Origin of the sequence: Massilia rubra (assembly GCF_011682065.1) — a bacterium.
GTDB classification, from domain to species: domain Bacteria; phylum Pseudomonadota; class Gammaproteobacteria; order Burkholderiales; family Burkholderiaceae_D; genus Telluria_A; species Telluria_A rubra.
In genome coordinates this window covers 1-52,383 of sequence record NZ_VUYU01000041.1, presented here as the reverse complement: position 1 = coordinate 52,383, position 52,383 = coordinate 1, and the positions used below count along the sequence as shown (strand labels likewise).

The following is a 52,383-nucleotide window of genomic DNA, read 5'->3' as shown; positions in this document are numbered from 1 at the left end:
GCGGCCCCGCCCCGGCGGCAACCCACGGCCCCCCCCGCCGCCCCCACCGGCGCGACAACCTGGGGGCCCCCCGGGCGGGGTAACGACGAAGGCAGTGGCAGGAACGATGACGTTGACGGCTTATGCGCGCAAGCGCGCCAGTACGCCATCGAGAATATCCAGATCGGCAAAGTCGATGATCATCTGTCCCCTGCCCTTCGCGCCCATCTTGAACAACACCGGCGTGGCCAGCTTGTCGGACAGCTCTTCTTCCAATCTGGCAATATCTCCCGATTTTTCCTTCTGCCGGGTCGTGCTCGGGTTGGCCTGCTCTTCCAGTTCCCTGGCCACCAGCTTTTCGGTCTCGCGTACCGACAGGCGTTTTGCCACCACCTGGTTGGCCAGCGCGATCTGGCTGGCCGCGTCCACCGCCAGCAAGGCGCGCGCGTGACCCATGTCCACATCGCCGGCCATGAGCATGGTTTGCACCGGCGCGGCCAGGTTCATCAGGCGCAGCAAATTCGACACCGCGCTGCGCGAACGTCCCACCGCGCTCGCCGCCTGCTCGTGCGTGAAGTTGAAATCCGAGATCAGGCGATGGATGCCCTGCGCCTCTTCCAGCGGATTGAGGTCCTCGCGCTGGATGTTCTCGATCAGCGCCATTGCGGCCGCGGCCTGGTCGTCCACGTCGCGCACCAGCACCGGGATTTCGTTCAGCCCGGCCAGCTGCGCCGCGCGGAAGCGCCGTTCGCCGGCGATGATCTCGTAACGCACCGCGCCGGTCAGCGTGTCCTGCCCGATCGGGCGCACCAGCACCGGTTGCATGATGCCCTGGGTTTTGATCGAGGCGGCCAGTTCGTTGAGCGCGCCTTCGTCCATGCGCGTGCGCGGCTGGTATTTACCGGCCTGCATCTGATGCACGGCCAGCACCGACGGCGTGTCAGGCTTGGCGCCCTCGCCGTCGCCGCCCAGCAGCGCGTCTAGCCCGCGACCGAGCCCCTTGAGTTTTTTGGTTGCCATATGTTTGCTGCCTATTTTGTGTGATGCGTATGTTTACATTGTCTTGATGCGTTCGACCATCTCGGCGCCAAAGGCGATGTAGGCCTGCGCCCCTTTCGAGGACGGATCGAACACCACGCCCGGCACGCCGTACGACGGCGCTTCGGCCAAGCGCACGTTGCGCGGGATGATGGTATTGAAGACCTTGTCGCCGAAGTGCTGCTCGAGCTGGGCCGACACCTGTTGCGAGAGGGTCATGCGCGGATCGAACATGACGCGCAGCAGGCCGATGATCTTCAGGTCGGTGTTCAGGTTGGCGTGCACCTTCTTGATGGTGTTGACCAGGTCGGACAATCCTTCCAGCGCGTAGTACTCGCACTGCATCGGGATGATCACGCCGTGCGCGGCGCACAGGCCGTTGAGGGTCAGCATCGACAGGGCCGGCGGGCAGTCGATCAGGATGAAGTCGTAATCCTTGTCGACCGAGGCCAGCGCATCCTTCAGGCGGCGCTCGCGGTTTTCCAGTTCGACCATCTCGACTTCGGCGCCGGCCAGTTCGCGGTTCGATGGCAGCACGTCGAAGCGCCCCGCTTCCGAACGCGTGCGCGCCGCGCTGACCTCGGCCTCGCCCAGCAGCACTTCATAGGTTGATGCCTTGAGCCCGGCCTTGTTGATGCCGGCGCCCATGGTCGCGTTGCCCTGCGGGTCCAGGTCGACCAGCAGCACGCGCTGGTCCAGTTTGGCCAGGCCCGCCGACAGGTTAACGCTGGTGGTGGTCTTGCCTACCCCGCCCTTTTGATTTGCAACGCAAAATATTTTCGCCATGTATGCTCTTATGATAGTTTTGATGCAAACGATTTATACTGTTTTAATCGTATAAACCGTTTATTCGATTTATACGGTTTAAACGATATAAACCGTTTATATGATTTATACGATTTATTCTGTGCGCAGGTTCTTTTCGATAAAAACCAGATGCCGTTCCGCTTGCAGTCCTGGAACCTGGATAGGCCGCAATTCGCTCACTTTCCAGTCGGCCGGCAGCCGTTCTTGTTCGTCCGCCGGCGCAGTGCCTTTCAAGGCAATGAATTTGCCGCCCTCGGCCAGCAGGTGTCCCGACCAGTTCACAAAGTCGGACAGGTCGGCAAAAGCGCGCGAGGTGATGACGTCGAATTTGTGCGGCACCTGCAGCTGCTCCACGCGCGCCGTGTGCACGGTCACGTTGGCCAAGCCCAGCTCGGCTTTGACTTGCGTGAGGAACGCGGTTTTCTTGTGCACGGTATCGATCAGGGCCACTAACATGCCCGGCCGGGCAATCGCCAGCACGATGCCGGGCAGTCCGCCCCCTGCCCCGACGTCGAGCACGCTGGCCGCGCCCTCGAAGGCCGACACCGCGGCCAGCGAATCGAGCGCATGGTGGGTTGCCATCTGCATCGGATCGCGCACCGAGGTCAGGTTGTAGACCGAATTCCACTTGTGCAGCAGCGCCAGGTAGTCGAGCAATTGCGCGTGCTGCTGTTCGCTCAGGTCCAGCTTGAGTTCTTTGATGCCATTGGCCAGTACGGGCGCAATGGCGTTACGGTCGAAAAACTTCATCCTGCCAACTCCTCGTTGAGCGTGGCGAACCCTTTCGCGCCACGCTTTTTCAAATGCACCAGCAACAGCGAGATGGCCGCCGGCGTCACACCCGAGATGCGCGACGCCTGTCCCAAGGTCTCGGGACGTTGCTTGTCGAGCTTCTGGCGCACCTCGATCGACAGCGCGGTGATGTCGAGGTAGTCGAATCCAGCCGGCAATTTGAGGTTTTCATAGTGGTCGTGCCGCTCGACTTCCTTGGCCTGGCGGTCGATATAGCCGGCGTATTTGAGCTGGATTTCGACCTGTTCCTTGACCGCAGGGTCATCAACACCGGGGCCGGCAAGCGCCTGGCCTTCCACGCCGGACAAACCCATCAGCTTGTCGTAGTCCACGCCGGGACGGCGCAGCAAGTCGGCCAAGGAGTATTCGCGTTCGATGGCCTGGCCGATCACACGTTCCGACTCGGTACTGGCGAGGATGCGCGGGTTCACCCAGGTGGTGCGCAGGCGTTCCAGTTCGACGGCGACCGCTTCGCGCTTGCGCTCGAATGCTTCCCACTGGGCGTCGCCCACGCAACCGAGTTTGCGCCCGATTTCGGTCAGGCGCATGTCGGCATTGTCTTCACGCAGGCTCAGGCGATATTCGGCGCGGCTGGTGAACATGCGGTACGGCTCGGCCACGCCTTGCGTCGTTAAGTCATCCACCAGCACGCCCAGATATGCTTCCGAACGGCCCGGAATCCAGGCATCCTGGCCGCGCGTCAACAGCGCCGCGTTGATACCGGCCAGCATGCCTTGCGCCGCCGCTTCTTCGTAACCGGTGGTGCCGTTGATCTGGCCGGCAAAGAACAAGCCTTGCACCGCCTTGGTTTCGAGCGAGGTTTTCAGGCCGCGCGGGTCGAAATAGTCGTATTCGATGGCGTAGCCCGGGCGCAGGATGAAAGCGTTTTCCATGCCCTTCATCGAGCGCACCAGGGCGATCTGCACGTCGAACGGCAGGCTGGTCGAGATACCGTTTGGATAGAATTCGTTGGTCGTCAAGCCTTCGGGCTCGAGGAAAATCTGGTGCGATTCCTTGCCCGAGAAGCGGTGAATCTTGTCTTCGATCGACGGGCAGTAGCGCGGGCCGACGCCTTCGATGACGCCGGTGTACATCGGGCTGCGGTCCAGGCCGGCGCGGATGATGTCGTGCGTCTGCGCATTCGTATGCGTGACCCAGCACGGCACCTGGCGCGGGTGCATGGCGGTGTTGCCCATGACCGAAAACACCGGCACCGGATCGAGGTCGCCCGGTTGCTCGGACATCTGCGAAAAGTCGATGCTGCGGCCATCGATGCGCGGCGGCGTGCCGGTCTTCAGGCGGCCTTGCGGAAGCTTCATTTCTTTCAGGCGCGCGGAGAGCGAAATCGCCGGCGGATCGCCGGCACGGCCGGCCGAGTAGTTTTGCAGGCCGACGTGGATCTTCCCGTCGAGAAAAGTACCAGCCGTCAGCACGACCGCGCGGGCGCGGAACTTGATGCCGATCTGGGTCACCGCCCCGACCACGCGGTCGCCTTCAAGCATCAGGTCGTCCACTGCCTGCTGGAACAGCCACAGGTTCGGCTGGTTTTCCAGGCGCGAGCGGATCGCTTGCTTGTACAGGATGCGGTCGGCTTGCGCGCGGGTGGCCCGTACGGCCGGGCCTTTGGACGAGTTCAGGATGCGAAACTGGATACCGGATTCGTCCGTGGCAATCGCCATGGCGCCGCCCATGGCGTCGACTTCCTTGACCAGGTGACCCTTGCCGATGCCGCCGATGGAGGGGTTGCAAGACATCTGGCCGAGCGTCTCGATGTTATGGGTGAGCAGCAAAGTCTTCTGGCCCATGCGGGCAGAAGCGAGCGCAGCCTCGGTGCCGGCATGGCCGCCGCCGACGACGATGACGTCGAATTCAGTTGGAAATAGCATGATGGAGTGTAGAGCGAGGGAGATGAGGCCCGATTATAGAGTCTTTTCAGACCCTCGACTCTTTTGCACCCAGAATCTGCGATTTTCTCGCAACGGAGTGTTTCACGTGGAACGTGCTATTTGACGAAGTTCGATGGTTTCACGTGGAACATCCAGCATGGCTTGGGCGCTGTTCCACGTGAAACAATCACCACTTCACGATGGCGTCGTAGCTCGTCTTCACGATCAGCAGGCTGACCACGACCAGGAACAGTTTGCGCACAAACGCGCTGCCGTGCTTGATCGCGAGCTTGGTGCCGACCAGCGAACCGGCGACCTGGCACACCGCCATCAGCAAGCCGAGTTGCCAGAGGATATGGCCGCTGTAGCCGAACCACATCAGCGCCGACAGATTGCAGGCTACGTTGACCACCTTGGCCGCAGCCGAGGCGCTGAGGAAATCGAACCCGAAAAAGCGCACATACAGGAACAGCAAGAAGCTGCCGGTGCCGGGACCGAAGAAGCCGTCGTAGAAACCAATGGCCGCGCCGATGCCCACCGCCACCCAGCGCTCGGTCGCGCCGCTGTGCAATGGTGCGTGGACGCTGCCGAAATCCTTCTTGCGGAAGGTGTATACGGCGACCGCCACCAGCACGAACGGCAGCGCGGTCCGCACGAAATCGGCCGGCACCTTGGTCACCGTGTAAGCACCGGCAAACGACAGCAACAAGGCCGACACCGCCGCCGGCGCGGCCGCGCTCCAGGCCACCCTCACCTTGCGCGCGTAATTGACGGCCGCAGCGCCCGTACCGAAGATGCCCGCGAACTTGCTCGTTCCCAACAAGGTCGCCGGTACTTCACGTGGAAACACCGAGAACAGCACAGGTACCTGGATCAATCCGCCTCCGCCAACAACAGCATCTACCAAGCCGGCGAGAAAAGCCGCGCATCCGAGTAAGGCGAAATCGATCATGAATTTTCCAGGCAATGGGGGCGGAACAGCACAGCCAGATATTGTACGTAAGAAATCCGATGGACGTTTCCTCCGGCCATTTTCCTGCCCGCTGCGCCAATGGTGTAAGCTTTTGACATCTCCCATCGACCAAGAGGTGCCCAATGACCGAGTCCGCCGAGTTCAGTTTCAGTACCGTTCCCCACCTCGTTTCCGGTCCGGGCGCGAGCAGCCGGCTCGGTTCCCTGGTCCGCAGCCACTTCCCCGATGCGCGCCGCGCGCTGATCGTGACCGACCCGGGCTTTCTCGGCACCGGCCTGGTCGGCGCTCCGCAGCGCTCGCTGGAACAGGAAAATATCGCGGTCCACGTCTGGTCCGACGTCGTCGCCGACCCGCCGGAATCGGTGGTGCTGCAAGCGGTGGAAGTGGCGCGCCGGCACGATGCCGACCTCGTCATCGGCCTGGGGGGCGGCAGTTCGATGGATGTGGCCAAACTTATTGCAGTACTGGCCGGCGGCGAGCAGCCGCTCAGCCAGATCTACGGCATCGGCAATGTGCGCGGCAAACGGCTGCCCTTGGTGCAGATTCCGACGACCGCCGGCACCGGGTCGGAAGTGACCAACATCGCCATCGTCACCACCGGCGCGACCACCAAGATGGGCGTGGTGGCGCCGCAGTTGTACGCCGACCTGGCGATCCTGGACGCGCAACTGACGCTCGGCCTGCCGCCGCTGGTGACGGCCGCCACCGGCATCGATGCGATGGTGCACGCCATCGAAGCCTTCACCAGCAAGCATAAGAAGAACCCGATGTCGGACAACCTGGCGCGCCAGGCCTTGTCTCTGCTGTCGCGCAACCTGCTGCGCGCTTGCGAACACGGCGGCGATCTGGCGGCGCGCCAGGCCATGCTGCTGGGCGCCTGCTTCGCCGGCCAGGCGTTTTCCAACGCGCCGGTGGCGGCGGTGCATGCCCTCGCCTACCCGATCGGCGGCATATTTCACGTGCCACATGGCTTGTCGAATTCGCTGGTGTTGCCGCATGTGCTGCGCTTTAACCTGTCGCACGCGAGCGCGCATTACGCCGAGCTGGCGCAGATTGTCGATCCGGGCGCGAGCGGAAGCGACGAAGCGCGCGCCAATGCCCTGATCGCGGCGATGGAAAAAATCGCTGCGCAAACCGGCATCCAGACCGCCCTGCGCCAGGTCGGCGTGGGCGAATCCGATATCGACAAGCTGGCCGACGATGCGATGCTGCAAACCCGCCTGCTCGGTAACAACCCGCGCGAGCTGACGCGCGACGATATCCACCGCATCTACAGCGCCGCGTACTGAGTCAGCTCATCACGGCGCCACCGTCGACATTAAGTGTCTGCGCCGTGATGTACGCCGACTCGTCGCTGGCCAGGAAAATCGCCGCGCCGGCCAGGTCGCCCGGCGTGCCCATCCGTCCCAGCGGCACCGCCAGTCCCACCGCCCTCTTCTTCTCTCCCGGCTGCAACTGTTCATAGCGCGCGAACAGCGCGTCCACATGCTCCCACATGGGCGTATCCACCACTCCCGGCGAAATGGCATTGACGCGGATGCCGTGCGGCGCCATCGCCAGCGCGGCCGACTGGGTGTAACTGATCACCGCCGCCTTGCTCGCGCAATAGTGCGCCACCAGCGCCTCGCCGCGCCGTCCGGCCTGCGAGGCCAGGTTGATGATGGCACCGGTCCGGCCCGCATCCACCATCGATTGCAGCACCTGCTGCATCACGATAAACATGCCTTTGACGTTGACGTCGAAGATGCGCTGGTACATCGCCAGGTCCGATTCCAGCAAGGGCGCCATGTCGAACACGGCCGCATTGTTGAAGAGGATATCGACGGGGCCGAAGCGGTCGGCGGCCAGCGCCAGCATGGCCGCGACCGCGCCGGCGTCGCGCACGTCGGCGCCCAGGTAGTGCAGGTGGTCCGGGTAGCGCGCCATCAGCGGCGCCAGCGCGGCCGGCGCCGTGCCGGCCAGGTCAACCACGCTGCAACGCGCTCCCTCGGCCAGGTACGCCTCGGCCACCGCCAGACCGATCCCGCCGCCGGCCCCGGTCAGCAGGGCATGCCTGGATGCGAGCCGGTTCATGCTTGCGCGCTGTGTGGACATCATCAATCTCCTTGCGTGTGGGTAGTGCGGAAAAGTCTAGCAACGATCAGGCAGCGAGCCTGATACGGGGTACGCAATAGTCGATACTTTTATCCAGGCCGCATCGGCGCTCCATACAGCGGCACGCAGGCAAGCGCCCATTGCAAATAAGTATCGACAGTAGGAGTTGCAGTATCAGAAAGTATCGGAGTCCGGTGCTACATTCTGTACACGGTGCACACCTTGCATTGAATATAAAACCAAAAAAATTTGGAGACGACAGCATGAAACGTATCGCAAGCAGTGCCTTGTGCACGGCCCTACTCTGTGCCAGCGGCGCATCCCTGGCGGCCACCAGCCTGGTGATTGCCACCGTCAATAACGGCCACATGATCGAGATGCAAAAGATGGGCAAGTTCTTCGAGCAAGCCAATCCCGATATCAAACTCAAATGGGTGACCCTGGAAGAAGGCGTGCTGCGCCAGCGCATGACCACCGACATCGCCACCAAGGGCGGCCAGTTCGACGTGATGACCATCGGCATGTACGAAACGCCGATCTGGGCCAAAAAGGACTGGCTGATTCCTGTCAAACCGGACGCCGCTTACGATATCGAGGACTTGCTGCCATCGATCCGCGACGGCCTGTCGCTGAACGGCAAGCTGTACGCCGCGCCCTTCTACGGCGAAAGCTCGATGATCATGTACCGCAGCGACCTCGTCAAAAAAGCCGGCATGAGCATCGACGATCGTCCGACCTGGGCCCACATCCGCGCCGTGGCCGCCAAGATCCACGACCCGGCCAACGGCGTGTACGGCATCTGCCTGCGCGGCAAACCGGGCTGGGGCGACAACATGGCCTTGATCACGACCATGGCCAATTCCTTCGGCGGCCAATTGTTCGACATGAAATGGCAGCCGCAATTTACCAGCAAGCCGTGGAAGGACGCCGTCACCACCTACGTCGACCTGCTCAAGAACTTCGGTCCGCCGGGCTCGTCCTCGAACAGCTTCAATGAAATCCTGGCCTTGTACAACGAAGGCAAATGCGGCATCTGGATCGACGCCACCATCGCCGCGTCCTTTGTTACCGATCCCAAGCAAAGCAAGGTGGCCGACAAGGTCGCGTTCGCGCAGTCGCCGATCGCCACCACCGAACGCGGCGCCAACTGGCTGTGGGCCTGGTCGTTGGCGATTCCAAAAAGCTCAAAGCAGCCCGAGGCGGCGCAAAAGTTCATCAACTGGGCGACGTCCAAGGACTACATCAAACTGGTTGCCAAAGAGTCCGGCTGGGCCAGCGTGCCGACCGGCACCCGCAAGTCGACCTACGCCGCGCCCGAATTCGTCAAGGCGGCCAAGTTCGCCGCCGCCGAAGGCGCCGCCATCGCCACCAGCCGCCCGAACCAGAGCACCCTGCCGCCCTCGCCTTACGTCGGCGTGCAATACGCCGCGATTCCGGAATTCCAGACCATCGGCGTGGCCGCCGGCCAGCAGATGAGCGCGGCTCTTCTGGGCAAGGTCACGGTCGAGCAGGCGCTGGCGGTCACCCAGCAGGCGGCCGAGCGCGAAATGCGCAAGGGCGGCTACTACAAGTAGTTCACTGAACGCCTGCGTTTTCAATCGCCGCTGCGCCCGCGCGCAAGCGGCGTTCCTTTGTCGCACCTGGGAACCCTATGACACGACTTTTGCCCCGGACCTTGCTGACACCGGCGGTGCTTTCCATCGCCATCATTTCCATCGTCCCGCTGTTGATCACCCTGTACTACTCGTTCGTGCGCTACAGCATGCTCGCACCCGGCGAACATGACTTCCACGGAATCGACAACTTCCTCTTTTTCTTCACCGACGGCGCCTTCCTGCCGGCGCTGAAAAATACGTTTGTACTGATGTTTTCCGTCATGGCGATCACGGTCGTGCTCGGCATCGCGCTCGGGCTGCTGATCAACGACGCCTTCCCGGGGCGCGCCATCGTGCGCGTGCTGCTGATCTCCCCGTTCCTGGTGATGCCGGCGGTGAACGCGCTGATGTGGAAGAACATGCTACTCAATCCCATCTACGGCCTGTTCGCGCACGTCAGCATTTTCTTCGGCGCCACGCCCATCGACTGGCTCTCGCACTACCCGCTGCTGTCGATCGTGATGATGGTGTCCTGGCAGTGGCTGCCGTTCGCCTGCCTGATCTTCATGACCGCCTTGCAATCGATGGACAAGGAACAGCTGGAAGCGGCCGGCATGGACGGCGCCAACTATCTGCAGCAGTTGCGCTATCTGTACCTGCCGCATTTGGGGCGTGCGGTGTCGGTGGTGCTGATGATCGAAATGATCTTCCTGCTGTCGGTGTTCGCCGAGATCTTCACCACCACCGGCGGCGGCCCGGGCTTCGAGACGACCACCATCACCTTCATGATCTATCAGCAGGCCTTGCAGTCCTACGACATCGGCGCGGCGTCTGCCGGCGCCCTGTTCGCGGTGCTGCTGGCGAATATCGCCGCCTTCTTCCTGATGCGCGTCATCGGCAAGAACCTGGCCAAATAGGGAGACATCGATGACCAACAAACTCGCACTGCACACCCGTACGGCGGCCGCCTGGTTCTTCGCGCTGCTGCTGTTCTTCCCGATTTTCTGGCTCGGATTGATGGCCTTCAAGACCGAAGCCCAGGCCATCGCCACGCCGCCGCTGATGTTTTTCACGCCGACCCTGCACAGCTTCCAGGAGGTGATGGCGCGCGACCACTACGCCGGCTACGCCTTCAATTCGCTCATCACCAGCGTGCTCTCAACCGTGTTCGGGCTGGCGATCGCGATTCCCGCCGCGTACTCGATGGCCTTCTTCCCGACCGGCGGCACGGTCGGCCTGCTCAAATTCATCCTCAGCTCGCGCTACATGCCCGGCGTGGGCGCCCTGATGCCGATCTACGTCTGCTTCCAGTACGCCGGCCTGCTCGACACGCGGGTCGGCCTGACCATCATGTTCATGCTCATGAACCTGCCGATCATGATCTGGCTGCTCTACACCAGCCTGCGCGAACTCCCGCGCGACATCCTGGAAGCGGCGCGCATGGACGGCGCCACCGTCTTCCACGAGTTCCGCTACATCGTGCTGCCGCTATCGGTGGGCGGCATCGCCTCGACCGCGCTGGTGTGCATGGTGTGGGCGTGGAACGAGTCGTTCTGGTCGCTCAACCTGGGCGCCTCGAACGCCGGCACGCTGGCATGGCTGATCGCCTCCTACTCCAGTCCCGAAGGGCTGTTCTGGGCCAAGCTGTCGGCCGCCTCGCTGATGGCGATCGCGCCGATCATGGCGCTCGGCTGGTTCTGCCAGAAGCAGCTGGTGCAAGGCATGACATTCGGCGCGGTCAAATAAGACAAAAGAACATCAAGGGACATCAACATCATGGCTTACCTCCAACTGAAAAACATCGAGAAATTCTTCGGCGAGCACCACGCCATCAAGGGCATCGACATGGAGATCGACAAGGGCGAGTTCGTCGTCTTCGTCGGCCCGTCCGGCTGCGGCAAGTCGACCCTGCTGCGCCTGATCGCGGGCCTGGAGCCGATCGACAAGGGCAGCCTGCACCTGGACGGGCGCGATATCACCGCCCTGCCCTCGTCCAGGCGCGACCTGGCGATGGTGTTCCAGTCGTACGCACTGTACCCGCACATGACGGTGTTCCAGAACATGTCGTTCGCGCTGAAACTGGCCGGCGTGCCGCCCGCCCTGATCCGCGCCAAGGTCGACAAGGCGGCCGCCATCCTCAACCTGGGCGACTACCTTGAACGCAAACCGAAGGAGCTCTCCGGCGGCCAGCGCCAGCGTGTCGCCATCGGCCGCGCCATCGTGCGCGACCCCAAGGTGTTCCTGTTCGACGAACCGCTGTCGAACCTGGACGCGGCCCTGCGCGTGCAGACCCGCATCGAAATCGCCAAGCTGCACCGCGAACTGGGCGCCACCACCATCTACGTCACCCACGACCAGGTCGAAGCGATGACCCTGGCCGACCGCGTGGTGGTGCTGCGCGACGGCCAGATCGAGCAGCATGGTTCGCCGCTGTTCCTGTACGACAGCCCGGCCAACCGCTTCGTGGCGCAGTTCATCGGCACGCCGAGCATGAACGTGGTGCCGGCGGCGGGCTTGCCGCGGCTGGCCGCGCTGTCCGGCGGCGCGGCCCCTGCCGACGGCTTTGTAGGCATCCGCCCCGAGCATGTGCATGTGCTCGATGCGGCGCAGCCGGGCAGCCTGCCGGCCACGGTCGACATGGTCGAGTCGCTCGGCGTCGAAACGCTGGTCTACGCGCGCCTGGAAAATAGCGTGCAGGTGGTCGCGCGCGGCAGCGAGCGGATCGCCCTGCAACCGGGGGCGCGCACCCACCTGGCGTTCGAACACGGCTTCGTGCACCACTTCGACAAATCGGGTTCCACGTGCGGCATGCAGGCGCAGGGAGCGCGATGATGGCGCTCGCATTGAACAAGGCCGCGCTGGCGCATCTGCCACCGCACATTCCCGGCCCCGGTTACGATCGCAGCATCCCGGCGCGCAGCATCGTACACATTGGCGTGGGCGGATTTTTCCGCTCGCACCAGGCGCTGTATCTGGACGACCTGCTGCGCCTGCCCGGCCACGCCGAATGGGGCTACTGCGGCGTGGGCTTGCTGCCGATTGATGCGGCGATGCGCGACGCCATGCTGGCCCAGGACTGCCTGTACACCCTGGTCGAGCGCAGCGCGCGCGGCGACACGGCGCGCGTGGTCGGCTCGCTGCTGGAATTTTTGTACGCACCGGACGACCCGCAAGCGGTGCTGGAAAAGCTGGCCGATCCCGGCACCCGCATCGTCTCGCTCACCATCACCGAGGGCGGCTATTACGTCAACCAGGGCGACGGCAGCTTCGACGCCGCCCATCCCGACATCGTGCACGACCTGGCCCACCCGCACGCGCCGCGCTGCTGCTTCGGCTACCTGGCCGAGGCGCTGGCGCGGCGGCGCGAGCGCGGACTGGCGCCGTTCACCGTCATGTCGTGCGATAACCTGCAAAGCAATGGCGATATCACCCGCGCAATGCTGCTGGCCTTCACAAGGCTGCGCGATCCCCTCTTATCCGCGTGGCTGGCCGAGCACTGCGCTTTTCCGAACAGCATGGTCGACCGCATCACGCCGGCCACCACCGACCAACACCGGCTGCTGGTACGCGCACAATTCGGGCTGATCGACGCCTGGCCGGTGATGGCCGAGCCGTTCAAGAGCTGGGTAATCGAAGACCGTTTTCCCGGCGGGCGCCCGGCCTGGGAGCTGGTCGGCGCGCACATGACGGACGATGTGCTGCCCTACGAAAAAATGAAGCTGCGCCTGCTGAACGCCGGCCACCAGTCGCTGTGCTATATCGGCATGTTGCTCGGCTACGAGTACGCGCACGAGGCGATGGCCGACGCCGACATCGGCCAGCTGTTCTCGCGCATGATGGACATCGAAGTCACGCCGCTGCTGCCGGCGGTCGAGGGCATCGACCTGGCCCACTACAAGCGCACCCTGGTCGAGCGCTTCGCCAATCCGGCCATTGGCGACCAGCTTTTGCGGATCGGCACCGACGGCTCGGCGCGCATGCCCAAGTTCGTGCTGCCGTCGGTGCGCGACCAGCTCGAACGCGGCGGTCCGATCGGGCTGCTCAGCTTCACCGTGGCGTGCTGGTTCCGCTACCTGAACGGCAGCGACGAACAGGGCCGCCCGCTCACGCTCATCGACCCGCTCGCCGCGCAGCTGCGCGAGCTGGCCGTGCGCGGCGGCGCCGACCCGGCCGCGCTGCTGTCGCTGCGCGCGCTGTTCGGCGAGTTGAGCGAGGCGCCGCGCTTCGTCGACGCGGTGGCCGAGGCGCTGGCGCGGCTGTACCGGGATGGTGCGCGCGCCGCGCTGTCGCACTTGCTGGCAAGCGCAAAGTGAACGACCATGGGGATGACAAACGGGGAACGACAACACATGACCACTTTGCCTCAGATGCGCCACGTGGAACCGCAGCGCTTCCAGCCCAAGCCACCCGAGCTCGAACGCGAAAGCTACGACGGCATCGTCCACTACATCGAGCACGGCTACCCCAGCCCGCGCGTGCGCTGGCATTGCCACGACGAGTACGAGCTGCACCTGATCGTCTCGACCAGCGGCAAGCTGTTCGTGGGCGACTACATCGGCGAATTTTCACCCGGCCACCTGGTGCTGACCGGGCCGCGCCTGCCGCACAACTGGATCTCGAGCAGCGTGCCGGACGAAGGCGTCCTGCTGCGCGACATGATCCTGCAATTCGCCCACGAGCCGCTGGAGCAAGCCGCGCGGCTGATCCCGGAGCTGCGCGAATTGCTGCCCCTCTTGGAGCGCTCCATCTACGGCATTGAATTTCTCGACATCGGGGCCGAGGCCGAGCAGGATTTCCTGCGGATTCGCGCCAGCGGCGGCGCCGAGCGCTTCGGTCATTTTGTGAACTTCATGTGCCGCCTGGCGCGCAACAACAAATACCGTTTGCTCTCGAGCGCCACCATGCGTTCGTATGATGACGAAGGCACCCTGGCCAAGGTCAACGCGGTCCTGAGCTACATCACCGACAACTACCGCGACCCGATCTCGGCCGAAGCGGTGGCGGATCAGCTCGGAATGTCGCTGAGCAAATTCTCGCGCTTCTTCCGCAAGACCACGGGAAACAGTTTCACCGACTTCGTCACCCGGCTGCGGGTCAACAAGGCGTGCCAGTTGCTGATGAACACCGACCACTACGTCACCAATGTCTGCTACGACGTCGGCTTCCAGAATGTGGCCAATTTCAACCGCCGCTTCTTGCAGATCAAGGGCGTGACGCCGAAAGAATTCCGGCGCCAGGCGGGCGGGCGCTTCGGGGCCGCTGCATCCGCGGAGGCGGACGGCTAAGCGGCCGGATGCTGGTAACGGTACTCCTGCGTGCGCCCGCCGTAGCCGTAGGCGCTTGCCCGCACGTCGTCGACGTAGATATAGCTTTCTTCGTGCAGCTCGCCGAGCAGCGCGCCAAAGCCAGCGAACACGGCCGCGATGTAGGCCGCCTTTTCATCCTTGGTGTTGATCTCGTCGGTCACCTTCACATCCACGTACACGCTGTGCTTGCGTTGCGCGCTCAGCGACTCGCCGCCGACGATCCAGCAGTCTGGGTCGACGAAATCGATGGCGATGGCAATGAGCTCCCTCTTCTTCCTGAGGATGGCGATGGTCTTGTCCTGCACCAGGTCGGCAATCTGGCGGATCATGACGGGCGATTTCACGGCACTGATTTTGATATTGATGATAGGCATTCGAATCTCCATTGGTTAGCTATGCAACTACTTGGGTAAAAAAATCAAACCACTGCCGCGCGCGCCTGCTTGAGCGAACCGACGATGGCGGCGAACTGTTCCGGTTCGAGAAGCTGCTTCAGGCGCGCGGTGACGGCCCCGCTCGCGGCGTTAAGCTCCTCATGCATGGCCAACGCACGCGGTTCGGGGAACACGGCGCATTCGCGCCCGTCCCCGCCGGTGGCGCGGCGGTCGATCAGCGCCAGCTTTTGCAAACCGTCGAGCGAACGGGTGGCGGTCGGGCGGCTGATCACCAGTTCCCTGGCCAATTCGCTTTGCAGCAAACCCGGCCGCGCCAGCACCGCGCGCAGCATGAAGGCCTGCGAGGGCGTCAGCCCGAAGGGCTTGAATGCGCGCGTCCACTCACGCTCGAGAACCCGGGCCAGCGCAGTGGTGTTGAAATAGAGGCAGTGATCAAACATGCACCCACTGTAGCCGATGATAGTTCGCTATGCAACCAGTTTATGGCATTGTTTCACGTGAAGCATTTTGGGGCTCCGCGTCGAAATACTTCAGCATCAGTGCATTGACCTGTTCCGCCGCTTCCAGCTGAAGCCAGTGACCGGCTTTTTCGATGCGTTCGAACTGGAAAGGGCCGCCCATATACTTCTCGGAGCCGCGCATCTGCGCTTCGGTCAAGGCCACATCGCCCGCGCTCCACACGCCCAGCACCGGCGTGGTGACGGTCGGCCAGGTGCTGGCGTTGAACATTTTCAGGTTGGCGCGGTAATAGTTCAGGGCGGCGGTCAGGCGGCCTGGACGGTCAAGTTGCGCGCGCCATTCCTCGAACTGGGCGGGGGTACTGGCCAGGCCGCGCAAGGAATGCCAGTCGAAGGCCTTGATCATCGATTCCGCGATCCCGCGCAGCTGGAATACCAGCACGTAATAGCCTTTGATCAGCTGCAACAGCCCGCCCTCGGTGTAGGCGGCCGGATGCCCTACCGACAGCGCCACGAAGCGATCCACGCGCTCTGGTGCATACATGCACAGGTTCCAGCCGACTACCGAACCCCAGTCGTGGCCGACCAGCAGCACCTTGTCGACCCCGAGCGCGTCGAGCAGGGCCACCATGTCGGCCCGCAGCAGGTCCATGGCGTAGGCGTCCTCCCTGGCGGGCGCTTCGGTGTGGCCGAAACCGCGCAGGTCCGGCGCGATGACGCGGTAGCCGGCGGCAACGAGCGCATCGATCTGCAAGCGCCACACCGCATGCGTATCCGGAAAGCCATGCAGCAAGAGCACGGCCGGCCCCTCGCCTTCGGTAACGACGTGCATTGCAATGCCATTGACGCTCAGTGTTTGTTCCATCGTTTCTCCGCAAAAAATTGGATAAAAAAAGCCGGGTCATGCGACCCGGCCTACGCAGCCCGGCCTGCGCGGCCCGACCTGCATCCATGCATTTTAAGCAATCATACGGATTTTTTACGAACGCCGGCGGCCGCCAGCGCAGCGCCGATTTCGCCGACAATGCCGCGCCGGAACAACAACACGCAGAGAATGAAAATCAGCCCCGTCACCATGCCGACCGATTCGCCCAGGGTATTGAACCACTCGACCCCGGTGTGGGTCGCCAGGAAGGTGCCGACATCGCCCAGCTTGTTTTCCAAGGTGATGATGATGAAGGCGCCGATGATCGGCCCCGACAGCGTGCCCATGCCGCCCACCAGGGTCATCAGGATCACCAGGCCGGACATGGCCCAGTGCACGTCGGTCAGCGTCTCGAAGCCCAGCACGAGGGTCTTGGTGGCGCCCGCCAGGCCTGCCAGCGAGGCCGACAGGACGAAGGCCACCAGCTTGTACTTGTCGACGTCGTAGCCAAGCGAAATGGCGCGCGGCTCGTTTTCCTTGATGGCCTTGAGTACCTGGCCGAACGGCGAATGCACCGTGCGCACGATCAGCGCAAAGCCCGCCACCGCGATGGCCAGCACCACGAAGTACAGGGTCAGGTCGTTGCTCAGGTCGATTACCCCGAACAACTTGCCACGTGGAACACCCTGCAAGCCATCCTCGCCATGCGTGAAGGGCGCGCGCAGTGCCGCAAAATACACCATCTGCGCCAGCGCCAGGGTGATCATGGAAAAGTAAATGCCCTGCCGGCGAATCGCCAGCATGCCCATGACCAGGCCGACCAGCGCGCCGGCGGCCACGCCGAGCAGGATGCCGACTTCGGTCGGCAAGCCGAGCACGGTCAGCGCGTGCCCGGTCACGTAGCCGGCCGAGCCGAAGAAAGCGGCGTGGCCGAAAGACAGCAAGCCCGTGTAACCGATCAGCAGGTTGAAGGCGCAGGCGAACAGCCCGAAGCACAGCAACTTCATCAGGAAGACGGGATAGCCGACAAAAGGCGCGGCCAGCGCAATGAGCAGCGCGACGCCGTAAGCGATGTTCTTGTTCATCAATGGCTCCAGTTCTCGGTTACTTGTCTTTTACTTCTCTTTGCCGAACAAGCCGGCGGGACGGATCAGCAGCACGATGACCATGACGACGAACACCACCACTTCCGAGCCTTCCGGATAGAAGACGCGGGTCAGGCCCTCGATCACACCCAGGCCGAGGCCGGTGAGGATGGAACCCATGATCGAGCCCATGCCGCCGATCACCACAACGGCGAACACGACGATGATCAGGTTCGAGCCCATCAGTGGCGTGACGTTGATGATCGGCGCCGCCAGCACCCCGGCAAAGCCGGCCAGGGCCACGCCGAAGCCGTAGGTCAAAGTGACCATCAGCGGCACGTTGATGCCGAAGGCTTCGACCAGTTTCGGGTTCTCGGTCCCGGCCCGCAGGTAGGCGCCGAGCTTGGTCTTTTCGATGACGAACCAGGTTGCCAGGCAGACGCTGAGCGAGGCGAACACGACCCACAGGCGGTAATTCGGCAATTCCATGAAGCCCAGGTCGGTGCGGCCCTGGAGCAGTTCCGGCACGCTGACGGACTGGCCGGAGTTGCCGAAAAACGAGCGGAACACGCCTTCGAGCAGCAAGGTGATGCCGAATGTCAGCAGCAGGCCGTACAGGTGATCGAGCTTGTAGAGCCAGCGCAGCATCGATTTTTCGACGATGATGCCGAACACGCCGACCAGCAGGGGCGCCAGCGCCAGCATGGCCCAGTAGCTCAGGCCGAAGGTGGTGACGCCGATATAGGCCGCAAAAGCGCCCATCATGTAGAGGGCGCCGTGGGAGAAGTTGATGACATTAAGCAGGCCGAAGATGACGGCCAGGCCAAGCGAGAGCATGGCGTAGAAAGAGCCGTTGACCAGGCCGAGCAAAAGCTGGCTGACCATCGCCTGCAGGGGAACGCCGAATATTTCCATGGCATCTCAGTTCATAAAGTGGGACCGGGGGATAGCCCGTCGATCCCGGCATTGCCGGAACCGACTTCCTGCGCTGCCCACCGTCGTTCCCGCCTGCGCGGGAACGACGGAGGCGGCGGGGATCGACGGGCTAAAGGAAGCGACGGTGAATGTTCGAACGCAGCCTAATTTACTTCCACAACGCGCACTTTGTTTCCGCCTTGGTCGTATACGCCTGCGCGCCAGGAATGGTCGCGATGACCTTGTAGTAATCCCACGGATACTTCGACTCCGCCTGCTTCTTCACTTCCATCAGGTACATATCGTGCACCATGCGGCCGTCCGGACGGATCTCGCCGCCCTTGGTGAACATGTCGTTGATCTTGGTCTTCTTCAACTGCGCCATGACCTTCTCGCTGTCGTCGGTCCCGATCGCCTTGACCGCGTTCAGGTAGTTGGTCGCGGCTGAGTAATCGGCGGCTTGCAACATCGACGGGAACTTCTTCATCTTGGCGAAATAGCGCTTCGACCAGGCCCGGCTTTCCGGGCTCTGGTCCCAGTACCAGCCATCGGTCAGATACATGCCCTGGGTCATGTTCAATCCCAGGGTGTGGATATCGTTGATGAACACCAGCAAACCGGCCAGCTTCATCGACTTGCCGACGCCAAACTCATTGGCCGCCTTGACCGCATTGATCATGTCGCCGCCGGCATTGGCCAGCCCCAGGATCTGCGCCTTCGAGCCCTGCGCCTTCAGCAAAAAGGACGAAAAATCCGAGGCCGACAGCGGATGCTTGGAGGCGCCCGTCACCGTGCCGCCAGCGGCCTTGACCACGTCGGTCGTGTCTTTTTCGAGCGACTGGCCGAAGGCGTAATCGGCGGTCAGGAAATACCAGGACTTGCCGCCCTGCTTCACAATCGCGCCGCCTGTTCCACGTGCCAAGGCCACCGTGTCGTAGGCGTAATGCACGGTGAAGGGGGAACATTCTTCATTGGTCAGGCGGGCCGTGCCGGCGCCGATCGAGATGAAGACCTTTTTCTTTTCCGCCGCAATCTTGGCCATGGCCAGGTTGGCGCCCGAGTTGGTGCCGCCGATCAGCATGTCGACACCTTGCTGGTCGAACCATTCACGCGCCTTGCTGGCGGCGATGTCGGCCTTGTTCTGGTGATCGGCGAAAACGAATTCGATTTTCTTGCCGTTGATGTTGCCGCCCAGGTCGGCGATCGCCATCTTGACCGCTTCCGCGCCACCGGCGCCATCGACGTCGGCGTACACGCCGGACACGTCGGTCAGCATGCCGATCTTGATGGTGTCGTTCGACACTTGCGCGTGCGCCGGCAAGGCGAATCCGAGGCAGGCGGCGCTGGCTGCTAAAGCAATGATATTACGTTTCATATTGTCTCCATTTAGGGTATTGGTATGGTCTTGCTATGGGCTGTCGCTATCCTGCTATACGCCCAACAGTTCAGTCAGAATTGGCATCTTGGCGCTCAGTTCCGACGAAGCAAAGGTTTCCACGATCTGACCGTGCTCCACCACGTAAAACCGGTCCGCCAACGGTGCGGCGAAGCGGAAATTCTGTTCCACCATGACGATGGTGTAGCCCTTGGCCTTGAGCGTGGTAATCATGCGTGCGAGACCTTGCACGATCACCGGCGCCAGGCCTTCGGAAATTTCATCGAGCAGCAACAGACGCGCGCCGGTGCGCAAAATGCGCGCCACCGCCAGCATTTGCTGCTCGCCGCCGGACAAACGCGTGCCCTGGCTGTTTTTTCGTTCCAGCAAATTCGGGAACATCTCGTAGATTTCCGCCACCGACATGCCGGCGTCGCTACCGGCCAGTTGCGGCGGCAGCATCAGGTTTTCTTCGGTCGAGAGCGATGAAAAGATACCCCGCTCTTCCGGGCAATACCCGATGCCCAGGTGGGCAATCTTGTGCGTCGGCAGGCTGATCGACTCGACCCCGTTGACCTTGATCGAACCCGTGCGCGCACCGGTCAGGCCCATGATCGCGCGCAAGGTGGTGGTCCGTCCGGCGCCGTTGCGGCCCAGCAGGGTCACGACTTCGCCCTTCTCGACCCGCAAATTGACGTTGTGCAGGATGTGCGATTCGCCGTACCAGGCTTGCAGATGCGAAATTTCGAGCGCGGCGGTCATCAATGCGCCCCTTCGAGTTCGGCGCTGGTGGTGCCCATGTACGCTTCCATCACCTGCGCATTGGTCGAGACTTCGGCGTAACTGCCCTCGGCCAGCAAAGCGCCGCGCTGCAGCACAGTAATCTTGTCGCAGATGCCGGAGACCACACTCATATTGTGTTCCACCATCAAGATGGTGCGGCCGGCCGAGACTTTTTTGATCAGCTCGGTGACCCTGTGGACATCTTCATGGCCCATGCCCTGGGTCGGCTCGTCGAGCAACATCAGTTCGGGCTTCATGGCCAGGGTGGTGGCGATTTCGAGCGCGCGCTTGCGGCCGTAGGGCATGTCAACCGTGACGGTATCGGCGAATTCGGTCAGGTCGACCTCGGCCAGCAGTTCCATGGCGCGCTCGTTCAGGCTTGCGAGCGATTTTTCGCTGCGCCAGAAATGGAAGGACGTTCCCAGTTCGCGCTGCAAGCCGATCCGCACATTCTGCAACACCGTCAGGTGCGGAAACACGGCCGAAATCTGGAAGGAGCGGATGATGCCCATGCGCGCAATCTGCGTCGGGCGCGCCGGGGTGATATCTTTTCCATTGAACAAAATCTTGCCCGAGGTGGGCACCAGGAATTTGGTCAGCAGATTGAAGCAGGTGGTCTTGCCGGCGCCGTTGGGGCCGATCAGCGCGTGAATGTGTCCGCGCTGGACGGCGAGATTAACATCGTTGACTGCGGTAAAGCCCTTGAACTCTTTGGTCAGGGCTCGTGTTTCCAATATGACATCTGTCATTGTGTCTCCGGTTTATTTTCATACCGCTTTGAAAACATTTTTTGTTCGACTATACACAGATTGGATTTTGCTCACAATACAGTATAACTACCATGCTGCCAGCCCTGATGCCTATCAGGCAAGCGACACCAAAGTGCAACTTTGCGGCAGCCTGGAGGTCGATGCCCAGCATTCGGGCTGACGTAGAATGGCTGTTTTCACCACGCACATGCCCCCTTTCATGCCGGAACTGACCAAATGCGATCTCAGGACCCTCTGCCAACGCAAGTGGGAACAACTCGCGCCGACTGCGAATGAGCGCGTCCGCTATTGCGGCAACTGTATAAAAGCCGTGTTTGCGCTCCGCACGCATGCGGAACTGAGTGTTGCCTCTGCCGTGGGACGCTGCGTGGCATTTGCCGATGACAACGACATCATTGGTGTGATCGGCGAACCCGAGGGGAGCTGGGACTGGATGGAAGACGCGTCCGAGACAATCAAGGTGCGGTTCGACCCGATGTTCCCGGCTGAGCTGACGGAGCACATGCGACTGGCGTTTCCCCTTGTCTTCACAAGCGGCGTAGAAACCACGCCAGGAACCTGGATCATGCTTGGAAAATTTACGCCTTTTGTCGCAAGCAATTTGACCAAGGAATTGCGGGAGCAATTCCCCGGCCTGGAGATCGCCTCAGAAACAGCCTGACGCAGAAGTTTCACCCCTTCGCCGCCTGCGCGATCAGTTCCGCCGCGCGTTCGGCAATCATGATGGTCGGACTGTTGGTATTGCCCGAGGTGATCAAGGGCATCACCGAGGCATCGACCACGCGCAGTTTTTGCACGCCGTTCACACGCAGTTCGCTATCGACCACGGCCATCGGGTCCCCTGCGCGGCCCATCTTGCAGGTGCCGACCGGGTGGAAAATCGTCGTGCCGATCTGTCCGGCGGCGTCGGCCAGTTCTTGTTCCGTCTGAAACGCTATCCCGGGCTTGAATTCCTGTGGCGCATAGCGCGCCAATGCCGGCGCGGCCACGATCTTGCGCGTCAGCCTCAGCGCCGCCGCCGCAGTCGTGCGGTCTTCTTGCGTGCTCAGGTAATTCGGCGTGATTTTCGGCGCGGCGTAGGAATCGGCGGAGGCAATGCGCACATGCCCGCGCGAGCTCGGCCGCAGGTTGCACACGCTCGCCGTGAACGCCGGAAACGGGTGCAAGGGGTCGCCGAATTTTTCCAGCGACAAAGGCTGCACGTGATATTGCAGGTTCGGCGTGGCCTGGCCGGGATCGGAGCGGGCGAACGCGCCCAGTTGCGACGGCGCCATCGACATCGGCCCGCTCTGGAACATCGCGTATTCCATGCCGATTTTCATCTTGCCGAACCAGCTGGCCGCCGTGGTGTTCAAGGTGCGCGCATTGCTGACTTTGTAGATCATGCGCAGCTGCAAATGATCCTGCAAGTTATCCCCGACCCCGGGAGAGTCGACCTGCACCGTCACGCCGGCGTCGCGCAACAACGCCGCCGGACCGATGCCGGACAGTTGCAAAATCTGCGGTGAGCCGACGGCGCCGGCGGTCAGCACCGTTTCCAGCGCGGCCGTCGCCGTGAACGCCGTACCGCCGCCGGTAAATTCAACGCCCCGGCAGACTTTGCCCTGCTCCGTATCGTCGATGATCAACCGTTCCACGTGGCAACCGGTCATGATGGTCAGGTTGGGCCGTTTGGCCGCTGGCTTGAGGAAAGCCTTGGCCGTGTTCCAGCGGACGCCGCGCTTCTGGTTGACGTCGAAATAGTTGCAACCGTCGTTGTCGCCACCGTTGAAATCGTCGATTTTACGAATACCGGTTTGCTCGGCCGCATCGCGAAACGCGTCGAGCAATTGCCAGGACAGGCGTTGCTTCTCGACCCGCCACTCACCGCCGCTACCGTGCAGTTCGCTGGCGCCGCCGTGATAATCCTCGCTCTTCTTAAAAAGCGGCAATACCTTGTCCCAGGCCCAGCCGGGATCGCCGGTCAGGTCGGCCCAGCGGTCGTAATCGTGCGATTGGCCGCGCATGTAGATCATGCCGTTGATCGAGGAACTGCCGCCCAGGACTTTGCCACGCGGATAAATCAGCGCGCGACCGTTCAGGCCGGCATCCGGTTCGGTCTTGTACAGCCAGTCGGTGCGCGGATTGCCGATGCAGTGCAAATAGCCGACCGGAATGTGGATCCAGAGGTAGTCGTCGCGTCCGCCCGCTTCGATCAGCAACACGTTGATGTCGCGGCGCCGGGTCAGGCGGTTGGCCAGTACGCAGCCAGCGGTGCCGCCGCCGATGATGATGTAGTCGTATTCTCCTGCCGATTCCAAATGCCGCTCCTCGTCTCGTTTTTATCGTGTGCGCATCTCGGCCACCAGCATCTGCATCAGTTGGGCAACTGGCATCGGCCGCGCGCGGCGGATCTCGGCGCCCGCCCAGAGCGACATCAGTTCGGTGTCGCCCCGTTCGGCTGCGGCTGCGCGGATGCCCGTGGTCAGTGCGTTTTGGACAGGATACGCTGGAACTTGCTTCTCGACACTTTCCATCTTGCGCATGAAGCTGTTTTCCAGGCCGCGCGCGTAGCGGCCGCTGAAGGCACGCGTCAGGCGGGTGGGCGTATCGCGCGCCTCGATCAGCCGCTGTTTATAGGCGGGATGAATGCCGGACTCGTCGGTTACGATAAAGGCGCTGCCCATTTGCACGGCTTGGGCCCCCAGTGCGAGTGCTTCGGCAATATCGACCCCGGTCATGATGCCGCCGGCGGCAATGACCGGAATCTTGACGGCTTCGGCCACCTGGGGCCAGAGCGCTTTTCCACCCAGGGTGGCGTCTTCTTGCGGTCCAAGAAAGGTGCCGCGATGGCCGCCGGACTCGATGCCCGAGGCGATCACGGCGTCGGCGCCCACATTTTCCCAGGCCAGCGCTTCTTCCACCGTCGTGACCGTACCGATCACGTAGATGCCGGCGTCATGCAGCCGCTCGACCTGGATGGGCGTCAGGATGCCGAACGTAAAACTGGCCGCCGCCGGGCGCAGTGCGATCAGGGTGTCGAACTGGGCCTCGAAGTCCTGGCACCACTGTGTTGGCACGGGTAAGTTGTCCCAGCCGAGGCTTTCCCAGACCGGGCGCAGCAGTTCAACGGCGGCGCTAACCTCGTCCGGCGTCGGCGAAGGTGTCTGAAGAACAAAAAGATTGAGCAAAAACGGCTGATCGGTCATCGACCTGATCCGGCCAACCTCGTCGCGCACGGCTGCGGGCGACAACAACGATCCCGCCATGCAACCCAAGCCGCCGGAATTCGATACCGCGGCCACCAATTCGGCCCGGCTGGCGCCGCCAGCCATCGGGCCTTGCAAAATTGGAAACTTAAACAACGCGTGCAGATCCATATCACCTCCACCAAGGTTCGAAAGGACCTGTGGATAAGCCTATTGATATCCACAGGCACCGTTTGTGGATAAACGCGACTTTATTCACAGGCCAAAATTTGTCCCAGATTGATACCAGCCGGATACAGAGGTGATCACCGACTTATACCTCTCGCAAGCTCATGATTTCGTACAGGTTTTTGCCATTATCCACAGAAAAACACCCCTGTTAACAACTACTACTAATTCTATATTTAACCTTTTTAGGTAAACCATCAAGACCTTTGAAAAAACGACCGCGAGAACCCCAAAGGCCAAAAAGCGAAAAAAATTTTTCTTTGCTGAACAAAAACTCAAAGTTTCCCAAAAAAAAGAATCGACCACAAAAACGGGCAAGTCACTTTTCTGCAGACCAAAAAAAGTCGCGAAGAACGCGACTGACTGGCAGCACATGTGGATAAGTCGATGGATATCCACAGGATGAGATGTGCAAAACCATCGACTTTGTTCACAGGCAAATTTTTGTCCAACAGTCATCCTTTGAAGATACAGGCGTTTTCCAGCGACTTTTTCGATACGTAAACGCTTGATCCTGTTGATAAAACCAGACTTATCCACACAAAAACCAGCGTTTACTATCACTACTAAATTTGTATACATACTACTTATATAAAACCCTAAACCCCGGCAAAGCAGTGCATAACCTCGAAGTCATCCACAGCAAGATCCTCCAAAAGCCAGAAAACCCCGAAAAACAAGCGCTTACAAGCGACTTCCGGGGAAAACGCTGAACCGCCGATCCCGCTAGAAGCCCCTGGAGGCACCGCCACGGCCACGACAAGGCCGCTGGACCGCAAGCCGGGACTGTCTGCAGAAATCGACGCTGGCGGCCTCCTGCGCACCTTCCGATGCTTGCAGTCGATGCAGAACGGTTTATCCTTGTGGAAAACTCCGGACTTACCCACATGCACACTCACCAAAAAAGGTTCTGCAAAGCATGAATTCAGGAAAAAACATACGTTTAGGCATCATTAGCGCCTTGCACGAAGAACAGGAAGGGCTCGTGGAAGGCATGCAAGGCCCCGCCACGCTCATCCATGGCATGCGCAACTACGCATCAGGACAAGTCGCTGGCATCGACGCTGTGTGCGTCCTGTCGCGGATTGGCAAGGTTGCCGCCGCCATGACCGCGACCACGCTTGTGGAAAAGTACGGAGTTACCCACATCCTGTTCACCGGCGTTGCCGGCGCCGGCGATGCGGGAGTGAAGGTGGGCGACATCGTGGTGGCCGAATCGCTGGTCCAGTACGACATGGATGCCAGTCCCCTGTTTCCCCGCTTCGAGGTGCCGTTGACCGGTTTGTCGCACTTCCAGTCCGACTTGCAGATGAGCCAGCGCGCCGCCAGTGCGGCGCTTGAATTCCTGGACAAGGATTTTGAAACGGCGATCGACGACGTGGAACGGGCTGAATTTGGCCTGGAGCGGCCACGGGTGCATCGCGGGCTGATTGCCAGCGGCGACCAGTTCATCAGCAAACGCGCGCATTTGGCGCAGTTGAACGGATCGCTGCCAGGATTGCTGGCGGTGGAAATGGAAGGAGCGGCGGTGGCCCAGGTGTGCTTCGAGCTGGGCATTCCGTTTGCGGTGATCCGGACGATTTCGGATAACGCGAATGAAGAGGCGGCGACCGATTTCATGCGCTTCGTGAAATCAGTCGCCTCCCGTTATGCTTTTCATATCGTCACGCGTTTCTGCGCCGAGCTGAAAAGCGGCCGGGTTCAAGCCAGCAGGGAATCGGCCGGCGTGTAGTCGTACCCGAGTGCCTGGGCAATTGCCGCGTAAGTGATTTTGCCCTGGCAGACATTCAGTCCGTTTTTCAGATGGGCGTCGTCGGCCAGGGCTTTTTTCCAGCCTTTTTCCGCCAGCGCCACCGCGTGGCCGATGGTCGCGTTATTCAACGCAAAGGTCGAGGTGCGCGCCACCGCGCCCGGCATGTTGGCCACGCAGTAATGCACCACGCCGTCGACGATATAGGTCGGATCGGCGTGCGTGGTCGCATGCGAGGTTTCAAAACAGCCGCCCTGGTCGATCGCCACATCGACCACCACCGCGCCGGCCTTCATTTTCGAAATCATGGCGCGCGTGACCAGTTTGGGCGCCGCTGCGCCCGGTACCAGCACGCCGCCGATCACCAGGTCGGCCGACAGCACCGCTTCCTCGATCGCATGCGCATTCGAATACTGGGTCGAAATGCGGTTGCCGAATACCAGGTCGAGCTGTCGCAGGCGATCGATGCTTTTATCGAGCACCGTCACCCGCGCCCCTGTGCCAATGGCCATTTGCAGCGCATTGGTGCCGACCACGCCGGCCCCGATAATGACCACATGGCCGGCCGCCACGCCGGGAACGCCGCCGAGCAGCAACCCCATGCCGCCTTTGGATTTTTCGAGGTGGGCGGCGCCGGCCTGGATCGCCATGCGCCCCGCCACTTCGCTCATGGGAGCGAGCAAGGGCAAACCGCCGCCGGCGCCGGTAATGGTTTCGTATGCGATGCACACTGCGCCCGATTTGACCAGCGCCGCGGTTTGCTCCGGATCCGGGGCCAGGTGCAGATAGGTGTACAGGATCTGGCCGTCGCGCAGCATCGCGCATTCGACCGGCTGCGGTTCCTTGACTTTGACGATCATGTCGGCGCGCGCGAAAATCTCTTTCGCGTCGTCGACCATGCTCGCACCGGCGGCCACATACTGCTCATCGGATAACCCGATCTCAGCGCCCGCATTTTTCTGAACCAGCACCTGGTGTCCGCGCGAGCTTAATTCGCGCACGCTTGGCGGCGTTAAGCCGACCCGGTATTCGTGATTCTTGATCTCTTTTGGAACGCCTACGATCATGTCATCCTCCAAGGGGTAGTTTATGTTTACATCATTACAGACCTAAGGTCATCAGGCTTGCGTTTCCGCCAGCCGCAGTGGTATTGACGCACAGTGCGCGCTCGGCCACCATGCGCCACAGCGCAATCGGACCTTCTTCCGAGGTTTCGATGACGCCGACAATCGCTCCCTGGCGGCTCGCCAGCACAGGCCACAATTCGGCCGTCAGCGACGCTTCTACCAGGGCAATCTGGAAATGGCATTCTGTCGTATCGGCCCCTTTTACATACGTAATACGGTCCATGACTTCCGGCGGCAAGCCTTCGGGAATCACTTCTTTTGCACGCGCCAGCACAATCGCCTGGTTGCCGGTTGCCAGGCATGCCGCCAGTTGATTGAGCAACACGCCAGGCGTCGCCGCCGCACACAAAATGGCGCCGCGCGGGGCGAACGACAAGCCGTTGCGCTCGCCGGTCGGGCCGGGCAGGGTCAGGCTGGCGCCGGCCAGGGTGGTGCGCATGTATTCTTCGGCCAGGGTGACGACGTGCGCGTGGCCGTGGGTGTTGGCCCACACCAGCAAGGCGTCCAGGCCCGGCGTGCCCTGGCGCTCATGTTCCAGCAGCGGCGGTGCGGCGCGCTGCAGGCGCTTGAGGTAGAGCGGGCCGCCCGCTTTCGGACCGGTTCCGGACTGGCCTTCGCCGCCGAACGGTTGCACGCCGACCACGGCGCCGACGATATTGCGGTTCACGTAGATATTGCCGACGTGCGCGCGCGCGGTAATGAAATCGATCGTTTCATCGATACGCGAATGCACGCCCAGGGTCAGGCCGAAACCGGTGGCGTTGATCGACTCGATCAGCTTTGGCAAATCGTCGCGGCGATAGCGAATGATGTGCAGCACCGGGCCAAATACTTCGTGCGTCAGTTCGGCCAGCGAGCCGATTTCGAGCACCGTCGGGGCCACGAACGTGCCCTGCGCCGACACTGCCGCCGGCACTTCCAGCGAAAAATGGTTTTTGGCGGTGGATTTGAGGCGCTCGATATGTTTCAGCAGGTTTTGCTGCGCTTCCGCATCGATCACCGGGCCGATATCGGTGGCCAGGCGATCCGGCACGCCGACGCGCAATTCCTGCATCGCACCCTTGAGCATCTTGATGGTTTTATCGGCGATTTCCTGTTGCAGGAACAGCACGCGCAAGGCCGAGCAGCGCTGGCCGGCGCTGTCGAACGCCGATGTCATCACGTCCTGCACCACCTGTTCCGGCAAGGCCGAGGAATCGACGATCAGCGCATTCTGGCCGCCGGTTTCGGCGATCAGGGGAATGTCGCACGACTCTTTTACCGAACGCGCCGCCAGGGTGCGGTTGATCAATTGCGCCACTTCGGTGGAGCCGGTAAAAATCACGCCTTTGACGCGCGCATCGCCAGTCAAACCCGCGCCGACGACTTCGCCGCGACCGGGCAAGAATTGCAGGGCCGCTTTGGGAATACCCGCTTCATGGAACAACTGCACCGCGCGATACGCGATCAGCGGGGTTTGTTCCGCCGGTTTTGCCAGTACCACATTGCCGGCGGCAAGCGCCGCCGCCACCTGTCCGGTAAAGATCGCAAGCGGGAAATTCCACGGGCTGATACACGTTACCGGACCAAGCGCCAGCACATGCTGCGTGCCATGCACCTGGGCCGCGTAATAGCGCAGGAAATCGACCGCTTCGCGGATTTCGGCGATCGCATTCGGCAGCGATTTACCGGCTTCGCGAATGGCCAGCGCCATCAGTTCCGCATAGTTTTCTTCAAACAGATCGGCCACGCGCGCGAGCATCGCGGCACGCGCAGTCGGTCCGGTGGTTTGCCAATCCATGGCGTAATTGCTGGCGCTGTGCAGCGCCGTTTCCACATCGGCGGCGCTGGCGTCGCTGACTTTGCCGACGATATCAAGGTGCAGCGCCGGATTGCGGATCGACACCGGCGCGCCGGCCACCACGGGGCCATCGATCAAAGGCGCGGCGTGGTAATTGCGCGGCTGCGCCAGTGCGGTGCCGATATCGCGCAGTACATCTTCGTTGGACAGATCGAGGCCGGCCGAATTCTTGCGTTCCGCACTGAACAAGGCAAGCGGCAAAGCGATGCCCGGATGCGGCGCACCGCCCTGCGCGCGGGATGCCTCGAACGGGTCGGCGATGAGCGATTCGATCTTCACTTTTTCATCGACAATCTGATTGACGAACGACGAATTGGCGCCGTTTTCCAGCAGGCGGCGCACCAGGTAGGCGAGCAGTGTTTCGTGCGAGCCGACCGGCGCATAAATGCGGCACGGTTTATCCAGGTTGGCCTTGCCGACGACCTGGTCGTACAGCGTTTCGCCCATGCCGTGCAGGCACTGGAATTCATAATCCTTGATGCCGTCCTGCTGCGCCCAGGTGTAAATCACCGACAGGCTATGCGCATTATGGGTGGCAAATTGCGGGTACAGCAGGCTGCTCGCTTTTAACAGTTTCTTGGCGCAGGTCAGGTACGACACGTCGGTGTAGACCTTGCGCGTATAGACCGGATAACCGGGCATGCCGTCGACTTGCGCGCGCTTGATTTCGGCATCCCAATACGCGCCTTTGACTAGGCGCACCATGAATTTGCGCCCGCTGCGCTGCGCCAGGTCGATCAGGAAATCGATCACGAACGGGCAGCGCTTCTGGTAGGCCTGCACCACGAAACCGATGCCCTCGAAACCGGCCAGGTCCGCATCGAAGGCCATCGCTTCCATCATGTCGAGCGAGATTTCGAGGCGGTCTGCTTCTTCCGCATCGATATTGATGCCGATGTTGTACTGTTTGGCCAGCAACACCAGGCTTTTCACGCGCGGCAGCAGTTCGTTCATCATGCGCGCATGCTGGGCCCGGCTGTAACGCGGGTGCAGGGCCGACAGCTTGACCGAAATGCCCGGACCATCCTTGATGCCGCGCCCGTTCGACGCCTTGCCGATCGCATGGATCGCCGTTTCGTACGAGGCGTAATAGTTCTGCGCGTCCACTTCGGTCAGGGCCGCTTCGCCCAGCATGTCGTAAGAATAGCGATAGCCGCGCTGCTCATTGTCGCGGCTGTTCTTGATCGCTTCGCCGATGGTCTGGCCGGTGACGAACTGGTTGCCCAGCATGCGCATCGCCAGGTCCACGCCCTTGCGGATCAACGGTTCGCCGCCCTTGCCGATCAGCTTGGTCAGCGCCGAGCCGAGCCCGGTTTCGCTGCTGGTGCCGACCAGCTTGCCGGTAATGAGCAAACCCCAGGTCGCGGCGTTGACGAACAGCGAGGGCGACTCGCCCAGGTGCTTGCGCCAGTCGCCCTTGCTGATCTTGTCGGCGATCAGGCGGTCGGCGGTCTGGCTGTCGGGAATGCGCAGCAGCGCTTCAGCCAGACACATCAGTGCGACACCTTCTTCGGAAGACAGGGAGAATTCATGCATCAGCGCATCGACGCCGGACGAGCGCGTGCGTTTTTCACGCACGGCCGAGACCAGGCGGTGCGCCAGCGCGTGCGCGTCGGGATGGGCTTGATTGCCCTGCCCCAGCAGCCAGTCGACGGCCTCGGCTTCATCGCGCCGGTAAGCGGCGGTGATGGCGGCGCGCAATGGCGCCTGGTCCGGCTTGATTTCAGCCTGGAGCGCTGAGAAGGGAACGAAGGGGATGGCCGAAGCAGCGGCAGTTTGCATTGAGAACTCTTTACTTGGATTAAACGAATCGGAATGACGACTCCGCGCACGCTCAACATGGCTTTCCGTTAAGGAATCGATGTTGCGGCGTGCGCGAAAAGATGATTCGATTGTAGAGTGAATTCTTCTGGATTAATTCTGGTATTACAGAAGACTAGCCATAGATAGTTTTTGGTGAGACAATTTCACCAAATAAAATTTATTGCGGAGATCTCAATGCTGGACAAGATTAGCAAGAAAATTCTGTCGGAACTACAAAGCGACGGCCGGATCAGCAACGTGGAACTTGCGGCGCGGGTGAACCTGTCGCCTGCCGCTTGCCTCGAGCGCGTGCGCAAGCTGCACGAATCGGGCTACATCATGGGGTACACGGCCCAGCTCAATCCCCAGTTGCTCGACGTTTCCTTGCTGGTTTTCATCGAGGTGGTGCTCGACCGCACCACACCCGAAGTCTTCGACGCCTTCAAGAACAGCGTCCAGCTCATCCCCGAAGTACTCGAATGCCATATGGTGGCCGGCGGTTTCGACTACCTGGTCAAGGCCCGCGTCAAGGATATGGCCGCCTACCGCGAATTCCTGGGCAAAACCCTGCTCCAGAAAGGCGTGCGCGAAACCCATACCTACGCCGTCATGGAAGAAGTCAAAAATACCACCAAACTGCCGATTAAATAAGCACTCGGTAGAAATGTTTTTGTTTGGATACATTGTGTCTCAAATGCATTGAGCTTCGCTTGCTTATGCTGTAGGTTATGACGATCGAATAGCAAGGAACGGCTCCGTACTGAGGATGTCCTGGCGATTCGAGCGGCCAAGGGGACACATGAAGCAACTTCATTCCAGGACAGGGCGGCGCGTGCTCGCCTGTTGCGGCGCGGCCGCTGGTGGCGTTCTTGTGGTTTTCCTCCTTGGCCTGGTTGCCGGCCCCGCGCTGGGACCGCTGCTCGCCGCCGCGCTGGCGGGCATGGCCAGCGTCGGCCTGTTCCTCCTCCTGCAACCGAAAAGCGATGGCGGCGATAGCGGGAAGTTCATCGCCGTGGTCGGCCATTCCATCGACGACATCATGATCGGGGCCGCCGAAACGGCGTATTTTGTCGATTCGGTCAAGAAAAAGATCGAAAAGGACGTGCAAACCGCCATCGGCATCGTTGCCAGCGCCGAAGACGTGGCCCGCACCACCGAGCAGATCGCCGTCAACGCCGGGCGCGCCGCCACCGTGGCTGCTGAAGTGCGCAGCGAAAGCGTGGCCGGACGCGCCGAGGTGGCCGAAGGGCTCAAGCGCATCAGCAGCGCCCGCGTCGACGCCCAGCAAGCCGCCAGCACCATGAGTGCGCTGCAGGAAAAGTCCAGGGCCATCACCGGTTTTACCGACGTCATCACCGAAATTTCCGCCCGTACCAATTTGCTGGCGCTCAACGCCGCCATCGAAGCGGCGCGGGCCGGCGAGCACGGGCGCGGCTTTGCCGTCGTGGCCGGCGAAGTGCGCCAGCTGGCGCATCGCACCCGTGAGGCCGCCGGCGAAATCAGCATGATGGTGCGCGCGATTAATGAGCAGGCGGCAACGGCCAGCGTCGGCATGGCCTCGCTCGCGAGCGTGGTCAGCGAAGCGGCCGGCAATGTGGAACGGGTACACGGTTTCCTGGGCAATATCGAACGCTCTTCCAGCGTGTCGGAAACGGCCATCGGGCAGATTGCCGGGGCGGCGCAGACGCATGTGCAGACCACGCGCAGCATTGCCGGCGCCTTGTGCGAGATCCGCGACAGCATGCTCTCGACCAATGCCGAATTGCCGCGTGCGACCGGGTCGGCGATGGCGCTGGCCGAGAAGGCCGAATCGATTGCCGGGGCGATGGGAGAGTCGTCGCTGGCGAGCTCGCACGATCCGATCCGGCTTGCAGCCCAGCAAGCGGCCAGCGAGATCGGAAAGTTGTTCAGCGCGGCGATCAAGACGGGCCAGATCAGTCATGAGGCGCTGTTCGACCGCCGTTACAAGCCGATTCCGGATACCGATCCGCCCAAGCACAGCACGCGTTTCGATGGCTTTACCGACAAGGTGCTGCCGGCCTTGCAGGAAGCTTTATTGGCGGCCATGCCGCACCTGGCGTACGCGGGCGCGGTCGACAGCAATGGGTATTTTCCGACCCATAACAAAAAGTTTTCGCAGCCGCTGACCGGGGATTACGCTGTCGATATCGTGAACAACCGGACCAAGCGCATTTTCAACGACAGGACGGGGTCGCGCTGCGGCGCGAATACCAAGGCGTTTTTGTTGCAGACGTACAAGCGCGATACGGGGGAAGTCATGCACGACCTGTCGGCCCCGATTTATGTCGATGGCAAGCACTGGGGCGGGTTCCGGATCGGGTACCGGTCGGCGGCCACATAGCGCCGGACGATCCGCAGCCGCATTCACGCCGCTAAACGTTCCCTGAGGTGGTCGAGCAGCCAGCGTCCCGCCGGCCCGAGTGCGCGGTTGCGCATATGCGCCGCATACATGGTCAGTCCTTCCCGGGGCGTCGGGTCGTCGATGATCCGGAACGCATGCAGCTGCCCGGCGGCGACCGGCCCGGCGATCAGATGCGCGGGCATGCGGCACCATCCAAAGCCCGCCATCACGAAGTCCAGGCGCCGCCCCAGATCGACGAAGCGCCACAGCCTGGCGCTCGCCAGCCCGTAATTCCCTCCACCGGGGTCGACAGGATCGGACAGCACAAGTTGCACGTGCGGCTCCAGATCGCCGTGCGTTGCCGGACGTCCCAGCGCGGCCAGTGGATGTGCGGGCGCGACGACGGGCTGCATGCCGATCGTGAGCAAGGGGTAGGCGACGACGTCATCGGGAACGGCGGGAAGCAGCAGGCAGATGCCGAGCGCGGCCGAGCCGCTGCGCAAGCGCCGCAACGAACCCCCCAGCCCTTCTGTCGAGAAACTGACTGGAAGATCGGGAAAGCGTTCCCCCAGCGCGCGCAAGCTGTCGATCAAGGGCGCGCTCGGCACCAGCGGGTCGATGGCGATGACGAGTTCGGGCTCCAGGCCGGCATGCGTACTCATCGCTATCGCCTGGAAACGGTCGGCGCTCGCCAGGACCAGGCGCGCCTGCTCGACCAGGACACGTCCGCTGTCGGTCAGGCGCGGCCGGTGACCGCCGCGGTCGAACAGCAGCACGCCCTGGACTTGTTCCAGCGTCGCGATCGCCTGGCTGATGGCGGACTGCACACGCCCCAGTTTCCTGCCTGCGGCGGAGAAGCTGCCCGTATCGGCAATCGTTACCAGCACGCGCAGCTGGTCCAGCGTAAAACTTCCGATCAAGACAGTCCTCCCTTGCGTGATTCATCACAAATTCCGATAGAAAGTATCATATTTTGATCTCTGGCACAGGGGTATTGCTGGCTATATATTGATCGCTTGCAGCCAATTCTTTCGTAAGGAGATATTCAAATGACTCAACTTCTGGTGGTCGAAACCAGCCCTCGCGGCAATACATCGGTCTCGCGCCATATGACGCGCCGCTTTGTGAGGGAGTGGCTGGCCGCGCATCCGGGCGGCGAGGTGGTCGGGCGCGATCTGATGGAAACGGGCTTGCCTTTTGTCACGGCGCCCTGGCTGGAGGCGTATTTCACGCCCCCTGCCCAGCATTCGCCCGCGATGAAGGACAGGCTGGCGCTGTCGGACCAACTGGTCGCCGAACTGCTGGCGGCAGATCACATCGTTATCGCCACGCCGGTCTACAACTATAACGTGCCCGCCGTACTGAAGGCATGGATCGATCACATCGTCCGCAAGGGGATGACGCTCGGCTTCGACGGACGCGGACTCGTTACCGGCAAACAGGCGACCGTGCTGATCGCCTCGGGAGGCGTATATACCGAAGGTTCGCCCATCCGCGAGCGCGATATTGCCACGCAATACCTGCGCCTCATCCTCGGTGTGATCGGCATTACCGATATCACCTTCGTTGCCGGCGGCGGCGCCAAGGCGGTGGATCTGGGCGAGGAAACGATGGAGGGATTCGTTGCCGGATTGGCGCCCGAGCTCAAACGCGCCGCAGCGCACTGAACAACACCCGCATAGGAGCGGCGGGCTCTTAGTCGCTGTTGGCCACCGCCCGCAAGGTCGTCGTATTCATTCCCTCCAGATGCTTGCGCAGCCATTTGTGCGCCGGGCTGCGGGCATCGCGTTCGTGCCAGAGCATGTCCAGGTGCACCGCCGGCAAACTGAACGGCAGCTCGCGCCACACCAGCGCATCGGTCATCCCGGTCGAGGCAATCAAATGCTTCGGCAGCACGGTGATCAAATCTGAATTGGCCACCACCCGCCCCGCCGTGAAGAATTGATTCACGGTCAGCAAAATGCGCCGCTCGCGGCCCAGCTGCGCCAGCGCCTCGTCCACCAGGCCATGCGCGCGCCCGGAAAAACTCACCAGCAAGTGATTCGCCGCGCAGTAGTTTTCCATCCCCAGCTCGACCTTGGCCAATGGATGGTTCTTGCGCATCACGCAGACATAATGGCCCGAATACAAGCGTTCATGGCGGATCGGCGAACTGGTGTCGCTCGACAACTGCGCCGCCACCCCGGGGAAAAAACCTACCGCCAGGTCGATATCGCCGCGCAGCAGCATCGGGCGCGGTTCGCGCGTCGTCAGCGGCACCATGCGCACGTTCACGCCCGGCGCTTCGCTCTCGATCGACCGCATCAGCGAAGGCAGCCAGAACGCCGCCGTGGCGTCCGCCATGGCCATGCGGAAGGTGGCGTGCGCCTTGGACACATCGAATGTTTCCGGCGTCACCGCCGCTTCCAGCCCGGCCAGGGCCTGGCGCACGGCCGGCCACAGCAACTCGGCGCGCGGGGTCGGCTTGACGCCGTAGGCCGTGCGGATAAGCAATTCATCGCCCAGACTCTCGCGCAAGCGCTTGATCGCGTTCGATACCGCCGGCTGGGTCATCGCCAGGTGCCCGGCCGCGCGCGTCAGGTTTTGCTCGGTCATCACCGCGTCGAACACGCGCAGCAGGTTCAAATCCAGGGTCAAAAAGCTCATGATGATCGAAAAGAGTTAGCGATTAGCTATCATACCGCAATCCATTCACCATTGATATAATCGGTATTGGATATTGGAATTGGATTTATATGTTGCGTTGCACTATAGTTGATTCATAACAACTGATCCTGCGATTTCCATATCATGTCTACTCTGCTTCACACCACGGGCGCTGCCGCCTTCTCGCTGATGCCGCTGGTGCAAGGCGTGGCCCTGGTCCTGGCGATCGCCGCTGTCGCCCTGTTTTTCAAGCCTTTGCTGGTCGGTATCTTCCGCGCGCTGGTGCTGGTGGTGAAACCGCGCCTGAGCAAGGACCAGCTCGCGGCACGCCGGAATATGCGCAACGCCAAATTGCTGCAACGGATGACCAACTCTTCAAGCGGCAACGCCAGCCTTACCGCCGAACTGCGCGCCATGGCGGCCCGGTCCTGATGGTCCCGGCCGCGCGAGCGGCAGGCAAAAAAAAGCGGCGCCCGGTCAATACCGGCGCCGCTTTTTTTATTGCTCAGTGATATTATTTTCCGCCGAGCAGAGCTGTCTTCAAGTGCGTGTCGACCGGATGCTCGCCCATCCAGATGCGCAAAATGGCGTTGTAGAACGCGATATCGGGTACCACTTCGCCGATTTTCTTGCCGTTGAATTCGCACTGGGTGCCGGTTCCCGGAATCCAGTCCAGATGCAGCACATCGCCCTTTTTCAGCACTTGCAGCAGGGCGAACATTTCGCCGAACTTGCTGATCTGGGTGACGATCTTGGCTTTTTCGGTGTTGTCGAGATTTTTGTTCAGGCCATTCATGAAGGCGTCGCCGAAATCGTCCGAGGTCAGGTCGCGCATCATCACCAGGGTGACGCGGCGAGGACCATCCATCTTCATAATTTCAGGCAAGGACTTGCTTTTTTCCGGCAGGTACAGCGAGGTGACGTACACCTTGGCCACGAATTTCTGGCGCATGCCGAAGCCGTTGAGCTGGAGTTCCTTGCCGGCCACCTTGACGGTATCGTCGAGCTTGACGCCGCTGATCTCCGCCGCACAGGCACCCTGGCCGAAGGCACAAGCGAGGACGATTCCTGCCAGCAAGCCTTTGAAACTAAACTTGTTCATTACGATCATGGTGTCTCCAGTGGTTTGACTATTTTTGTTCCGCATAAAAAACCTGTGGGCCGGCCTGCGGTTTGCCGGCGTCCATTCGATCGGCACTCCCGCATTGTGCTTCAACGCGCCAGCAGCTGCGACGGACGACACGAGCACAGCCGCCATCGTATTTACGCGGCGGCTATTATAGACTTTTTGTGCGGTCGAGATCGGGCCGAGATATGCGCTGCGAGGAAAATTTAATGATGGGGTGCTAAGGAACTAGGCAAATATACCATTGAAATTCACAAAAAAATTGCCGCAAGGGCATTTTAAGCAAGGAAATTAGTGATTTTAAGACAAAGCTGTGGCTCTAAAGGCACATCACTTTATAAGTTGATAAGACCACTTAAAAGCGGGTCAGGCGTGGCGGGCACCGGTTCAGGCTGCCGGCGTGTCCGGCGTATCCTTGCCGGCGGTCAGGCGCTCGTACTTCGCGCGCAACTGTTCCGGCGTTTCGCGCCAGGCCGGGTTGAATGGAATGCAACTGACCGGGCACACCTGCTGGCATTGCGGCTCATCGAAGTGACCGACGCATTCGGTGCATTTGTTGGGGTCGATCTCGTAGATCTCGGCGCCCATGTAAATGGCGTCGTTCGGGCACTCGGGCTCGCACACGTCGCAGTTGATGCAGTCGTCGGTAATCAGTAAGGCCATGATTGCTTTGCTTTGCTTCTTATTCGGAAGGCGGCGCCATGGTGGCGATCTTCTTCTGTAACCAGCGGTCGACCGATGGAAACACGAACTTCGACACATCGCCGCCCAGCATGGCAATCTCGCGCACGATGGTGCCGGAGATAAACTGGTACTGGTCGGACGGTGTCAGGAACAGGGTTTCGACATCGGGCAGCAGGTAGCGGTTCATGCCCGCCATCTGGAACTCGTATTCAAAGTCGGACACGGCGCGCAGGCCGCGCACGATGACGCGGGCGTCATGCTTGCGCACGAAATCCTTGAGCAAGCCCGAAAAACTCTCGACCTTGACGTTCGGATAATGGCCCAGCACCTCATTGGCGATTTCCAGGCGGTCGTCCAGCGAGAAAAACGGGCGTTTGTTCTTGCTGTCGGCGACGCCCACGATCAGGCTGTCGAACAGCCCGGACGCGCGGCGCACCAAATCCTCATGGCCGCGCGTGAGCGGGTCAAAGGTTCCTGGATAAACGGCTACAACCATTGCGGCTCCCTAGAGATGCACCAATATAGAACGCGCATTATGCCTGAAATTTATGCGCGGTCCCGGTAGCGCCGTCGGGCGGTCTTAACCGGGACCGAACAAAGCGCTGGCAAATGGTGTTTACGCTGCCGTTTTGCGCAGCTTGAGCAGGTAATAGAAGACGATGCCAGCCTTGTCGTTACGCACCGCTTCCCATGGCGCGAGCCAGTCGGGCACGGCGCTGCCGTCTTCAGGTTCGAACGGCAGCGGCGCGCCGGATTCGGCATACACCAGCCCATCGTCGGCGAGCAGGCTCACGCACAGCGGCAGGCTGCGCTCGAGCAGGTTTTGCTGGTACGGCGGATCGAGGAACACCAGAGCGTAGCGCTGGCCGCGCAGCGCCATGTTTTGCGCGGTGGCAAGGGCCTCGCCACGCGCGACCACGACGTTGTCGGCCTTGAGCTTGAGTTTGACATCGTCCAGCTGGCGCACCACGGGCGTGTGGTTGTCGACCATGGTGACCGAGCGCGCGCCGCGGCTGGCCGCTTCGAAACCGAGCGCGCCGCTACCGGCGAACAGGTCGAGGCAGTCGGCGCCGGCCCAGTTGGCGTCCCACAGGTGGTTGATCCAGTTAAACACTGTTTCGCGCACCCGGTCGGGGGTGGGACGCAGGCCGAGCGCGTCGAGCACCGGCAAGGTCGAGCGTTTCCAGGCGCCGCCGATGATGCGGACTTGTTTCGGTGGCGGCGGACGGTGCACCGGGACTTTGGCGGGTTTCTTTTGCATGGAGACGGAGAGGCGGATTGCTGATCCGGCGCACTATATCATGGGGGAATGGGTGCTGCGGGGAGGCGGGAAACTTGCGCACCCGCCGGACGGCGGATGCGCGGGCCATGCGGATGCGTTTACTTGGTGTCGGCAGCGAGGGTGTTGAAGTCGCTGATCCAGCCCTGCATGCGTTTTTGCGCATGGGCTTTCTGCTCCGGCGTGGCGATCTTTACGGCCGTCAAGATCATCTGCATCGTGCCATCCGTGTAGGTATCGAAAAATTGCTTGTTTTCGGGGCTTTGCGTGCGCGCCAGCATATCCTTGACCAGGCCCTGCACCAGCGGCGCGGCCGCCTCCTTGCTCAGGTTTTCCTTATCGATCTTGCGCAGCACCGTCATGATCTTTTGCTGGCGCCGGATGCGCTCGTCGAGCCAGAGCTGGTTGTTCAGCGGACGCGCATCGGAAGCCTTGCGCAAGAGCACTTCCTGTTCCTTGCTGAAGCCGCCGAACCACAGATCGAACTGTTCCATCGACTTCTTGAAACGCTTCTCCTGCAAGTCCTCGACGCTGCCGCGCACGAATTTCTTGCGGAAGGTTTCGTTGTTCTTGTCGAACTTCTTTTCGATGTGCGCCAGTTGCTCGGGCTTGATCGAGAGCGCCAGGTCGGTCAGTTCCGGCAAGGCCTTTTGCGCCAGCAATTCGGTGCGCGACATGATCTCGCGGTAATCGGCATCCAGGTCAGCCTTGCTCAGGTTACCTGCAAGTTGTCGCTGGGCAGTATTGAGGATATGGATGTAATCCTTCAACTGGGTCTGGCGATGCCACTTGAACAGTTCCTTGATATCTTGCTTGACCTCCGGCGCCTGCTCGGAATCGAGGTCGACATAGGCGTCGAGCCACCAGTAGAGCAAGGTGTCGCCCTGGTTGTAGGCCAGTTTGATGCCGCTGCACGCGGTCAGCACGACCATTACGGCGAGCATGCAAAGAACGCGAAAGCGCTGGGAAAGTGGTTCCTGCGTGTTAAACTTTTTCATTTATTAACTCTTTTTGAACGAACGCTTATGAACGTAGTGATTCTTGCCGCTGGAATGGGAAAGCGTATGCAATCTGCGCTGCCGAAAGTGCTGCACCCGCTGGCGGGAAAACCCCTCCTGCAGCATGTGATCGATACGGCAAGGGCACTTGCACCGAGCAAATTATGCGTTATTTACGGGCACGGCGGCGCAGCGGTGCCCGAGATGCTCAAAAGCCAGGACAGCACGGGCCACGCGGCCATCGATACCGCCCTGCAAGAACCGCAGCTCGGCACCGGGCACGCGGTCAGCCAGGCCGTGCCGCAGCTCGATGAAGACGCCCCGACCCTGATCCTGTACGGCGACGTGCCGCTCACCACCGTGGCCTCGCTCAAGCGCCTGGTCGCCGCCGCCGGCACTGACAAGCTCGGCATCCTGACGGTGGTGCAGGCCAATCCGTTCGGCCTGGGCCGCATCGTGCGCGAAGGCGGCACGATTACCCGCATCGTCGAGGAAAAAGATGCCAACGAAGCCGAGCGCGCCATTTGCGAAATCAACAGCGGCATCATGGTCGCGCCGACGCGCCACCTGAAAAAGTGGCTCGGTTCGCTGTCGAACAACAACGCGCAGGGCGAGTATTACCTGACCGATATCGTGGCGCAGGCCGTGCAGGACGGTGTGCCGGTGGTGTCGGCCAATCCGTCGGCCGAGTGGGAAGTGGCCGGCGTGAACAGCAAGGTGCAACTGGCCGAGCTGGAGCGTCGTCACCAGCTCAATATTGCCCATGCGCTGCTGGAAAAAGGCGTGACCCTGCTGGACCCGGCGCGCATCGACGTGCGTGGCGAACTGATCTGCGGACGCGATGTGACCATCGACGTCGGTTGCGTGTTCGAAGGCCGGGTCGAACTGGGTGATGGCGTCAGCGTGGGCGCGCACAATGTGCTGGTCAACGCGCGCATCGCGGCGGGAACCAATATCAAACCGTTCTGTCATATTGAAGATGCGGTGGTGGGCGCCAAGTCGGTGATCGGCCCGTATGCGCGCTTGCGTCCTGGAACCGAGCTGGCTGAAGACGTCCATATCGGCAACTTTGTCGAGATCAAGAACAGCCAGATCGCGGCGCACAGCAAGGCCAACCACCTGGCCTACGTGGGCGATGCAACGGTTGGTTCGCGCGTGAATATTGGCGCGGGGACGATCACGTGCAATTACGACGGCGCCAACAAGTTCCGTACCGTAATCGAGGATGATGCGTTTATCGGCAGCGACAGCCAGTTGATCGCGCCGGTTACGGTTGGCAAGGGTGCGACCCTGGGAGCCGGGACCACCCTGTCGAAAGACGCGCCGGCCGGCAAGCTGACCATCTCGCGCGCCAAGCAGGTGACGATTGAAAATTGGTCGCGGCCGGTGAAGGTGAAGAAGTAAGTTCTCCCGTCGCTCCCGCCGAGGGCCGCCTTGGCGGGAGCTCGAGTCGGTTCCGCCCCACATGCCGTCTCTCCCGCGCCAAGGCGGCCCTCGGCGGGAGCCCATAGCACCTCAGAGCAAAGGTGCTATGGGCTCCCGCCTTCGAGGCTGTCTCAAAAGGGCCGCGTTCAACGACTACCACCTCCAGCACCGTCATTCCCGCGCAGGCGGGAATCCAAGTTCACTGCTATGCCACGGAATGGGATTCCCGCCTGCGCGGGAATGACGGATAAGAGTCTACCGCCTAGCGGTGATCTTAGCGTTTTGAGACAGCCTCCTTCGCGGGAGAGACGGTTTGAATGTTAGCGAAGGTTTCGACGTTAGCGAAGGTCTCGACGTTAGCGAAGGTCTCGATGTTAGCGACGGTTTCCAGGGAAGCAGTGTTGTTCAGCTTCACCCCCCCAGTCCCGCCGCCACATGCGCTCTTGCCGCCTTGAACGCCGGCACCAGCGCCGCCATCAAGGCCACCGCCAGCACCGCCACCACGGCCATCATCATCCGGTTCACATCGAGCTCGACCGGCAACGCCCCCGGCAACGCATGAGGCGCTCCGTCCGCCAGGCTCACCCGGTTGATCACCCAGGCAATGACCCCGCTGCCGACCAGGCTCGCCGCCACGCCCATCATCGCCATGCCCAGCGCCTCCGTCACCAGCATCAAAAACACCGAATGACTGCGCATGCCCAGCGCGCGCAAGGTTGCCACTTCGCGCCGCCGTTCCAGCGCATTGATCGACATGGTGGCGGCAATGCTTGCCGCGATTACGGCAAACACCATTCCCGCGATGCTGTCGAACGCCAGGTCGGACGCGCTGCGCGCACGCATGTAGGCGAGCGACAACTCCTGCCAGGTCCGCACCTCGGCATGCACGCCCGCCTTGCGCAGCGTGCCCGCCAGCGCGCCACGCTGTTGTTCCATCAGCGCCGCATCGGATAGAAAAACAACAAAGCGCTCGACGCTGTCGGTATCGAGCAAGTCCTGCGCCAGCGCCAACGGCATCAGCATCGAACGGGCCTGCTCGTCGCCCGCGCCCGCCGCGTACACATCGACCACCTGCGCCACCACGCGCCGGGGCGCCGCATCCGGCACGGCCGCCGTGAGCGTCAGCGCGCTGCCGACCCGCAGCGCCAGCGCCGCGGCCTTGGCCTGGCTGATGGCAACGCCGTTGCCGTTTCCCGCCTGCAGCTTGCCCGGCGCCGCCTGCAACAGCCCCGGCGCCGCCGCGTCGGGCACGCCCAGTCCCGCAAACGTGGCCGAGTGCTCGGCGCTGGCGGCAATCCCGGACACGCTCACTTGCGGCGCCACCAGCGCGATCCCTTTCATGCCGTCCAGCAAGGCGCGCACGCGCCCCGCTTCATCCGCACTGAAGCGCCGCAGCTCTCGCGGCGCGCCCGGCGCGGCGACTGGCAGGACGGTCAGGTGGCCCATCCGTTCCACGATGACGGCCTGGTAGGCGATCCCGGCGCGGGTGCTGGCGATGCTGCCCGCAAACAGATCGAGCACGCACAGGCTGGCGGCGATCAGCAAGGTCGCCAGCACGCTGCGCGGGCGGCCCAGCACCAGGGTGCGCAAGGCCAGCCGGTACGGGCTCATAAGCGGACCCGGAAGGGCTGGCGTTCCGGGTCGCCCACGGCGACGTGCAAGCGCCCTTCTTGCAGCTGCAAGGTGCGGGTGATGCGCACCAGCTGGCGCTGGTCGCGGGTGGCAATGATAAAGGTCGTGCCGTGTTCGTTTTGCTGCTGCACGAACAGGTCCATCACCAGGCGGATGCTGGCGCTGTCCAGGCGCGAGATGGGCTCGTCGGCCAGCACCAGGCGCGGCCTGGTCATCAGCGCCCGTGCAATGGCCACGCGCTGGCTCTGGCTGGGGTCGAGGCGCGGCGGATAGGTATCGGCGTGGGCGGCCAGGCCGAGCTGGTTGAGCAGGTCGCTGGCGCGCGCTTGGGCGGCGTGCAAGGCCTTGGGCGTGAGCGATTCGCGCAGCATCAGCGGCAGCAGCACGTTTTCGCGCGCGGTCAGCACCGGAATGAGGGTAAACGCCTGGAACACGAAACCCATCATTTCATTGCGCAGGTCGGCGCGCGCCTGTTCCGGCAAGCGGGCAATAAGCAGCTTGGCGATCACGATACTGCCTTCGGTCGCGTGGTCGAGCATGCCGATGAGATTGAGCAGCGTGGTCTTGCCGCTGCCCGAGGGGCCGCATATGGCCACCATCTCCGCTTCGCCCACCTGCAGCTCGACGCCGTCGAGCGCATGCACGCCGGACAGGCCACCGCCGTAATACTTGTGCACGCGCGCCAGGCGCACCAGGTCGCCCGGCGGCTTGGGCGCCGGGGGCATCGGCCCGTCGTGTTCCAGAATGACATCCATCGGTTCACCTCCCGCCTTGTCAGTGCGCGCGTCGCCTGGTGGACGCGCGGCATTGCCCAGTAGAACTTGTTTCGGCGGGGAAGCCGTTGAGATTGCTCAACAGCAATAGTCAGACGGCGATGCGGGTTTCGAACTTGCTGCGGAAGGTAGAGAAATAGGCTTTGACGTTGCGCACATTGGTGCGCGTGGCAAACAGGCGGTGCGCCAGCGCGTGGTAGGCCGGCATGTCGGCCACTTGCACGATGAGCACGAAATCGGGGCCGGGCGCGACCCGGTAGCATTGCAGCACGGCCGCTTCGGCCGCCACGTGCTGCTCGAACTCGGCCATGCGTTCGGCCGCTTGCACATCGAGCGTGATTTCGACGATGGCGGTGAGGCGCGCGCCCACCTTGTCGGGCGAGACGATCGCCACCTGGCGCTCGATGATGCCGCCCTCGTTCATGTATTTGACGCGGCGCAGGCAGGTCGGCGGCGACACATGGACCAGCTCGGCCAGCTCCGCGTTGGTGTGCGATGCGTCATGCTGGAGGATATTGAGGATGCGACGGTCGACGTCATCGAGTTCGTTGGCAAGCATGGCGTTTGATGATTCGCAAAGGATGTGAGTGATAAATGAAAGAATAATTCATGCAAACTGCTTGATGAAATAATATATCAATAATATAACAAATTAGAAAGCATATTTCATGCTGGCTCAACTACGATCTGCGCATTCAATCATTTCTACATCGAGGTCATCATGTGCGGTATCGTCGGAGCAGTAGCACAACGTAACATTACTCCCATCCTGGTCGAGGGCCTCAAGCGCCTTGAATACCGTGGTTACGACTCGTGCGGCGTGGCATTGCACGTCGACGGCAAGCTGGTGCGTTCGCGCAGCACCTCGCGCGTGGCCGACCTCGAAACCCAGATCGCCAGCGTGGGCCTGCAAGGCTTCACCGGCATCGCCCACACCCGCTGGGCCACGCACGGCGCGCCGGCGTCGCACAATGCGCACCCGCACTTTTCGCCAACCGAAGAGAACGCCCGCATCGCGCTGGTCCACAATGGCATCATCGAAAACCACGACGAACTGCGCGCCGAACTGACCGCCCTCGGTTATGTGTTCCAGAGCCAGACCGATACCGAAGTCATCGCCCACCTGGTCGACCACATGTATAGCGGCGACTTGTTCGAGACCGTCCAGCTGGCCGTCAAGCGCCTGCACGGCGCCTACGCGATTGCCGTGTTCAGCCGCGAAGAGCCGCACCGCGTGGTCGCCGCGCGCCAGGGTTCGCCGCTGATCGTCGGCATCGGCCAGGGCGAGAACTTCGTCGCCTCCGACGCCATGGCGCTGGCCGGCACCACCGACCAGATCATCTATCTGGACGAAGGCGACGTGGTCGACCTGCAACTGGCCAAGGTCTGGATCGTCGACGTCGACGGTAAACCAGTCGAGCGCGAAGTGAAAACCGTGCATGCGCATACCGGCGCGGCCGAGTTGGGTCCGTACCGCCACTACATGCAGAAAGAAATCTTCGAACAGCCGCGCGTCATCGGCGACACGCTCGAAGGCGTCACCGGCATCATGCCGGAACTGTTCGGCGACGACGCGTTCAAGGTCTTCAAGCAGATCGACCGCGTGCTGATTTTGGCTTGCGGCACCAGCTACTACTCGGGCCTGACCGCCAAGTACTGGATGGAATCGGTGGCCAAGGTTCCGGTCCAGGTCGAGATCGCCAGCGAATACCGCTACCGCGACAGCGTGCCGCATCCGAACACCCTGGTGGTGACGATTTCGCAGAGCGGCGAAACGGCCGACACCCTGGCCGCCCTCAAGCATGCGCGCAGCCTGGGCATGGTGCACACCTTGACCATCTGCAACGTGGCAACCAGCGCCATGGTGCGTGAATGCGCTCTGTCGTACATCACCCGCGCCGGCGTGGAAGTGGGCGTGGCGTCGACCAAGGCCTTCACCACCCAGCTGGCCGCGCTGTTCCTGCTGACGTTGACGCTGGCGCAGGTCAACGGCCGTCTGTCGGATGAAGAAGAAGCGACTTACCTGAAGCAGATGCGTCACCTGCCGGTGGCGATTGCCGCAGTGCTGGCGCTGGAACCGCAGATCATCGCCTGGGCCGACGACTTTGCGCGCAAGGACAACGCGCTGTTCCTGGGCCGTGGCATGCACTATCCGATCGCCCTGGAAGGCGCGTTGAAGCTCAAGGAAATTTCGTATATTCACGCCGAAGCGTATCCGGCTGGTGAACTCAAGCACGGCCCGCTGGCGCTGGTGACCGATGAAATGCCGGTCGTCACGATTGCACCGAATGACGCGCTGCTGGAAAAGCTGAAATCGAACATGCAGGAAGTGCGCGCCCGTGGTGGTCAGCTGTATGTGTTCGCCGACGTCGATTCGCGTATCACCTCGGGCGACGGGCTGCATGTGATCCGCTTGCCGGAACACTACGGTCTACTGTCGCCGATCCTGCACGTGGTGGCGTTGCAGTTGCTGGCGTATCACACCGCGCTGGCCAAGGGCACGGATGTGGACAAGCCGCGTAATCTGGCCAAATCGGTGACGGTGGAGTAAGGCTGCTTGCTGGCTGGCTTTGATTGACTAAAGTTGCGGTACTTCTTCCTAGAACAAAACATAAAAAGACAATTAATTTAAGTTGCGGTGTTTTTGTACAATTGTGCGTAGTTAAGGTGACTGAGGCATAACTTCTACGCACGGTTGGCTTGTCCGCTTCTCTTTTTCAGGATGCGAGTCCCAGGGCCCCGTGCTATCAATTTTTGATATGACCCATCTCGTGTTGCTCTAGGCGCCACTTCGTCGCGGTCTCGCGTTAATGAACTCGTTGCGATTTTTCGGCGCTAGTCTGGGCGCGCGCCGTCGGCTCGATTCAACGGCAAGAGATTGGCCCGCGCCATGCGCCATGCGCACTGCGGTGTCGCGGAACCGAGAGTGACAATCAGAGAGAATTTTTTGGTGGCAATATGCTATTGTGGAATCTAAGTCATCAAAAGTTTCCCCTCCTACACTTTCTTATCGTACGGCTGAGCGAAAACGGATTCAGGGCCATCAACAGGGCGCTGTCCTAGAGCCAAGCCTTCGAGCCTTCCTCTAACATGTCAACCTACTACACTAAAAGCGAAGCCAGGTCAGCCACGGCGACTGCCAAACAACAATATAAACGGTCGGGTAAAGCTTCCACTCGCATTCTCCTGGAGGAAGCGACGGCAGCCTCTAAGTACGAGACCTTCGATATCTTTCTGTCGCATGCCAGCAAGGATGCTGATCTGATTCTTGGCGTGAAGGCAATATTGGAGAATCAAGGCTACAAAGTCTATGTTGACTGGGTGGATGATGCGCAACTCGACAGAAGCAAAGTCACAACACAAACCGCTGAGTTGCTTCGAACACGTATGCGCCAGTCTAAGTCCCTCGTCTGGGTGGCGACCGAAGCAGCAAGTGATTCAAAATGGATGCCTTGGGAGCTCGGGTATTTCGATGGCTTTAAGCCAAATCAAGTCGCCATTCTCCCACTTGTAGACAACGCTTACGAAACGTTCAAGGGTCAAGAATATCTCGCGATCTATCCTATCGTAGGTAAAGACATCTATCGGACCGGTGCTTCAGATGTGTTCGTGGAAGGTGCCGGAAGAGGATGGACGACGCTAAAGAATTTTGCTAGCGGTAGCGCAAATTTCAGGTCTTATTGATCCGCCTTCGTACGACTACCTTAGAGGAATCTCCATGGCGCGCAGAGCATTTTTTTTCGTTCCACTATCAGCCCGACATTTGGCGCGTTTGGAACATCAGGAATAGCTAGGTTGTAAACGACAGAGAGCAAATCGCAGATGGCTTCTTAGACGGAAGTGTATTCGAATCGTCTAAGCGAGAGAGTGCTGATGCGCTCAAGCGCTTCTTACGTGAAGGCTTGAAGAACAGTTCAGTGACTTGCGTATTAGTCGGGGCGCAGACTTCAGAACGGCGTTGGGTTCGTTTTGAGATTGCCCAAAGTATCTTAAAGGGGAACGGTCTGCTTTCAGTAGATATCCATTTGGTAGAGAACAACCAAAAAAGACTTGCACAAAGGGCGCCGACCCACTAAGTCAAATGGGGGTTTATAGAACAGATAGCGGAATATATTTCGCCGAGATCGAAGATGGGAAATGGGTTCGCTATGCGGACTATACGCGCCCCATCGCTGAGTCCGATTTGTGGTTTGACGCCCCGAAAACCAATAACGTCGTACCCCTCTCGAAACACTGCCTCCGGTACAACTTCGTTGAGCAGAACGGGCGGACGAACATCGGCGGATGGATCGAAACCGCAGCCAAAATGGTAAATCGATAGTTGCACTCTACTGGAACACTAATATGTCGTTGTCTAATTTTTCTTCTCCTCCACTCCAGGGTGTTCGTATTTGGCTCTCCGGGAGCATTGCGGGTGACATACCCGGTCCGCAGCAAAATGCGATGTGCGCATTTGTAGAGAAATTTGCTGACCTGGTCTTCCGCAGTGGCGGACACATCCTTCATGGGTGTCACCCCACAATTACCCCCATCCTACTGAAAGCTGCCAAGAGGCACGTCGTTAACAACGGACGCCGGGATGCGCTAACTCTGGCTGTCTCGCGGCATTGGTCCAAAACAGAAAGCGCCCAAACCCTAGAGGAATGGCGCAGATTTTCCGTACTTTATGAGACACCAGAGTCAACGGAGGGCAATGCAAGGGAAAACAGTCTGAAAATTTTGCGTGAATGGATGGCAGAACGTTGTGACGCGTTTGTATCCCTCGGGGGAGACCTGCAGCGTCTTACAGAGAACATCTCTGGAATTCCTATCGAAGCCGCACTTGCCATCAACCGTAGTTTGCCCTGCTTTGTTTTAGGCGGACTAGGCGGAACCGCCGAAGAGATGTTAAAGCGCCATGCAGACCTCTTGGGCAAGTTGCGAAACGGGTTGGACCAGGAAACAAATGTTAAGTTGGCGTTGAACGCAGACGCAGATGATTTAGCTACGACGATTCATAATCAGCTTGCCAGGCTGCCGGTCGTCCACGGTCGAGTTTCGGACGGAATGTCATTCAGAATCCTGGCACTAGACGGTGGTGGAGTTAAGGGCGCTTTTACCGCAGCCTTTCTTGCAGAGCTTGAAAAAGACCTTAAAAAACCACTCTCGCAGTACTTCGATTTGATCGCCGGCACATCGACAGGTGGGATATTGGCGTTAGGTTTGAGTCTGGGAATCTCTGCAGAAGATCTGTTGACGTTTTACGTTGAGAAGGGGCCAACTATCTTCCCAATGACGAATGTTTTCGGACGTGTCCGACGGCAGTTTTGGCAGCTGTTTTTCGGTCCGAAGCATCGTGGAGACGCGCTCTCGGCGGCGATTTCCGCCGCATATTTTCCCGACGGTACTATCAAAACCATGAGGGACTCAAATTGCCGGTTGGTGATCCCTTCATACAATACCGTAGGTGGCCAACATCATATCTTCCGTACTCCCCACAACAAACTTCAGGGTCACGACGCTGACAAAAATATGGCGCAAGTTGCGCGTGCCTCGGCTGCTGCGCCAACATACTTCTCGGCATCTGATGTAGCTGATGGCTTTGTCCCCTCGAACCATCTAGACGGTGGAGTATGGGCAAACTGTCCAGCGATGGCGGCCATCGTAGAAGCGACAACTTATCTCGACGTGCCGCTTCAACGAATTGACTTGCTCAGTATTGGCACTACCAAAGAACCCTTTAACGCGACGCGGTTCAAGGAATCAAGCGTGGCCGGCTGGAATAAAAACCTGATCACCTTGCTGATGGATGCCCAGGTGAATTCTGCCGTAGATCATGCAGAAAATTTAGTAGGTAAAGCACGTTTTCTTCGAATAGATCAGACTACCGAACAAGGACGATTCACACTCGACGATTCCAAACGAATTTTAGAGTTAGCTAATCTCGGTCGTCAGAAGGCGCGAGATTACGAAATCCAATCGCAAATCAAATCGCGTTTCTTGAATGGCGTGATAGCTACTGATTGGAAGTCAGGCACGCTTTAGGTTGGCTTTAACACCCATTGCCGGTAGCGGAATCACGACGTTCTAAGGGAAGTTTATGCACTTGCGTAATGGAATTCAATTAGTCTTGCAGTATCCCGATGGGACAGGTGGCGGCCGATGTCGTGGCTTCTTGGGTCTGCCAATAACGAGCTCACATTACATTTTGCTCGAACCTGTTGCATCGTCTACGCTAGCGACAGCGTACGAAATTGGCGAAGATTTGGCTCGTGAAATTCTTGCGTTGGCCCCTACCGTCAGAGAAGTAACACCCCCCTGCCTTGGTCGCAACTTCGGCGGGTGCCACGCGCTCCACGAGCCAGACTGTAAATTGTGCTATGTACCTGTCGTTGATACGGTTGGTGCTCCGCACTTTGTAATGCCAGCTTGGTACGGGCAGGTGAACGCTATGGCAATCCCTGCTGTAGTGCCGGGCACACGTCAATCAATGGTTCCCCCGGAACTGCGACCACTAAACCAGATTCCAGCTGTCGTGGGTAACAGAGCTGCTCTGCATGACCTGCTTCGTAGTGTTGGCGTATTAAGTGCACGGCCACGTATTTTTATTAGTTACCTTCGGTCTGAGGCAAGTGTCTTGGCGGAGCAGCTTCACACTGAGCTTGGACGAAAAGGGTTTGAAGTTTTTCTGGATCGTTTTTCAGTCTCGCCAGGCGCAGACTTTCAGAAAAGGTTGGATGAAGAGCTAATTCGGATGGGAACCGTGCTGTTCATCGAATCCAAAAATTCCCACAAATCGCGATGGATCCGGCACGAGACTGATTTTGCGCTATTGCATAGACTCGGCACAATCTCATTGAGACTCCCTGACGGGAAGCCTTCTCCTCTCGTAACGCCCGACGACCGACTGGACTTGGACGACCGCTTTTTCACGAAGATTGGGCGGCTAAAAAAGAGCGCGCTAGAGAAGATATTGCTTAAGATCGCTGCGGCACAAGCACTGTCTGAAAATATGCGGATGAACTATTTGACCGGAACGGTTAGCAGCTCTCTCGCCTACGCTGGTTTCGCGAATCAATCCTTCAGTAGCGATCAGGTGATTGTTGCTAGAAAAGGTAATGGACCGGAACACGTAGTGCGAATCTCCGGACTGCCAACGGAGTTACAAGACTTCCACGCGCTTGATCCGTATGCGCCAAGTGGCGACAGTCTAGTCATTTCACCAGGGAGGCTTATGAACTGGAGAAGCAAAGACCCTATTGAATGGCTGGGTCGTCGCATCAGCGTTAAGCTCATAGATGAATCTGAAATAGCTGAATTTCCGAGAGGCTTACGATGACTGGCACACTGCGCGCCAGTAGGGATAGCCTGTTTATCGTGCTCGGAGATACGGCCAAACTAGGTGTCGCCATGATTGGAGAAGACACCGATAACTTCGCAACGCGAGGCACCGATGCCCAAAGGGCGGGATGGATGGCAAAAGAGCTTCTGATTGCCACAGTTCGGATTGCCGCTGGTCGACGCATGCCAGTTTGGATGCCCTACAACAGCAAGTATTGTTCTCTAGCCGCGCTGACGCTCAGTGAATACTTAAACGCGAACGTTGCTGAACCGCTCGCGCCGCCCGATGAGCGACGAGGGCAGCGGCAAGCTGCGCTCAATTTTTATCATGCGACATCCCGCGCGGCAGCTCCCCGAGTCACTCCGGCCTGGCAACAAACGTTTCTGGCCAATGGTGTGATAGGCCAAAGCGAAACCACGTATTCACTACTTTCAGCTTTAAAGATTTCTCAAGCTCAGCGGATTGTGTGTATCGGCTCCGGCCCCAGGGTGGCCGGAGCGTATGCCCTCGCGAAGCAGCTGCAAATCAACATCACTACCCTCGACTTTTCGAAAGCCACTGCGAAAAAAGGTGGCAAAGGCGACAATACGGGGCCAGGTAGGCTTGAACAGCGCTTGAAATGGGCTCGGGGAGAAATTCGGACGTACAGGGCAAAATCGAGACAAGACGAGCGCCAAGAAGGCGAAGCGAATGAGGAGAAATCTCCAGCTTTAGTCCATTTGTTCCCGCCGGTTCCTTTATTGGTTTTCTGGCAATTGGAAAGCATGCTCCCTGGTCGAGACAATGACTAGAGCGACTGCCAGCCTGTTCTATCTGAAACACTTCGTTCGTTAAAGCAGGACGGGAAGCCAGTTGCCGTCCTGCTTTCCTTGGAACGCCTCTTCGATATTTTCATATGCCCGCGTCCCGAAATTTCGGGTGGGGAATCCCGTTCATCTGTAAGCGGACATGTCCGGAACGTAAGCGGCCAGCGGCCCCACCTGTACAGCCTGTTTAGCGCGAAGTAAAGTCGGGGAATGGCAGCAGCGAATCAATCTGGCTGTTGGGGCACGTCGGGAGACGTTCCAGTACGATGGCCAGCCAGC

General features: G+C 60.7%; 48 protein-coding genes. 20 read left to right on the top strand and 28 right to left on the bottom strand.

From position 1 onward, the window contains the following. Positions 1-120: 120 nt before the first annotated feature. The 5 genes from F0185_RS32245 to F0185_RS32225 form a co-directional block, all read right to left on the bottom strand. The gene (locus tag F0185_RS32245) at positions 121-999 is read right to left on the bottom strand and encodes a ParB/RepB/Spo0J family partition protein (protein WP_167232503.1); all 879 of its coding nucleotides are present in this window, start codon (positions 997-999) and stop codon (positions 121-123) included. Between the two features lie 33 nt (positions 1,000-1,032). Continuing rightward, positions 1,033-1,803, bottom strand: coding sequence for a ParA family protein (locus tag F0185_RS32240; RefSeq protein WP_166889083.1), 771 nt, complete (start codon positions 1,801-1,803; stop codon positions 1,033-1,035). Between the two features lie 114 nt (positions 1,804-1,917). Then, entirely contained in the window at positions 1,918-2,574 is a 657-nt protein-coding gene (rsmG, locus tag F0185_RS32235; RefSeq protein ID WP_166889086.1) for a 16S rRNA (guanine(527)-N(7))-methyltransferase RsmG, read from the bottom strand. After that, entirely contained in the window at positions 2,571-4,502 is a 1,932-nt protein-coding gene (gene mnmG, locus F0185_RS32230; protein ID WP_167232501.1) for a tRNA uridine-5-carboxymethylaminomethyl(34) synthesis enzyme MnmG, read from the bottom strand. The genes rsmG and mnmG overlap by 4 nt, the downstream gene beginning before the upstream one ends. A gap of 187 nt (positions 4,503-4,689) precedes the next feature. Next, positions 4,690-5,454 (bottom strand): sulfite exporter TauE/SafE family protein, encoded by a 765-nt coding sequence (locus F0185_RS32225; RefSeq protein ID WP_166889092.1) that lies wholly within the window; start codon positions 5,452-5,454, stop codon positions 4,690-4,692. A gap of 143 nt (positions 5,455-5,597) precedes the next feature. Here F0185_RS32225 and F0185_RS32220 point away from each other — a divergent pair, with 143 nt between their 5' ends. Next, positions 5,598-6,764 (top strand): iron-containing alcohol dehydrogenase, encoded by a 1,167-nt coding sequence (locus F0185_RS32220; protein ID WP_167232499.1) that lies wholly within the window; start codon positions 5,598-5,600, stop codon positions 6,762-6,764. Between the two features lies 1 nt (position 6,765). Here the strand turns inward: F0185_RS32220 and F0185_RS32215 are convergent, their stop codons facing one another. Then, the gene (locus tag F0185_RS32215) at positions 6,766-7,569 is read right to left on the bottom strand and encodes an L-iditol 2-dehydrogenase (RefSeq protein WP_308624999.1); all 804 of its coding nucleotides are present in this window, start codon (positions 7,567-7,569) and stop codon (positions 6,766-6,768) included. A gap of 263 nt (positions 7,570-7,832) precedes the next feature. On the opposite strand from F0185_RS32215, the gene F0185_RS32210 reads away from it, so the two are divergent. The 6 genes from F0185_RS32210 (at position 7,833) to F0185_RS32185 (ending at position 14,449) form a co-directional block, all read left to right on the top strand. Beyond that, a complete protein-coding gene (locus F0185_RS32210; protein ID WP_167232497.1) occupies positions 7,833-9,143 on the top strand; it encodes an ABC transporter substrate-binding protein in 1,311 nt (436 codons plus the stop codon). Between the two features lie 77 nt (positions 9,144-9,220). Continuing rightward, on the top strand, positions 9,221-10,081 hold the full coding sequence (locus F0185_RS32205; protein WP_167232495.1) for a carbohydrate ABC transporter permease: 861 nt from the start codon (positions 9,221-9,223) through the stop codon (positions 10,079-10,081). A gap of 10 nt (positions 10,082-10,091) precedes the next feature. Further along, positions 10,092-10,910, top strand: coding sequence for a carbohydrate ABC transporter permease (locus F0185_RS32200; protein ID WP_166889103.1), 819 nt, complete (start codon positions 10,092-10,094; stop codon positions 10,908-10,910). 30 nt (positions 10,911-10,940) lie between these two features. After that, positions 10,941-11,996 (top strand): ABC transporter ATP-binding protein, encoded by a 1,056-nt coding sequence (locus F0185_RS32195; RefSeq protein WP_167232493.1) that lies wholly within the window; start codon positions 10,941-10,943, stop codon positions 11,994-11,996. Next, a complete protein-coding gene (locus F0185_RS32190) occupies positions 11,993-13,477 on the top strand; it encodes a mannitol dehydrogenase family protein (protein WP_223164618.1) in 1,485 nt (494 codons plus the stop codon). The genes F0185_RS32195 and F0185_RS32190 overlap by 4 nt, the downstream gene beginning before the upstream one ends. 36 nt (positions 13,478-13,513) lie before the next feature. Then, positions 13,514-14,449, top strand: a complete 936-nt coding sequence (locus F0185_RS32185) for a helix-turn-helix domain-containing protein (protein ID WP_229477295.1) — start codon at positions 13,514-13,516, stop codon at positions 14,447-14,449. On the opposite strand, the gene F0185_RS32180 is transcribed toward F0185_RS32185, so the two are convergent. From F0185_RS32180 to F0185_RS32145, 8 genes are all read right to left on the bottom strand, one after another. Next, positions 14,446-14,844 (bottom strand): tautomerase family protein, encoded by a 399-nt coding sequence (locus F0185_RS32180; protein WP_167232489.1) that lies wholly within the window; start codon positions 14,842-14,844, stop codon positions 14,446-14,448. The genes F0185_RS32185 and F0185_RS32180 overlap by 4 nt on opposite strands. Before the next feature lie 44 nt (positions 14,845-14,888). After that, positions 14,889-15,305 carry a MarR family winged helix-turn-helix transcriptional regulator gene (locus F0185_RS32175; protein WP_167232487.1) on the bottom strand — a complete coding sequence of 139 codons (417 nt, stop codon included), beginning with the start codon at positions 15,303-15,305 and terminating at the stop codon, positions 14,889-14,891. A 40-nt stretch (positions 15,306-15,345) separates the two neighbouring features. Further along, positions 15,346-16,188, bottom strand: coding sequence for an alpha/beta fold hydrolase (locus F0185_RS32170; protein ID WP_167232485.1), 843 nt, complete (start codon positions 16,186-16,188; stop codon positions 15,346-15,348). 101 nt (positions 16,189-16,289) lie between these two features. Beyond that, positions 16,290-17,273: a branched-chain amino acid ABC transporter permease gene (locus tag F0185_RS32165; protein ID WP_167232483.1), complete on the bottom strand. Its 984-nt coding sequence runs from the start codon at positions 17,271-17,273 to the stop codon at positions 16,290-16,292. A 30-nt stretch (positions 17,274-17,303) separates the two neighbouring features. Further along, positions 17,304-18,188, bottom strand: coding sequence for a branched-chain amino acid ABC transporter permease (locus tag F0185_RS32160; RefSeq protein WP_166889120.1), 885 nt, complete (start codon positions 18,186-18,188; stop codon positions 17,304-17,306). A 169-nt stretch (positions 18,189-18,357) separates the two neighbouring features. Then, positions 18,358-19,563, bottom strand: coding sequence for an ABC transporter substrate-binding protein (locus F0185_RS32155; protein WP_167232481.1), 1,206 nt, complete (start codon positions 19,561-19,563; stop codon positions 18,358-18,360). Between the two features lie 54 nt (positions 19,564-19,617). Beyond that, complete coding sequence (locus F0185_RS32150) at positions 19,618-20,325, bottom strand: ABC transporter ATP-binding protein (RefSeq protein ID WP_166889126.1); 708 nt, start codon at positions 20,323-20,325, stop codon at positions 19,618-19,620. Next, a complete protein-coding gene (locus F0185_RS32145; protein WP_167232479.1) occupies positions 20,325-21,095 on the bottom strand; it encodes an ABC transporter ATP-binding protein in 771 nt (256 codons plus the stop codon). Before F0185_RS32145 ends, F0185_RS32150 begins: the two co-directional genes overlap by 1 nt. Before the next feature lie 187 nt (positions 21,096-21,282). Here F0185_RS32145 and F0185_RS32140 point away from each other — a divergent pair, with 187 nt between their 5' ends. Then, the gene (locus F0185_RS32140; protein ID WP_167232476.1) at positions 21,283-21,777 is read left to right on the top strand and encodes a hypothetical protein; all 495 of its coding nucleotides are present in this window, start codon (positions 21,283-21,285) and stop codon (positions 21,775-21,777) included. Between the two features lie 10 nt (positions 21,778-21,787). On the opposite strand, the gene F0185_RS32135 is transcribed toward F0185_RS32140, so the two are convergent. Both F0185_RS32135 and F0185_RS32130 read right to left on the bottom strand, forming a co-directional pair. Beyond that, complete coding sequence (locus tag F0185_RS32135; protein ID WP_167232475.1) at positions 21,788-23,416, bottom strand: GMC family oxidoreductase; 1,629 nt, start codon at positions 23,414-23,416, stop codon at positions 21,788-21,790. A 21-nt stretch (positions 23,417-23,437) separates the two neighbouring features. Further along, a complete protein-coding gene (locus F0185_RS32130; RefSeq protein WP_167232473.1) occupies positions 23,438-24,475 on the bottom strand; it encodes an NAD(P)H-dependent flavin oxidoreductase in 1,038 nt (345 codons plus the stop codon). A 976-nt stretch (positions 24,476-25,451) separates the two neighbouring features. Between F0185_RS32130 and F0185_RS32125 the strand changes: the two genes are divergently transcribed. Further along, a complete protein-coding gene (locus F0185_RS32125) occupies positions 25,452-26,264 on the top strand; it encodes a 5'-methylthioadenosine/adenosylhomocysteine nucleosidase (RefSeq protein ID WP_167232471.1) in 813 nt (270 codons plus the stop codon). On the opposite strand, the gene ald is transcribed toward F0185_RS32125, so the two are convergent. Together ald and putA are read right to left on the bottom strand one after the other, a co-directional pair. Further along, on the bottom strand, positions 26,234-27,349 hold the full coding sequence (gene ald, locus F0185_RS32120; RefSeq protein ID WP_167232469.1) for an alanine dehydrogenase: 1,116 nt from the start codon (positions 27,347-27,349) through the stop codon (positions 26,234-26,236). The two genes, F0185_RS32125 and ald, sit on opposite strands and share 31 nt — an antisense overlap. Positions 27,350-27,383: 34 nt before the next feature. Continuing rightward, complete coding sequence (gene putA / locus F0185_RS32115) at positions 27,384-31,112, bottom strand: trifunctional transcriptional regulator/proline dehydrogenase/L-glutamate gamma-semialdehyde dehydrogenase (RefSeq protein WP_370664102.1); 3,729 nt, start codon at positions 31,110-31,112, stop codon at positions 27,384-27,386. 135 nt (positions 31,113-31,247) lie between these two features. On the opposite strand from putA, the gene F0185_RS32110 reads away from it, so the two are divergent. Both F0185_RS32110 and F0185_RS32105 read left to right on the top strand, forming a co-directional pair. Next, entirely contained in the window at positions 31,248-31,703 is a 456-nt protein-coding gene (locus F0185_RS32110) for an Lrp/AsnC ligand binding domain-containing protein (RefSeq protein ID WP_126073517.1), read from the top strand. Positions 31,704-31,851: 148 nt separating this feature from the next. After that, a complete protein-coding gene (locus tag F0185_RS32105; protein WP_223164617.1) occupies positions 31,852-33,414 on the top strand; it encodes a methyl-accepting chemotaxis protein in 1,563 nt (520 codons plus the stop codon). 23 nt (positions 33,415-33,437) lie between these two features. Here F0185_RS32105 and F0185_RS32100 read toward each other — a convergent pair whose 3' ends face one another. Then, on the bottom strand, positions 33,438-34,334 hold the full coding sequence (locus F0185_RS32100) for a LysR family transcriptional regulator (RefSeq protein ID WP_167232463.1): 897 nt from the start codon (positions 34,332-34,334) through the stop codon (positions 33,438-33,440). Between the two features lie 129 nt (positions 34,335-34,463). On the opposite strand from F0185_RS32100, the gene F0185_RS32095 reads away from it, so the two are divergent. Continuing rightward, positions 34,464-35,081 (top strand): FMN-dependent NADH-azoreductase, encoded by a 618-nt coding sequence (locus F0185_RS32095; protein ID WP_167232461.1) that lies wholly within the window; start codon positions 34,464-34,466, stop codon positions 35,079-35,081. A 28-nt stretch (positions 35,082-35,109) separates the two neighbouring features. On the opposite strand, the gene F0185_RS32090 is transcribed toward F0185_RS32095, so the two are convergent. After that, positions 35,110-36,060 (bottom strand): LysR family transcriptional regulator, encoded by a 951-nt coding sequence (locus F0185_RS32090; protein WP_167232459.1) that lies wholly within the window; start codon positions 36,058-36,060, stop codon positions 35,110-35,112. Positions 36,061-36,204: 144 nt separating this feature from the next. Here F0185_RS32090 and F0185_RS32085 point away from each other — a divergent pair, with 144 nt between their 5' ends. Further along, positions 36,205-36,492, top strand: a complete 288-nt coding sequence (locus F0185_RS32085; RefSeq protein ID WP_166889165.1) for a hypothetical protein — start codon at positions 36,205-36,207, stop codon at positions 36,490-36,492. Between the two features lie 82 nt (positions 36,493-36,574). Here F0185_RS32085 and F0185_RS32080 read toward each other — a convergent pair whose 3' ends face one another. The 5 genes from F0185_RS32080 to F0185_RS32060 all read right to left on the bottom strand — a co-directional run bounded on the left by F0185_RS32080 (position 36,575) and on the right by F0185_RS32060 (position 40,147). Continuing rightward, positions 36,575-37,171 carry a chalcone isomerase family protein gene (locus F0185_RS32080; protein WP_229477294.1) on the bottom strand — a complete coding sequence of 199 codons (597 nt, stop codon included), beginning with the start codon at positions 37,169-37,171 and terminating at the stop codon, positions 36,575-36,577. Between the two features lie 402 nt (positions 37,172-37,573). Continuing rightward, a complete protein-coding gene (locus F0185_RS32075) occupies positions 37,574-37,849 on the bottom strand; it encodes a YfhL family 4Fe-4S dicluster ferredoxin (RefSeq protein WP_167232457.1) in 276 nt (91 codons plus the stop codon). 19 nt (positions 37,850-37,868) lie between these two features. Further along, positions 37,869-38,366, bottom strand: a complete 498-nt coding sequence (gene coaD, locus F0185_RS32070; protein WP_166889171.1) for a pantetheine-phosphate adenylyltransferase — start codon at positions 38,364-38,366, stop codon at positions 37,869-37,871. Positions 38,367-38,486: 120 nt separating this feature from the next. Then, entirely contained in the window at positions 38,487-39,131 is a 645-nt protein-coding gene (gene rsmD / locus F0185_RS32065; protein WP_167232455.1) for a 16S rRNA (guanine(966)-N(2))-methyltransferase RsmD, read from the bottom strand. 119 nt (positions 39,132-39,250) lie between these two features. Continuing rightward, positions 39,251-40,147, bottom strand: coding sequence for a DUF6279 family lipoprotein (locus F0185_RS32060; protein WP_167232454.1), 897 nt, complete (start codon positions 40,145-40,147; stop codon positions 39,251-39,253). 27 nt (positions 40,148-40,174) lie between these two features. On the opposite strand from F0185_RS32060, the gene glmU reads away from it, so the two are divergent. Beyond that, on the top strand, positions 40,175-41,551 hold the full coding sequence (gene glmU / locus F0185_RS32055) for a bifunctional UDP-N-acetylglucosamine diphosphorylase/glucosamine-1-phosphate N-acetyltransferase GlmU (RefSeq protein WP_167232452.1): 1,377 nt from the start codon (positions 40,175-40,177) through the stop codon (positions 41,549-41,551). A gap of 432 nt (positions 41,552-41,983) precedes the next feature. Here the strand turns inward: glmU and F0185_RS32050 are convergent, their stop codons facing one another. The 3 genes from F0185_RS32050 to F0185_RS32040 all read right to left on the bottom strand — a co-directional run bounded on the left by F0185_RS32050 (position 41,984) and on the right by F0185_RS32040 (position 44,536). Further along, a complete protein-coding gene (locus tag F0185_RS32050) occupies positions 41,984-43,183 on the bottom strand; it encodes an ABC transporter permease (RefSeq protein ID WP_167232450.1) in 1,200 nt (399 codons plus the stop codon). Beyond that, the gene (locus tag F0185_RS32045) at positions 43,180-43,959 is read right to left on the bottom strand and encodes an ABC transporter ATP-binding protein (protein ID WP_167232448.1); all 780 of its coding nucleotides are present in this window, start codon (positions 43,957-43,959) and stop codon (positions 43,180-43,182) included. Before F0185_RS32045 ends, F0185_RS32050 begins: the two co-directional genes overlap by 4 nt. 109 nt (positions 43,960-44,068) lie before the next feature. After that, positions 44,069-44,536: an Lrp/AsnC family transcriptional regulator gene (locus tag F0185_RS32040; RefSeq protein ID WP_167232446.1), complete on the bottom strand. Its 468-nt coding sequence runs from the start codon at positions 44,534-44,536 to the stop codon at positions 44,069-44,071. A 162-nt stretch (positions 44,537-44,698) separates the two neighbouring features. On the opposite strand from F0185_RS32040, the gene glmS reads away from it, so the two are divergent. The 6 genes from glmS to F0185_RS32010 all read left to right on the top strand — a co-directional run bounded on the left by glmS (position 44,699) and on the right by F0185_RS32010 (position 52,089). Further along, the gene (glmS, locus tag F0185_RS32035) at positions 44,699-46,528 is read left to right on the top strand and encodes a glutamine--fructose-6-phosphate transaminase (isomerizing) (protein WP_167232444.1); all 1,830 of its coding nucleotides are present in this window, start codon (positions 44,699-44,701) and stop codon (positions 46,526-46,528) included. Positions 46,529-47,067: 539 nt separating this feature from the next. Beyond that, entirely contained in the window at positions 47,068-47,661 is a 594-nt protein-coding gene (locus F0185_RS32030; RefSeq protein WP_167232442.1) for a toll/interleukin-1 receptor domain-containing protein, read from the top strand. A 131-nt stretch (positions 47,662-47,792) separates the two neighbouring features. Then, positions 47,793-48,053, top strand: coding sequence for a TIR domain-containing protein (locus F0185_RS35545; protein WP_370664101.1), 261 nt, complete (start codon positions 47,793-47,795; stop codon positions 48,051-48,053). A gap of 208 nt (positions 48,054-48,261) precedes the next feature. Continuing rightward, a complete protein-coding gene (locus F0185_RS32020) occupies positions 48,262-50,001 on the top strand; it encodes a CBASS cGAMP-activated phospholipase (protein WP_167232440.1) in 1,740 nt (579 codons plus the stop codon). A 406-nt stretch (positions 50,002-50,407) separates the two neighbouring features. Continuing rightward, positions 50,408-51,295: a toll/interleukin-1 receptor domain-containing protein gene (locus F0185_RS32015; protein ID WP_167232438.1), complete on the top strand. Its 888-nt coding sequence runs from the start codon at positions 50,408-50,410 to the stop codon at positions 51,293-51,295. Then, positions 51,292-52,089, top strand: a complete 798-nt coding sequence (locus F0185_RS32010) for a hypothetical protein (protein ID WP_167232435.1) — start codon at positions 51,292-51,294, stop codon at positions 52,087-52,089. The genes F0185_RS32015 and F0185_RS32010 overlap by 4 nt, the downstream gene beginning before the upstream one ends. Positions 52,090-52,383: the final 294 nt, after the last annotated feature.

Excerpts from the sequence above, each read along its gene's own strand:
- F0185_RS32185 (WP_229477295.1), top strand. The coding sequence starts at position 13,514 with ATGACCACTTTGCCTCAGATGCGCCACGTGGAACCGCAGCGCTTCCAG.
- F0185_RS32200 (WP_166889103.1), top strand. The coding sequence starts at position 10,092 with ATGACCAACAAACTCGCACTGCACACCCGTACGGCGGCCGCCTGGTTC.
- F0185_RS32140 (WP_167232476.1), top strand. The coding sequence starts at position 21,283 with ATGGCTGTTTTCACCACGCACATGCCCCCTTTCATGCCGGAACTGACC.
- F0185_RS32170 (WP_167232485.1), bottom strand. The coding sequence starts at position 16,188 with ATGGAACAAACACTGAGCGTCAATGGCATTGCAATGCACGTCGTTACC.
- F0185_RS32190 (WP_223164618.1), top strand. The coding sequence starts at position 11,993 with ATGATGGCGCTCGCATTGAACAAGGCCGCGCTGGCGCATCTGCCACCG.
- glmS (WP_167232444.1), top strand. The coding sequence starts at position 44,699 with ATGTGCGGTATCGTCGGAGCAGTAGCACAACGTAACATTACTCCCATC.
- F0185_RS32060 (WP_167232454.1), bottom strand. The coding sequence starts at position 40,147 with ATGAAAAAGTTTAACACGCAGGAACCACTTTCCCAGCGCTTTCGCGTT.
- F0185_RS32130 (WP_167232473.1), bottom strand. The coding sequence starts at position 24,475 with ATGGATCTGCACGCGTTGTTTAAGTTTCCAATTTTGCAAGGCCCGATG.
- F0185_RS32095 (WP_167232461.1), top strand. The coding sequence starts at position 34,464 with ATGACTCAACTTCTGGTGGTCGAAACCAGCCCTCGCGGCAATACATCG.
- F0185_RS32015 (WP_167232438.1), top strand. The coding sequence starts at position 50,408 with ATGGCAATCCCTGCTGTAGTGCCGGGCACACGTCAATCAATGGTTCCC.
- F0185_RS32050 (WP_167232450.1), bottom strand. The coding sequence starts at position 43,183 with ATGAGCCCGTACCGGCTGGCCTTGCGCACCCTGGTGCTGGGCCGCCCG.
- F0185_RS32165 (WP_167232483.1), bottom strand. The coding sequence starts at position 17,273 with ATGAACAAGAACATCGCTTACGGCGTCGCGCTGCTCATTGCGCTGGCC.
- F0185_RS32125 (WP_167232471.1), top strand. The coding sequence starts at position 25,452 with ATGAATTCAGGAAAAAACATACGTTTAGGCATCATTAGCGCCTTGCAC.
- F0185_RS32225 (WP_166889092.1), bottom strand. The coding sequence starts at position 5,454 with ATGATCGATTTCGCCTTACTCGGATGCGCGGCTTTTCTCGCCGGCTTG.
- F0185_RS32090 (WP_167232459.1), bottom strand. The coding sequence starts at position 36,060 with ATGAGCTTTTTGACCCTGGATTTGAACCTGCTGCGCGTGTTCGACGCG.
- F0185_RS32010 (WP_167232435.1), top strand. The coding sequence starts at position 51,292 with ATGACTGGCACACTGCGCGCCAGTAGGGATAGCCTGTTTATCGTGCTC.
- rsmD (WP_167232455.1), bottom strand. The coding sequence starts at position 39,131 with ATGCAAAAGAAACCCGCCAAAGTCCCGGTGCACCGTCCGCCGCCACCG.
- F0185_RS32160 (WP_166889120.1), bottom strand. The coding sequence starts at position 18,188 with ATGGAAATATTCGGCGTTCCCCTGCAGGCGATGGTCAGCCAGCTTTTG.
- coaD (WP_166889171.1), bottom strand. The coding sequence starts at position 38,366 with ATGGTTGTAGCCGTTTATCCAGGAACCTTTGACCCGCTCACGCGCGGC.
- F0185_RS32085 (WP_166889165.1), top strand. The coding sequence starts at position 36,205 with ATGTCTACTCTGCTTCACACCACGGGCGCTGCCGCCTTCTCGCTGATG.
- F0185_RS32105 (WP_223164617.1), top strand. The coding sequence starts at position 31,852 with ATGAAGCAACTTCATTCCAGGACAGGGCGGCGCGTGCTCGCCTGTTGC.
- F0185_RS32210 (WP_167232497.1), top strand. The coding sequence starts at position 7,833 with ATGAAACGTATCGCAAGCAGTGCCTTGTGCACGGCCCTACTCTGTGCC.
- F0185_RS32215 (WP_308624999.1), bottom strand. The coding sequence starts at position 7,569 with ATGTCCACACAGCGCGCAAGCATGAACCGGCTCGCATCCAGGCATGCC.
- F0185_RS32195 (WP_167232493.1), top strand. The coding sequence starts at position 10,941 with ATGGCTTACCTCCAACTGAAAAACATCGAGAAATTCTTCGGCGAGCAC.
- F0185_RS32180 (WP_167232489.1), bottom strand. The coding sequence starts at position 14,844 with ATGCCTATCATCAATATCAAAATCAGTGCCGTGAAATCGCCCGTCATG.
- F0185_RS32155 (WP_167232481.1), bottom strand. The coding sequence starts at position 19,563 with ATGAAACGTAATATCATTGCTTTAGCAGCCAGCGCCGCCTGCCTCGGA.
- F0185_RS32080 (WP_229477294.1), bottom strand. The coding sequence starts at position 37,171 with ATGATCGTAATGAACAAGTTTAGTTTCAAAGGCTTGCTGGCAGGAATC.
- mnmG (WP_167232501.1), bottom strand. The coding sequence starts at position 4,502 with ATGCTATTTCCAACTGAATTCGACGTCATCGTCGTCGGCGGCGGCCAT.
- F0185_RS32145 (WP_167232479.1), bottom strand. The coding sequence starts at position 21,095 with ATGACAGATGTCATATTGGAAACACGAGCCCTGACCAAAGAGTTCAAG.
- F0185_RS32075 (WP_167232457.1), bottom strand. The coding sequence starts at position 37,849 with ATGGCCTTACTGATTACCGACGACTGCATCAACTGCGACGTGTGCGAG.
- ald (WP_167232469.1), bottom strand. The coding sequence starts at position 27,349 with ATGATCGTAGGCGTTCCAAAAGAGATCAAGAATCACGAATACCGGGTC.
- F0185_RS32150 (WP_166889126.1), bottom strand. The coding sequence starts at position 20,325 with ATGACCGCCGCGCTCGAAATTTCGCATCTGCAAGCCTGGTACGGCGAA.
- F0185_RS32030 (WP_167232442.1), top strand. The coding sequence starts at position 47,068 with ATGTCAACCTACTACACTAAAAGCGAAGCCAGGTCAGCCACGGCGACT.
- F0185_RS32040 (WP_167232446.1), bottom strand. The coding sequence starts at position 44,536 with ATGCTTGCCAACGAACTCGATGACGTCGACCGTCGCATCCTCAATATC.
- F0185_RS32110 (WP_126073517.1), top strand. The coding sequence starts at position 31,248 with ATGCTGGACAAGATTAGCAAGAAAATTCTGTCGGAACTACAAAGCGAC.
- glmU (WP_167232452.1), top strand. The coding sequence starts at position 40,175 with ATGAACGTAGTGATTCTTGCCGCTGGAATGGGAAAGCGTATGCAATCT.
- F0185_RS32020 (WP_167232440.1), top strand. The coding sequence starts at position 48,262 with ATGGATCGAAACCGCAGCCAAAATGGTAAATCGATAGTTGCACTCTAC.
- F0185_RS32205 (WP_167232495.1), top strand. The coding sequence starts at position 9,221 with ATGACACGACTTTTGCCCCGGACCTTGCTGACACCGGCGGTGCTTTCC.
- F0185_RS32220 (WP_167232499.1), top strand. The coding sequence starts at position 5,598 with ATGACCGAGTCCGCCGAGTTCAGTTTCAGTACCGTTCCCCACCTCGTT.
- F0185_RS32245 (WP_167232503.1), bottom strand. The coding sequence starts at position 999 with ATGGCAACCAAAAAACTCAAGGGGCTCGGTCGCGGGCTAGACGCGCTG.
- rsmG (WP_166889086.1), bottom strand. The coding sequence starts at position 2,574 with ATGAAGTTTTTCGACCGTAACGCCATTGCGCCCGTACTGGCCAATGGC.
- F0185_RS32240 (WP_166889083.1), bottom strand. The coding sequence starts at position 1,803 with ATGGCGAAAATATTTTGCGTTGCAAATCAAAAGGGCGGGGTAGGCAAG.
- F0185_RS32045 (WP_167232448.1), bottom strand. The coding sequence starts at position 43,959 with ATGGATGTCATTCTGGAACACGACGGGCCGATGCCCCCGGCGCCCAAG.
- F0185_RS32175 (WP_167232487.1), bottom strand. The coding sequence starts at position 15,305 with ATGTTTGATCACTGCCTCTATTTCAACACCACTGCGCTGGCCCGGGTT.